Origin of the sequence: Bacteroides sp. 4_1_36, from assembly GCF_003466325.1 — a bacterium.
Lineage (GTDB): Bacteria > Bacteroidota > Bacteroidia > Bacteroidales > Bacteroidaceae > Bacteroides > Bacteroides uniformis.
In genome coordinates, this window is record NZ_QSOX01000014.1 from 1 (window position 1) to 57,671 (window position 57,671).

Sequence of the window (57,671 nt, forward strand, 5' to 3'; positions counted from 1 at the left end):
GGTGGTGTGTTTGCAAGCTCAGGCAATGTGCAGCCTTACAAGTATAACGGCAAGGAGTATGACTCGAAGAAAGGTTTGAACTGGTATGATTATGGTGCAAGGCATTATGATGCGGTATTGGGTAGGTTTACGACGAATGACAGATTTGCCGAGAAATATTATTCGATGTCTCCGTATCAGTATGGGGCGAATAGTCCGGTTGGGAATATTGATGTGAATGGAGATAGTATTAGAGTTTACACTGAAACTCAGTCCTTTGGTCACACGTGGATTAGTGTTGGTGAAGGATCTAATATGACTGTTTATAGCTACGGACGATACAATGGGACTAACAAAGGACCAGATAGAAGCTCTAATTCTTTAGGAAACGGTTCCGGTGTTCTTTTAAAGTTAATGGGGGATGAAGCAAAAGCTTACAATGACAAAAAAGCAGCTGGCGGAATGTCTGTATTTGTAGTAACAGATGTGGCAGATGAAAAAGTTGCTAATATTTTAGACGAAAAGTTTAATATGTCAACTACAATGCCAGATAATCCTAAAAGTGATTATTATAACAGTTCTTCTGCTCGTATTATTGATGAATATAAGCTGACAAGTAATAATTGTACAACAATGGTATCTGATGTATTGAATAAAAGCGGGTCAAATGCTCTGAAAGAGACAAGGCTACAACAAACAAGCAATTTTGGAACATGGACTACTATTCCTATTGTCAACAGATTTATTCTTCCAATATCAATGCAGAATCATTTAGTGAGAATATCCAAACCTGGAGGTGTAGTTTATAAAACAAGATAGATTATGAAATGGCTTAGAATTGTGTTTGTTGCCACATCAATAATTCTTTCATTAGTAATTGTATGCGCAATTATTAATTGTGAAATTAGTTATAAATATGAGATTGAAAATCGATGTGGGGATAAAATTGATATCTTATGGGTTGAGGAGTGGCTAAAAGAAACGATTAAAGTGTGGAAGTTTTTTCTATGCTATGTAATCATTAATATCTTTTATTTAATAGCTTCTCTTGTCAATAGCCGTAAATCTTCAAAAGAAAAATGCAGTTTATCATAAACAAACGCAGTCTCTTTTGTATTGATAATTAGGGCGTCTTGACCTGATATGAATTGACTATTTTATCGCTATCTTAACATCAGATATCTTATATCTTGCATGTTAGGATAGCTTTTTTCTTTCTAATACTGATACGGCGGCCTTAACCGTCTGACTGCTTTCACCCACGGCGCAGGCCGCTATACAGAAAAGGTGACCGGTTACGACAAGAACGACAATGTCCTGTCTTCGCAGTGCTACGGGCAGACCTCCGCATCAGTCTACGCCCTAATCATTCTTACGGGCAATCTGCTGAATCATGTGGACGATACCGCTACGACTTCTGCTTACAACAATGGCTTCGAGTTCAAGGACGGTGTTAAGCAGGCGAACGAGTACGTTTATGATGCGAACGGCAATTTGACCAAAGATTTAAACAAGGGAATTAGCAATATTACGTATAATGTATTAAATTTGCCAACGGGCGTCACTTTTGCTTCCGGCGGTTTCATACAGTATGGCTATACTGCCGACGGCATCAAGCGGCGCATGATGTATAAGGAGGCAGATGGTTCGGGCAATCCGGTTCCTACTGTGTATTGCGGCAATGTGGTCTATGAAAACGGTGTTGCCAGGCTTCTTCTTACGGAAGAGGGGTATGTTACGCTTTCGGACAAGAAGTACCACTATTACCTGCAGGACCATCAGGGAAACAACCGCGTAGTCCTCAGTTCCAGCGGTGCTGTTGAGGAAGCGAACCATTACTATCCCTTCGGTGGTGTGTTTGCAAGCTCAGGCAATGTGCAGCCTTACAAGTATAACGGCAAGGAGTACGATGGCAAGAAGGGGTTGAATCTGTATGATTATGGGGCACGCATGTATGATGCTGCGCTGGGAAGGTTTACGACGGTGGACCCTTCTGCTGAAAATTACTTCAATACAAGTCTCTATGCTTATTGCGGGAATAATCCTATTAATCGGATTGACCTTGACGGATTACTTTTGGCTCGAATATTGATATATAAGGTCCTCTGATTCAATAAAGTGAACGATTCCCTGCTTTCATCACTATATGTCAACAGGGAATTTTACCTTTTATATAAGGCTACACCCTTTCCCTGACATGGTGTAGCCATTTACCCCAAAGGGTGTAGCTATCCGGGGCAAAGGGTGTAGCCCTGTTTAATGTGCCTTATCAGTGCCTGCGGCACACATAATCCGTTATTGATTTATGAAAAATCCCCACGTCGTAAGTGGGAAGAAAGAAATTTGTTTCAAATCTCCCCGAAATCATGTACCTTTGTGGCGGTACCTAAAAAAGGAGGTAACAAGATGATGAACAAGATAAATTCCGTATGCGTATATTGTGCTTCGAGCACAAAGATAGATTCCGTTTATTTCGATGCAGCCCGTGAGCTGGGCACTCTGCTGGGGCAGCGGCAAATTCGCCTGATTAATGGTGCGGGAAATATGGGACTGATGTCCGCTGTGTCCGATGCGGCACTCCGGGCAGGGGGAGAGGTGACGGGCGTCATTCCCCGCTTCATGGTGGAGCAGGGATGGCATCACACCGGACTTACCCAACTCGTGGAAGTGGAAAGCATGCACCAGCGGAAAAAGACAATGGCCGACCTGAGCGATGCCGTCATCGCCCTGCCCGGTGGTTGCGGCACCCTGGAAGAACTGCTGGAAATCATCACTTGGAAGCAACTCGGACTGTATCTGAACCCGATTGTGATACTGAATGTCAAGAACTATTTCGACCCTCTGCTCGATATGCTCCGGCAGGCGGTGGACGAAAACTTCATGCGCGTGCAGCACGGTGCCATCTGGCATGTGGCGCAGACACCGCAGGAAGCCGTGGAACTGATATATACCACTCCCTTGTGGGACGCCTCCATCCGTAAATTCGCTGCAATATGATAGGGCTGTTGATGGCTTGGGCAGTAGTGGGGACGGAGGGGATTCCTATTCCATATTCTCCGAGAATGGACGATGGCATCACCGTGGTTCTTTTGTGCTGTTTCTTTCTGTCGGCCTATGTTTTGTCACGCAGCCGCAAGTTCCTGCTGCAGCTGGTGAAGGATTTCCTGCTTCATCGCGAACGTACCAGCATATTTGCCACTTCCACAGCCGCCGATATGCGCTATTTGCTGCTGCTCATCCTGCAGACTTGCATCCTTGCGGGTGTCTGTATCTTCAGCTACTTCAATGATATACAGCCGGAACTGGTACGTCATGTGTCGCCGGGGCTTCTGCTGGGGATTTACATCGGTGTGTGTCTCTTCTATTTGTGCTTGAAGTGGATGCTCTACTCTTTTCTGGGTTGGATTTTTTTTGACGAAAGTGTTACAACGCTATGGCTTGAGTCCTATTCTACGCTACTTTATTACTTGGGATTCGCCCTTTTCCCGTTTGCTCTGTTCATAGTCTATTTTGATTTGAGTTTGCAGCTGACGATAATAATAGGATTGATTTTAGCCTTTTTTGCTAAAATATTGATGTTATACAAGTGGTTAAAGCTTTTTTGTAACAATTTATATGGCGGTTTGCTTTTAATTGTGTACTTTTGTGCCCTTGAAATCATGCCTTGTTTTGTGTTATATCAAGGCGTGACGCAGCTAAACGATTATTTGATAATAAAATTTTAGGACGTTGAAAATTAAGAAAGTACTTGTGTCGCAGCCGAAACCGGCATCAGAGAAATCTCCTTACTACGACATCGCCGAGAAGTATGGTGTGAAAATAGATTTTCGCCCATTTATCAAAGTGGAGAGCCTTTCAGCGAAAGAGTTCAGACAACAGAAAATTTCGGTCTTGGATCATACTGCCGTTATTTTTACTTCGCGTCATGCTATTGATCATTTCTTCCACTTGTGTACAGAATTGCGTGTGACAATTCCCGAAACAATGAAGTATTTCTGCGTGACGGAGGCCGTTGCTCTGTATATCCAAAAGTATGTGCAGTATCGTAAGCGTAAGATTTTCTTCGGAAACACCGGGAAGATTGACGATTTGATACCTTCCATTGTTAAGCATAAGACTGAAAAGTACTTGGTACCGATGTCGGATGTACACAATGATGACGTGAAGAATCTGCTGGATAAGAATAAGATTCAGCACACGGAAGCTGTCATGTACCGCACTGTCAGCAATGATTTTGCTGCAGATGAGGCTTTTGATTATGACATGCTGGTGTTCTTCAGTCCGGCAGGCATCAGTGCCTTGAAGAAGAATTTCCCTGATTTTGACCAGAAGGAAATCAAGATCGGAACATTCGGCTCTACCACTGCCCAGGCAGTCCGTGATGCCGGGCTTCGTCTTGACCTGGAAGCTCCCAGCGTGCAGGCACCCTCAATGACGGCGGCGCTTGACATGTTTATCAAGGAAAATAATAAAGGAAAGTAAAAAGAGTTATGAGTTATAAGTTATGAGTGATTTGCTTATAGCTTGTAGGCATAACAATGGATTTATAAAATTGAGCTACAAGTGGTTGTGCTTTTATGTTGCCAGGTACTTGTAGCTCGTTTTTGTATCGCCCCCATAACTTATCACTCATAACTCATCACTCATAACTTATAACTCATCACCCCATGCCAAATACCTTGCGTAAGTCCGAACGGTTGGACAGGAAGAAAGTGATAGAGAAGATGTTTGCGGGCGGCTCACGCTCGTTTTCGGTTTTCCCTTTGCGTGTGGTGTATCTGCCGGTGGAGGAGCTGGAGGCACCCGTTTCCATTCTTGTAAGTGTCTCGAAACGCCGTTTCAAGCGGGCGGTGAAGCGCAACCGCGTGAAACGTCAGATACGTGAAGCCTACCGCATGAACAAACACGGACTGCTGGCAGTGTTGACGGAAAAAAAGTGCCGTTTGGCCGTGGCCTTCATCTATCTTTCGGACCAGTTGGTAGACTCTTCTGTCATCGAGGACCGTATGAAGACAGCTTTGGCACGCATTGCCGAGAAGGTAGCGGCAAATGCTGAAACCGAGCAAACTCCGCAGGTGTCATGAAGCGTCTGCTTTCATATCTGCTGCTGCTTCCCATCTATTTCTATCAGAAGTGCATATCGCCCATGATAGGGCCTTCATGCCGTTTTACCCCCACTTGTTCGCAATATGCGGTGGAGGCCATCAAGAAACACGGACCTTTCAAGGGGTTTTGTCTGGCAGTCAGGCGCATTCTGCGCTGCCATCCCTGGGGAGGTTCCGGATATGATCCCGTTCCATGAATATTCCAGTTGACATACATACACACCGGCTTCCGCAAGTACCCGGAACTGCCATTGCAAATTGCTATCCCGAAACGTTCTCTCCACAGAGCGGCGGATGGTATTCGGTGGGGATACATCCCTGGCGTATAGGTCGGAGTGGAGGTGAACACTCAGGAGTTGAAGGTGCTGTGGCTAGCAGGGTGTGCGGCCTGGAGGAGTTAGTGCGCCATCCCCAAGTACTTGCCGTGGGCGAAGCCGGGCTGGACAAGCTGGCAGATGCTCCGATGGATTTGCAGGTGGAAGTGTTCAGGTGCCAGGCATGTTTGGCAGAGGAAGTGGGAAAGCCGCTGGTGATTCATCTGGTGAAGGCGGTTGATGAACTGCTGAAGGTGAAGCGGGACTTGCGCCCGTCGAATCCGTGGATAATACATGGTTTCCGTGGCAAGGCGGCGCTGGTGGAGGAATATCTGAAACATGGCTTTTACCTTTCATTCGGGGAGAAATACCAGGAAGTAGCCTTGTGCCGGGTACCTGCCGACCGGCTGTTCATCGAAACGGATGAAAGCGAAGTTTCCATCGGGGAATTGTATGCACGCGCTGCCGAAGTGCGCGGCATCTCTCCCGAGGAGCTTGGAGAAACACTCCGGAGAAATGTCTGCAAAGTCTTTTTTAAACCCTAAGAGTTGTTTCTTCGAATAAAGAGTCGTATTTTTGCGCAGATTAAAATAGGAATCAAACAATTCATAGATAATCACTTAAATAATTAATCAGATAACTTAATCATTCGATGAATTTTGTAGAAGAATTAAGATGGCGTGGCATGCTCCACGATATGATGCCGGGTACGGAAGAACTTCTGGCTAAGGAACAAGTGACTGCATACATTGGTTTCGACCCTACTGCGGACTCTTTGCACATCGGGCACCTTTGCAGTGTGATGATTTTGCGTCACTTCCAGCGTTGCGGACACAAGCCGTTGGCACTGATTGGCGGTGCTACGGGTATGATTGGTGACCCTTCCGGAAAGTCTGCCGAACGCAATCTGCTTACGGAAGAGACGTTGCAGCGCAACCTGGCCGGTATGAAGGCCCAGCTCTCCAAGTTCCTGGATTTTGATTCGGATGCCCCCAACCGTGCCGAGTTGGTGAACAACTACGATTGGATGAAGAACTTCACTTTCCTCGATTTTGCCCGTGAAGTGGGTAAGCACATCACCGTAAACTATATGATGGCGAAAGATTCTGTAAAGAAGCGTCTGAACGGTGAGGCACGTGACGGTCTTTCCTTCACGGAATTCACCTACCAGCTGTTGCAGGGGTACGACTTCCTTCATCTGTATGAAACCAAAGGCTGCAAGCTCCAGATGGGTGGCAGCGACCAGTGGGGTAACATCACCACCGGTGCCGAACTGATTCGCCGTACGAACGGTGGGGAGGTATTTGCACTGACCAGCCCGCTGATTACGAAGGCCGACGGTGGCAAGTTCGGCAAGACAGAGTCCGGAAACATCTGGCTCGACCCGCGCTACACTTCTCCATATAAGTTCTACCAGTTCTGGCTGAACGTGAGCGACGAGGATGCCAAACGCTACATAAAGATATTCACTGCACTGTCCAAGGAAGAGATTGACGCTCTGACGGCCGAGCACGACGCTGCTCCCCACTTGCGCGTCCTTCAGAAGTGTCTGGCGAAGGAAGTGACTATCATGGTTCACTCCGAAGAGGACTATAATGCCGCCGTGGATGCATCCAACATCTTGTTTGGCAATGCAACTTCGGATGCACTGAAGAAGTTGGACGAAGATACGCTGCTGGCTGTGTTCGAGGGTGTTCCCCAGTTTGAAATATCCCGTGATGCACTGGCTGCCGGTGTGAAGGCGGTGGATTTGTTCGTGGATAATGCTGCTGTATTCGCTTCCAAGGGCGAGATGCGTAAGCTGGTGCAAGGCGGTGGCGTTTCTCTGAATAAGGAGAAACTGGCTGCTTTCGACCAGGTGATTACGACAGCCGACCTGCTGGACGAAAAATACCTGCTGGTACAGCGCGGCAAGAAGAATTACTATCTGATTATCGCCAAATAACGGTAGCCTAAAGAGAAGTAATTAAGGAAATGATGCTTCGGCAGTAAAAATAGCCCCGAAATATTTGGATATTTCGGGGCTTCCTTTTATCTTTGCACCGCTTTTTAACAGAAAGCCCTATGTTTGGACTATGGTGTAATGGTAGCACAACAGGTTTTGGTTCTGTTTGTCCAGGTTCGAATCCTGGTAGTCCAACTACGATACAGCTAATTGCAGCTAAAAACCCACTAAAATCGCAAGTTTTAGTGGGTTTTTTTGTTATTCTTTCCCCCTCTTGTTGGCACTATAGGTATAGATTTTTTCTTTTTACGAATCTTTGAACGATATTGCTATATAATTGACACAAATTTATACGGTTTCTCCATTTTCTTTTGTTACATTTGCATCGTGTACGCAAACGATGTGTATTTGATGGCTGAAGTTATAACCTATTAAATGTAGTGCAATCATGAAAACGAACTATGAAATTCGCTATGCTGAGCATCCCGATGATGTGAAAAGCTACGATACGAAAAGCATTCGCTGCGATTTCCTTATAGGGAAGGCATTCTCCCAAAATAAAGTTTCCATTGAGTATAAACTACTTGCAAATCGTACATAAATAGAATATCACTTATTTAAACTTAATAATTTAACGTTATGAATCCGTATTTGAATTTTTCTTTGGAAGGTAAAGTAGCCCTTGTTACAGGTGCTTCTTATGGTATCGGTTTTGCTATCGCTTCAGCTTTTGCAGAGCAAGGAGCAACTATCTGTTTCAACGATATCAACCAGGAGTTGGTAGACAAAGGCTTGGCTGCCTATACTGAAAAGGGTATCAAGGCACGCGGTTATGTATGTGATGTGACAGACGAACCTGCTGTTCAGGCCATGGTAGCCCAGATTGAAAAGGAAGTAGGCTCTGTTGATATCCTCGTAAACAATGCCGGCATCATCCGCCGTGTTCCTATGCACGAGATGGAGGCTGCTGACTTCCGTCGTGTAATCGATATCGACCTCAATGCTCCGTTCATCGTATCAAAGGCTGTTCTGCCTGCCATGATGAAGAAGGGCCACGGTAAAATTATCAATATCTGCTCTATGATGTCCGAACTGGGTCGTGAGACTGTGTCGGCCTATGCCGCTGCCAAGGGTGGCTTGAAGATGCTGACTCGCAACATCTGCTCTGAATATGGTGAATATAACATCCAATGTAACGGTATCGGTCCGGGTTACATCGCTACCCCGCAGACTGCTCCGCTGCGTGAAAAGCAGGCCGACGGTAGCCGTCACCCGTTCGACTCGTTCATCTGCGCCAAGACTCCGGCAGGCCGCTGGCTGGCTCCGGAAGAACTTACCGGTCCGGCAGTGTTCCTGGCATCGGAAGCCTCTAATGCGGTAAACGGTCACATCCTCTATGTAGACGGAGGTATCTTGGCTTATATCGGAAAGCAACCGAAATAAATTTAAGGATAATTGAGAAGGTGATAAAGTGGCAGGATAATGTCACTTGTCACCTTTTTCTTTTGGGCGCGGATTACGCGGATTTCGCGGAAAGGATAAGGAAAATCCGTATAATCCGCGAAATCCGCGCCTAAAAGAAAGTTATACAACTGATTAGGAAAAAGCAATGATTATATGAGAAACTTTCTTTTATTATGTATGGCGGCCCTCTGCTGTCTTGCTTGCAACGATAGCAAGATAGTGACTGTTACGGTAACCAATCCGTTAGCGATGGACCGTTCCGATGAGATGGTAGAGGTGTCCATGACCGAAATCTCAAACCTTCTGAATCTGGCAGACACCGCACAGATTGTGGTTCTGAATGTCGAAGGGGAGCAGGTGCCTTACCAAGTGACCTACGATGACAAATTAATCTTCCCTGCTACGGTAGCCGCCAATGCATCGGCTGCATATACCGTCCAGGCCGGTGCTCCCGTCGATGTGGAGGTAAGGGCTTGTGGGCGGCAGTATCCCGAACGTCTGGACGACATGGCCTGGGAGAACGACTTGGTAGGCTTCCGTGCCTACGGTCCTGCATTGCAGGCAAGGGGTGAACGCGGTTTCGGCTACGACTTGTTCACGAAGCGAGGCACTGCTGCACCGGTACTGGAAGACATGTATGCCAAGGAACTGGATGCAGACTCCTGGAAGCAGGTTAATGAATTGCGCAAGACAGACCCGAAGGCAGCCGATGAGCTGGTACGCACATTCTCCTATCATATAGACCACGGTTATGGCATGGACTGCTATGCAGTAGGCCCAACATTGGGAGCCGGAGTGTCTGCATTGATGGTGAATGATACCATTATCTATCCGTGGTGCTACAAGACGCAGGAGGTGCTGGACAACGGTCCGTTGCGCTTCACCGTGAAGCTGGAGTTCAATCCGTTGGCTGTGAAAGGGGATACTGCGGTGGTGGAAACGCGTCTGATTACGCTGGATGCCGGTTCTCATCTGAACCGTACTGCCGTTTCGTATAGCAATCTAAAGGAATCTTTGCCCATTGTTACCGGTATTGTGCTGCACGAACCGGACGGTGCTGTGGTGGCTGATGCCGCCGGTGGTTATATGACGTATGTAGACCCCACTACCGGACCGGATAATGGCAAGATATTTATGGGGGCCGCTTTCCCTGCCGTTGTGAAGGAAGCCAAAACCGTGCTTTTCCCCATAGAGGAGAAGAAGATGCGTAACAATGCGGACGGTCATGTACTGGTTGTCAGCGACTATGAGCCGGGCGCTGACTACGTGTATTACTGGGGCTTTGCCTGGGACCGCGCAGACATCAAGACTGCTGAAGCCTGGAACCGATACATGGCTGATTTTGCACAGAAGGTGCGCAATCCGATGACGGTGAGTATCCGCTAAGTTGATTTTCTTCCTTTTCAGACGGAGAAGCTTGAGAAGCTGGAGGCTTGTAACTGTCCGGGCGAATGACAAGTGTTCTCAGAATAAGCTCTTCCCCTTGTAGACAAGTTCTGCAACGTTTTTGGCCTCCAGTTTTTCCATCAGGCGCTTCCGGTAAGTCTGTATTGTATTGATGCTGAGAAATAGTAATTGGGATATTTCAGAAGTGCTCAGTCCTTGCGAGAGATAGGCGAGCACTTCTTTTTCACGTCTCGACAATTCGGGAAGTGCATATGGTAGGGTGTTTTGTTTTTCCTTGTCCAGTTCGCTGAAAACATTGCTGAAGTATCTGGTTCCGTTTTTCAGTGTACTGATGGCGTCTCTCAATTCGCTGGTGCTGGCATTTTTTGAAACAGCTCCGTTGATGTTTAGGGTGGATAATTTGGCTATGATCCAAGGTTCTTCATGCATGGTATAGATTAAAATGCCGCATTCGGGTATCTGGCTGTGAAGGTGGGATATGAGTTGGAATCCATTCATATCCGGTAGTTCAAGGTCAATGATGCAAAGGTCGAATCTCTCTTTGAGGGTCAGTTGTTCCACGTCTTTTGCACAAGTGGCTCCTTTGCACGTCACTCCTTCGAGTTGCGAGGCCAATGCGATGATGCCTTCAGCAACAATCGGGTGGTCATCTATTACCAGTATTCTGTATGTTTCTTTGTTTGGTTTCATTCGTTTATGTTAAGCAGTAGGGTGAAAACGTTGTTTTCTGTTGACGAGCATACATTGGCGGTAGCGTTGATGGCTCTGATACGGTCGTTTACGGTGCGCAATCCTATGCCGTCATTGTTGTTTGTTGCTGTTTGTTGCTTGTTTGCATTCTTACCGTTGTCTGTAATTTGCAGGGTATATTTATTTTCATTGTCGGCACGGAGACTGATGACTATATGACTGGCTGAGGCATGTTTCACGATGTTCATGGTGAGCTCTTGTACGATGCGGTACAGCTCATAAGCGGTTTCATTGGGAAGATGGCGTGATGCGTTGTTCTCCGTTGGATGATAGCTGACCTCTATGCCGGTGTTCTCGGTCAGTTTGGCAGCATAACGGTCGAGTATCTGGTCTAGACTGAGATGCTCGAATTCGGGAGGCATCAGTTCGTGTGAGATATTCCGCACGTTGTTTCTCAGTTTGCTGACGAGTGAGGCCAGTTCCTGCTCATTCCCTTTGCCGGCAGAAGTTTCTATCTTCATTTGCAGCCCCAGCAGGTCGTTGGCTATGCCGTCATGCAGTTCCTTGGCAAAATATTTGCATTCCTCTTCCAACCCTTCAATGTAACGGCGTGCCGAGTTCAGTTCGTTTTCTTGCTTTAGCAGTTCAATCTTCTTTTCGGCTATTCGTTTCTTGTGGCGGAGCGTCAACAAAGTAATGAGAGCAAGGCCGGACAGAAGGGCTACAGCAAGAGGCTTTTAGCAGGAAGGCTTGGTGTTCCAGTTGTTCTTGTTGCAGGTGGGCTATCTCCAATTCCTTTTCTTGTGTGTGATATTTCACGTTGAATTCTGCCATTTGTTGCGTCAGATTGTGCTGTGCCAGCGTATCAGTCCACATGCGGGCACTATCCATATAGGTATAGGCCAGTTTGGGGTTTCCCAAGGCATCGTAGCATCGTGCCATTTGTGTAAGTAGTGTTTTGGGCTCGGTACCGGTTTTCCGGTTACGCAGCCAGTGGAAGTCCTTCAAGGCGCGGGCATAGTTTTTGCGGTTTGTTTCGGTGGCTGCCCTCGATTGTATGAATCCTATGGCAGCGATGGAGTTGGATGGTACCCGTTGTAGTAGTTTGTTCCCCAATTTCAAGTAGTGGTCTATGGAATCGGGTTGTTCTTTTCGTTCAAAGAGTCTCAGCATGCCGGGCAGGCAGCGTATCTTCCATAGGTCTTCGTTTCCCTCTCCGTGGCAGGCAATGTTCCAGGCTTTACGGTTGGATTTTTCAGCATCATCCAGCTTGTTCAGCTCAGCCTTTATGGTTGCCCTGATTTGCCAGGTGGTGAAAGCTACGAATGGGTCTTCGGTTCTGGCGGCATGTTCGGTGGCCATGTCGGTATACTTTTCAGCTTCGTCCAGCTGCCTGATATTGAAGTATAGGATGGACACATTGTTGCAGATGTGGGCTATCCAGCTTTCGTCTCCGTATTGCAAGGCAGTGTCCAGTGCTTTATTGTAATAGTAGAGTGTAGAGTCATTCATTTGGTGCTGACGGTAGAGGAGGCCCAAATCGTTGTATACGCTGATGTGCTTTTCCAAATCATCTATCTGCGGCAGGTAGGGGAGCACATTTTTTTTCATGGCAAAGGCTTCTTCTGTCTTTCCCACATAGATCAGTAGTGTGGCTTGTTCGTTCAGCAAGATGGGATACATGAAGGAGTGCTTTACGTTCCGGGTGGCAAAGGCGCTGTCGAAGCTACGTTGCGCTTCATCGTAGTGTCCTTCTTCCATGAGATTGGCTGCCCGGTTGTAGAAGTGTGCCAACAGAGTGTCTGTTGGTATTTCTCCGGCGTGAAGCAGGATAGTGGTTAAAGAAAAGAGGAGTGATAATAGCTTAGTATGGCGTACCCTCATATCGGTATATTTTAGTGGAATTCAATCTGTGCTTAGTTGTTGCAAATATACGTCTTATTCATTTTGCTTTTTATCGGAGATGCTGAATTTTTTCTGTATGTAGCTGAAAAATCACCTTTTTCAGTGACAAGGAGTGAAAGGAAAAGTTTATTACTTTGCAAAAAATATTAAGCTTTGTCTGGGAATGATAAATGGCCAAAAGTATCTGTCCGGGTTTGAATGGCAGAGTCTTGTTGTCGTGAGATACGGACGGCATTCCTTATACTTTTGTTATTATGGATTTTCCTTAGAGGGATGGGGATAAAACAAGATTTGTAACTTATGAAAATGTTTAAAATGATGGCTGCCTCCATGTTGGGTGTGGCGTTGTGCTTGGGATTCACTGCTTGCAGTGACGATGACGAAAATGAGAATGGTGAGGGTGGCGAAAACACCGCCACTGTGGTCAATCCTTCGCAAGTGTTTACGGGAGGGCTTCCGAAGTCGGTTTCGGGCATGGCGATTTCTCACAATGAAGAAGGGCTGGTGACGAACATTACAACTGAGGATGGGGATAAAGCCGTCTTTGAGTACTTTCCCGCTACTACAAAGGCAGATGTTGCAAAGGACCGAGCAAGAATCACCGTGACGGATGAAGAGGGCGATGTTACAGAACTGAACTTGCAGCTCAACAGCGATGGTTATGTGGAATTTTGCAACTCAATAGACCACGCTGGTACTCCCGATGCCGATGAGTTTACTTGGGAGATGGAATACGACACTGAAGGCCATCTGGTTGTAATGAAACGCTCTGAAAGCGATGGTGAAATAACGAACATCACCTATAAGGATGGAGATGTGGTGAAGACTTCCACACGTTATGTAGCTAGTGGGGATCTCAATGGTGACGGAATTATCGACAGCAATGACGAGTGGGAGTATAGTGCTGCCATAGACTATACGACGGATAATATAACAGCTCCTATCGAGAATAAGGGCTGCCTGATGTTGTTTGATGAAATACTGGATGTGGATATGGACGAGATGATATATGCCTATTATGGAGGCATGCTTGGTAAGGCTACGAAACATCTGCCGCTTGTAGGGCATTATACATACAATGGCGAGGACTCTGTGTCCGATATGTATTTTACATGGACATTGAATTCCGACAGTTATCCTACGGAACTGGTTGTAAAAGACCAGTGGGATGAATACAGATGTACATTTACTTGGTAATTATAAAACATCTGTTTATTCTTGTGGAACAGGACATGAGCCTATAAAATGTAAGGGGTTGCCTTTTGCCGAGACAACCCCTTCTTATTTTATGTGGAATTTATTGTGACAGCAGATGTTGGTAACTTTCTGCTGTTTCAAGTTTATAATACTTTGAATTCATATCCCTCTTCCTTCAGGAAGTCAATGGCGCGCGGCAATGCGTACTGCAGGTTTCCGTTGCACCAGGATTTCAAGGAATCGTGGAAGGTGATGATGGAGCCGTTGCGGGCGTAGCGCATCACGTTGGCAAGCACTTGCGGACCGCGCAGCTTCTTGCTGTAGTCGCGGGTCACGAGGTCCCACATCACAATCTTGTAGGTTCGTTTCAGCGTGAGATACTGGTTGGCGAACATATGGCCGTGGGGAGGGCGGAACAAGAGAGGGTAGAGAACCTTCTCCACATTGCAATTGATGTCCCCACCCATTTCCATGAAAATCTTCGCCTGTTCGGTATTTCCCAGATAATTCTTGGCCGTGTATTCAAATCCACGGATATGGTTGAAGGTGTGGTTACCGATGCGGTGCCCACGCTCAACGACCATCCGGAATTCGTCCGGATGCTTCCGTATGTTGTCACCTACCATGAAGAAGGTGGCTTTGATGTTGTGCTTATCCAGCAGGTCGAGCACCCAGGGAGTTACTTCGGGGATAGGGCCATCGTCGAAAGTCAGATAAACGGCTTTTTCATTGGGGTCCATCCTCCAGACTGCACCGGGATATAGTTTGCGAAAAAACTCAGGAGGTTGTTCTATAAACACGTGATTAATGATTAATTAGGGATTAAGGATTAAGGATTAGGGGTTAATGATTAAGGATTAGGGGTTAATGATTAAGGATTAGGGGTTAATGATTAGTTATTAATGATTAGTGATGAACTGCACAGGCTAATCCCTAATCCTTTAATCCTTAATCCCTAATCCTTATTCTCACTCCTTCATTCTGTCCACATACATATTATACAGTTCTTCCACCTTCGGCTCGTAGATTTCGGCGAGCTTGGAGTTGTACTTCTTCATGGCCTTCACCTCGGCATCGAGTACAGCCCAGTGGTATTCAAATTCACGGGTAGAAATCATGAAGCGGTTGTCGTCCAGGCTCAGATACCAGGTCAGGTACTCTACAGCCTTGTCAGCAAGGGCTTTCATCATCTCGTCCGCCTTGGCGGTTTCGCCCAGTTGGTAGTAGGCTTCCGCCATCTGTACGGCACCGTTCTGCCAGTCGTAAGGCACGTTGTAGGCGGGAATCATCTTTTCGGCATAGTCCAGGGCGGCTTTTGCCTTGTCTTTCTTGCCCTCACGCATCAGCTGCTGCACGAGTTGGGAGAAGATGCGACGGTGAGAGTGACACATGCGCATGGCGTTCTCGTCGATATAGATGCCCGGCTTGTCGATGCCACCGAACTTGAACTTGTTCATCAGGTTGTCGTACATCTTTTCGGAGTCTATTGTCACGCCCGTCTTACTGGTGTCGAACGGAGTGAAACGATAGGCAAGACCTTCCTGAACGAAGTGGTTTTCCATATTCAGCTGGTTCTCCCTGCCTACGCTGACAGCGATATAGATGGGGCGTTCCCAGTTGGCCTCGCTCAGCATTTCGAGCATCATCAACTCGCTCTTGTAGAGGGCGCGTTTGCCTTTCAGCGAAATGTGCATGTAGTCGGGGATTGAATCGCCCGGTATCATCATGCCGCTGCGGCGCACGGCTTCCTTGTCTACCTTGATGACGATGCTGTCGGTAGGAATCACCTTCAAGTCCTGATTCTTGTTGCGCACCCAGTTCTTGAGGATATTCTTTAGCTCATACGGGTTGTCACCGAATTCTTTCTTTACATTGACCAGTGCTTCGGGATTACCGTCCAGTGCCTGCTTCTCGGCTTCGGCATAGAGCTGGTCGATGCTTTTCTTGTACTCAGGCTGGATGGGGACGTATTCGTTGGTGCCTTCTACGTACTCCATTCGGTCCCACGTGATGGGGAGAGAAGGACTGTCGTAGGCGGGGCGCTTCATCTGGTCGATGTACCAATCGGTCTGCAGGTACGAGAGGTTGCAGGTACGGGCGTCGGTACGGAAACCTTCGGTCTCCTGGTTGTACCAGAGGGGGAAGGTATCGTTGTCACCGTTGGTATAGATAATCGGGTTGCCGCTTTCTTGCAGGGACATCAGGTAGTTCTGGCCGAAGTCGCGTGCCATGTAGCGGTCGCTGCGGTCGTGGTCGTCCCAAGTCTGGCTTGCCATCTGCACGGGGACAAAGAGGCAGGCTACGGAAACGATGGCGGCAGCAGGCAGTTCCTTCATCTTGGCGTAGTCTTGAAGCAGACGGACGAGTCCTGCCACACCCATACCAATCCAGATGGCGAAGGCGTAGAACGAACCGGCGTAGGCATAGTCACGTTCGCGCGGTTGGCTCGGAGTCTGGTTCAGGTAGAGCACGATGGCAATACCGGTCATGAAGAAGAGGAAGAAGACCACCCAGAATTGCTGGATGCCTTTCTGTCCACGGTAGGCTTGCCATAGCAGGCCGATGATACCCAGCAGCAGGGGCAGGCAGTAGAATACGTTGTGTCCCTTGTTGTCTTTCAGTTCCTGAGGCAAGAGGCTCTGGTCGCCCACCAGCCAGTTGTCGATGAACGGGATACCGGTAATCCAGTTGCCGTGTTCAATTTCTCCGCTGCCTTGTATGTCGTTCTGGCGTCCGGCGAAGTTCCACATGAAGTAGCGCCAGTACATCCAGTTGAGCTGGTAGGAGAAGAAGAACTTGATGTTTTCCCACTGTGTGGGCATGTTTACCATAATCATGTTGCCGCATTTGTCATAGGGCACATCGTAACCCTTGATGTCCTGCCAGGCATGGTATTGTTGTGTATGGGCACTGCTGTACATACGCGGGAACAGCATGTTCTGGGCGTATTCGTACTCAATGCGTCCGGGGATTTCGATGTACGAATCCTTTTCGTCGGGCGTAGCTTTCTCCTTGCGGATGAACTTCGTGCCGTTGTACTTGATGCGCGGTTCGCAGTAACCGTCTTTCACGTCCAGTGCCACTTGCGAGGAGAAGGCAGGGCCATAGAACAGCGGGCGTGTGCCATACTGCTCGCGTCCCAGGTATTCGCCCAGTGTGAAGATGTCTTCCGGAGAGTTCTGGTCCATCGGCGTGTTGGCGGTGGAGCGGATGACGATAAGTGCATACGAGGAATATCCGATGACAATCATCATGGTGCAGAGCAGCGAGGTGTTCAGCGTGCGTGCCGATACGCGGAATTTCTCTTTGACGGCTGCCTGCGTCTTCGGACGGAGGTAGAGCCACAATGCGGCAATGACAATGACACCGATAACTACCGAGCTGGTACCGTGTCCGTAGAACGGGATACCCAGCATGGCGATGGTGAGTATGAACGAGAGTGCCATACGTGCCTTGTTGCGTTCGGTATAGCTTTCGTAGATACCCCAGATGAGGCAGGCTGCCAACAGGATGATATATACGATGACACCCGTGTTGAAGGACATGCCCAGCGTGTTGACGAAGAGCAGTTCGAACCAGCCGCCCACTTTCACGATACCCGGCACGATGCCGTAGAGTACGGCTGCTACCAGTATGCCCGAAGCGAGCAATGCCAGCAGGGAACCTTTTGCGTTGGCATTGGGCACCTTCTTGTAGTAATACACCAGTACGATGGCGGGCAGGCAGAGCAGGTTCAGCAAGTGCACGCCGATACTCAGACCGGTCAGGTAGGCAATGAGAATCAGCCAGCGGTCACTGTGAGGCTCGTTGGCAACGTCCTCCCATTTCAGTATGAGCCAGAATACGACGGCAGTGAACAGTGAGGAGAAGGCATACACCTCGCCTTCCACAGCGCTGAACCAAAAGGTATCGCTGAACGTGTAGGCAAGTGCGCCCACCAGACCGCTACCCATGATGGTAACCATCTGGCCGCGTGTGATATTGTTTTCGTCTGTCACCACAAGTTTGCGTACCAGGTGCGTGATGCTCCAGAAAAGGAACAGGATACATGCGCCGCTCATCAGTGCGCTCATGTAGTTCACCATCTTGGCCACGGTGGAGGCATCGGAAGCAAATTGTGAGAACAGGTTGGCTACCAGCATGAAGAACGGTGCGCCGGGCGGGTGTCCTACTTCCAGCTTATAGCCGGTGGTGATGAACTCCGGGCAGTCCCAAAAGCTTGCAGTAGGTTCGATGGTCATGCAGTAGACCGTCGCTGCAATGAGGAAGGTAATCCAGCCTACAAGGTTGTTTACGGTTTTGTACTGTTTCATTCAGATGAAATTCGTTATAATTCAGTTTTGTTTTTTACAAGTTGTTTTGCCATCCGCTTAGTTAACATAACGGCATATATGGGTGCAAATATAATGATTTCGCTTCTAAATAGGTGACAATAAGCTGCATTATTAGGATAGGTTAAGGGATTTGCTGCATCTATAGATGCAGCACGGTGGAAGTATAGATGCAACGCGGTGGATATATAGATGCAACAATGATGATTCTATAGAAGGAATATCCGGCCGATAAAAGGGGATGCGGAAAGGAAGTATCTTCCTTGCTTGTTTAAATGAATCTTTCGTTTATAACCGAAAATCTTGCCTTTTTCACCAACTTTTTGGGTTATGGACGAAAGAATGGATATACTTAGGAAGTACAATCTCTGGACAAGAGGAGATTTATATTTTCATCGACGAAGTGCAGCTCATCGAAGAATGGGAAAAGTCGGTCAATTCTTATTCGCAGGACTATACCGAGGAGTACGAGCTCTTTATCAGTGGCTCCAACTCACGGATGCTGTCCGGTGAGCTTGCCACGCTGCTTTCCGGGCGATACGTCCAATTTCCGATATATCCCTTCAGCTATCAGGAGTATACAGAGATAAGGCATCTGGAACAGAACCGTGAGAGCTATATGGGCTATATGAATACGGGCGGAATCCCGGAACTTTTTGTCTTGCCCGAAAAGCAGGAGGTGCAGCGCAATTACTTGTCTGCCTTGAAGGACACCATCTTGCTGAAGGACATCATCCAACGCTACAGCATACGTGACCCCCGACTGCTTGAGGACCTTTTTGCGTTTCTTGTAGGCAATGCCTCTAATTTAGTGTCCATCGGCAACATCGTGAACTATTTCAAGAGCCAGGGCCGGAAGACGAGCTATGATGCTGTGGCTGCCTACATAGGCTATATCGAAGACTCGTTCTTGGCGTATCGTTGTGAACGCTTTGACTTGCGCGGAAAGGAAATACTGTCCGGTACGGCGAAATATTACATCAACGACCTTGCCTTTAAGAATTTCCTCTATCCCGGAACAGCCTATGGTGTGGGTTATAAACTGGAGAATCTTGTCTATCTGGAGTTACTCAGGGCAGGCTATGATGTCTATACCGGATGTGCCAAAGAGAAGGAAGTGGATTTCGTGGCACGGAAAGGCGACCGCACGGTTTATCTGCAATCCACTTATATGTTGGTTGACGAGCAGACGATGCGTCGTGAGTATGCTTCGTTGGAGTCGATACAAGATAATTATGAGAAACTGGTTGTTTCGCTTGATGATTTCTGTCTGCCATCCAATGAAGGAATACGGCATGTGTGGGCGTGGGAACTGCATGGGTTGTTATAAAAGGTGCTGAAAGGCAGTAATATCCTTATATTTTTGACAAAAAGTAATGTTTCTGTAGATTTCTCTGCCGCACATGGTTGGGCAGAAGGACGAATTTAGGATATATTGTGGATATTGGGGTCATAAAGATGCGTTCTTCTTGCATATTCTTCCGCTTTTGTAGGGCTTTTATGCAGAAATTGGCTACACCTTTAAGCTAAAAGGGTGATTGCTTTTTACTAAAAGGGGTATTGCGTTTTAGTAAAACGGTTACTCTGTTTTAGTAAAACGTTCTTTTGCTTTTGCATTTTCGGTGTATCAGGGCTTTCGGAGGTGTGATTTCGATTTATTGGAAGGACGTTCGTTTTGGTATAATGCTTATAACTTGACACTTATGGATTTTCGCTCTCGTATTTCTTTCTGTGTGGATAATCGGTCGGAAATACGGGATTCTCGTGCGATAGAAAATACAAAGTGTCAGAATGACAAAATCATATTTATCTTCTGTAGGTATCAGCCTTAAAAATACTTTCCAATCTTTTTCTTGTTTTCATTCTTTATCGTTAAATTTGCCATCGAAGCAAGGAAGTGTCCTTAGCTTCAATGTTTTGTGAAATGATATTGTAAGAAGCGTTGTGCTTCATTCTTGTCTTTGAGAACCTGAGAAATTTTCGAAACTATACAAGAATGGCATGGACTGCTCCTGCGCTGGTTTCGGCGTGGGTCTGCTGTCTGTTCATTTGTATAGTGGGGTTTTCTCAGGACCTTCAAAGACGATGGATAGCACGCAGTTCCACGTTCTTTTTTTATATTCAGCAATACTCCCTCCTGAACCAAAGCTCGAATATCGGATCGGAGAAAGCATACTTGTTCCCCTCTTTCTCAATGAAATCACGTTCTGTCAGCATACGCTTGTTGCGTGTGATGGTCTGTGCACTGCCCAATTCATATTTCCGCACTACGGGGATGGAGTTGAAGCGGTATTCACCATCGGCTACAGCACGAAGCATGGCAGTTTGGGCAGCAGTCAGGTTCTCGGTGTCGTTCATGAACATAGGCATGTTGGTGTCTATCAGTTGGCGGGTACGGATTTCGATAATCTCATCTGTCACTTTTTCAGACGTACCGCTCCAGATGAAATAGCACAACTGTTGCAAATACCACGAATGGCATTTCACGATGTCGCACAGTTGTTCTGCTTGCTGTTCGCTGATTTCTTTGTTCGTCCGGTGGAAGGCATTGACGATGAAGGGCACCCATTCCTCTTTCTTTATCTTTTGCAGGAACAGTACTTGTCCGAAGCGGTAGAAGGGGTTAGAAGAATTGTTGAAGATGTCCATCATCATATGCCGCTTGCTTCCGTAAAAGCAATAGGAAACTTGTTGCTGCTTCTGCCAGGCAGAGCGCATTTTTCCCTCCATACTTTTGTAGCCGGGTAGTAGTGCCAGTTGTTGGAACTCGTCGATGCAGACAATCAGGTGTATGCCTTTGGCAGCTGCTATCTTTTCGGGTAGTTCCAGTATCTCCATGACACTTTTTTCTTCCAGTTCCAATTTCAGGTCAAAGGAGAGGGTATCGGTTGGGTCGCTTTTCAATGTGATACTGGGAGAAACGGCTTTAAGAAACTGTTTCACATCTTCAAGCCTCTTTTCAAGGGTGGAGGCGGCGCAAGAAATGACTTCTCGCGCAAAGATGCGGTAGAATTCAGCTTCCGTCTTGATGCTGAATGCATCAATGAAGCAGACACGGATATGCTTGTCTTCTTGTGTCAGTTCGTCCATAGCTACTTTTACAAGCGACGATTTTCCCCATCGGCGCGGTGAAATAAGCATTACGTTGATGCCCGATCCAAGCAATTCTTTCAGTTGCTTTCGTTCTTCTACCCGATTGACGAAACTTTCTTTATCAACCAGTGTGCCGTATTGAAAAGGTGATTTCATAAGCTTTCTGTTCTTGATTTAATGACAAATATACAAATTATACATCAATGTATAATACATCAATGTATAATTTTGTTTGAGCACATGTGCAAAAACACCCACTTTTTGCACATGAAACGGAGAACGTGAGCAAAAAAGCCTTATTTTTGCTCGCGTTATTGATTCCGAATATAATGTTAAATACAAATATACTATGAAAAGTAAGGTTCTTGCATTGATTCTATTATGCGGTGCCGCCTCGTTGGGCGCCAAAGTAAAACTGCCTGCACTGGTGGGCGACAACATGATACTCCAGCAGCAGACTGAAGTGAAACTGTGGGGAACGGCTGCTCCGGAAGCCGAAGTACGCGTTACGCCTTCGTGGAACGGACAGACAATGACTTGCCGTGCCGATAAGGATGGCGGTTGGACGCTTGCCGTGGAGACTCCGGCAGCAGGATACACGCCTTATGAGATAACTTTTGATGACGGAGAAAAAACTACGTTGAAGAATATCCTAATCGGTGAAGTATGGCTTGCTTCCGGCCAGAGCAATATGGAAATGCCCCTGAAAGGTTTTGCTGGCTGTTGCATCATGAACGGAGCGGATGACATCATAGCTTCTGCCGAGAATAAGGGGGTGCGTATGTTCACCGTTCCCAAGCACCAGACTTATGAACCGCAAACCGACTGCAAAGGTAGCTGGAACATATCTTCCATAGAAACCGCACCCGATTTCAGTGCGACGGCCTACTATTTTGCCACTTCGTTGAGCCGTGCCCTCCGGATTCCGGTCGGCATCATCTGTAGCGCTTACGGTGGATCCACTGTAGAAGGTTGGATAAGCCGTGAACTGCTGGAAAACTATCCAGACATATCTCTCAACCCCGATTCCATCGAACGCCTGCATCCCATGCTCCGCCCCATGCTGATGTACAATGCCATGCTGAAGCCGCTTCAGAACTATACCATCAAAGGGTTCATCTGGTATCAGGGAGAGTCGAACGTAGGTCGCCATGAAACATATGCCGAACGCTTGGCCGACATGGTGCAGCTGTGGCGCAAGGAATGGGGGCTGGGCGAATTGCCTTTCTACTTTGCCGAAATAGCGCCGTACGCCTATGGAGGTACCCAGCAAGAGAAAGCTGCTTACCTACGTGAAGCACAATTCCGTGCCCAAAGCCTGATTCCGAACAGTGGTATGATTTCGACAAACGACCTTGTAGAGCCTTATGAGATATACAATATCCATCCCCGCAACAAGACAAAGGTAGGTCAACGCTTGAGCTATCTGGCATTGAACCTTACCTATGGATTGAAGCAGATACACTGTTTCGGCCCACAATATAAGTCATGGACTGCTAAAGGCAGTGAAGCATGGGTTTCCTTCGACCATTTGGAAATGGGTATCTGTCGCAACTATGACCTTCGCGGTTTCGAAGTGGCGGGTGAGGACCGTGTGTTCCATCCTGCCGACAAAGTATGGCTGCACTGGCAGACGAATGAGGTCGTGATTTCTTCGGAAAAGGTGCCCAATCCCGTTGCCGTGCGCTATTGTTTCCGTGATTTCCAGGTCGGTACAATGATTGGCGGGAACGAACTACCCACTATTCCGTTCCGTACGGATAATTGGTGAAAGAACGAAAAGTGTATAAACACTTTCATTATACTATAATATTAGGCGCGGGTTACGCGGAATCACACGGATGCAGTAAACTAAATCCGTGAAATCCGTGTAATCCGCGCCTAAAAGAAAACATCCAGAGGGTTTTGTTCCCCCCTCTGTCTTTCTTATTGTTTCAGCAACTGTTCTGCTGCAAGTACCAGGAACATATAGTGGGATGAACCTCCTCCCAGCACATACTCAGTTTGCTGCCAGAGGAACGGGAACGTGAGGAGTTCCGGGAAGTCGGGACGGATAAGCGCCGTGCCGGAAATGACCCCACCGGGAATGTACGACCAGTCTGCGCGGTTCAGTCCGTAGCCCACAGTGGCCGATTGTGCGCCGACACCCGAGGCGAAGGAAGCCTGGTTGGAGCCCGGGTGGCATCCGAGGATGAAGTTGAGGGCATTGAATACCGGTGCTTTCGGGAATATTTCCGGATAGGCGGTTGTCAGGAAGTAGTGCTGGAAGCCGAAACGCTGTATATCCCAGCCTGCACCCCAGATGTTCGGACGGTAGGGAACGCCATAGGGAGTCTCCTGCACTTGTTTGTTCAGTTCTTGTTCATATCCGGTCAAAGCTTTGCGGAAAGCTGCTGAAAAGGCTTTGGCTTTCTTGTTCTTCATCTGTGCGAACAGTTTTTCCACACGTGCCGTGTACCAGCCGATGCGGCCTATCTGCTTGATGATGAGCTCCTGGTTGTCCAGAATGAAGTCCATATAGGGTTGTTCGCCGGTGGTGAGGTACAGCTCTACGGCTGCCTGCACTTTGGGGAACAAGGCTCTGTTGTTGCCGCTTCCGGTAGAAGCATATACTTTGCGGGCAATGTCGAGGCAATGCACACTCAATGTATCATTGAAACCTTTCAATACACGTGATACGGCAGCCAGCTGGGCAGCTGTCGACAGTTCCCGTCCGGGGTTATCCTCCGTAAATATCCAGCGGTCGTCTTCATTACCGATTTTCCCGTCGGTCATGGCGGCGGCATCACCCAGAAGTACGTACTGGCGCAGGTCGTTGCAGATGATTCCTCGGTAGAGACGTCCCAGTGCCAAGTAGCCATTGACTACCGTAAGGGCGCCGTTCTCTACTTGTTGCAGCAGGTCATTCTTGCCGTCGGGCTGGTGAATTTCCGTCACGCGGTTGATTTGGTCGATGGAAGTCACGTCGAGATTCGGACGGAAAGCTTCGTAGGCCAGTGCCAGGATATAGGATTCTCCGGCTTGGGATTCGATGCGGAGGTCAAAGTCTCCGGCATCGTGCCAGCCGCCTATGTTCACTCCGGGAACCACTTCACCCGGTTTGAACTTGGAAAGGCCCTCTTTCTGGTCGTAGCCGTCGATATGATTGTGTGCCGGTGCCATCTGGGCATCGTCCATGTGGCAGCAGTCGTGCCATACGCGATATTTCTCGTTGACGCGCATGTGGCACATCTGTACGGGAAGGAAGTATTCCAGTACGGGTTGCCATACGCCACGGGCATATACGTCATTGTCGATGCGGAAGATGGGAGACACGGAGGTATTGTATTTAATCTTATAAAGCCCCGGTTCCTTTACATCTGTGAAGTTTACTTTCAGATAGTTATACCTCAAGAATTTACCCCAGTTGGCAGGAGTGACGTTCTTGACAACCTTTTCGCCGTCGGCATCAATGCGGATGATTTGTGCCGTTTCCTTTCTGTTGTCACGTATATCCATTTCGATGACGGCTTCCTTGTCCTGAGTGGGATGATAACCTATCTGTGAAGTCTGGATAACCGGCTGATACATCCAGTCGACCACTACGTTCGGAGTGATAATCCATTTGACGGCACCTTTGGTGACACCCGGTTTTATGTTGCTGCGCAGTACGAACCAGCCGTTGTTGTGGTTCATACGCCCGTCAAACAGTTGCAGGTCACCGCTCAATGATTCGATGGTAACTTTGTTGTAAGGGTCATCGGGCCGGGAGGTGAACTTGGTTCCTTTGGCATAAGGTTCGCTGATGATGTCGTCTGCCACAATCGGGCTGTAACCTTTTCCTATCAGTTTGTCCATGTCTGCCAGCGATTTTTTGCCGTCATGGTAGTTTCCTGTATGCAGATAGTTGGGCTGGGTTGTCATCAGGGGGGAGTTGGGCTGTTGCGGGAAGATGCCGCTCTGACCGTCCATAATCCAGGGCTTGCCGAAGAGGGAACCCGGGAAGAATTCAAGGTTGAAGCCCACTTTTCCGATGAATTCCTGGGGAATGGGGCGGTCAAGATCTACGGTCACCTCTATGTTTTTACCTTTGCTTTCCACGTTTACCGTATATATAAGGTGGAGGTCCGGGTAAATCATCGGGTTGAATCCGGTGAGATGGCGTGAGGAGTCGGGATAGCACAGCGTGGCGGTGATGCTGTTGTCACCGAGCTTCCGGTCGAGCTGTTTCGGTACGGGTTGCCATTGTCCGGGTGTGGCTTCCAGACGGATATCTCCATTCGTCGCCACACGGTGTCCGTTCATGATGATACATACCCCTCCTTGGTGTCCTTCGGGATAGATATCATCAAAAGCCATGACGTCGACTCCCTGGTTCTTGAAATAACCGGAGGATGTCAGCTTGAAGTCTTGCGCATGCAGCGTACTGCTGCCGCAAAGCAGTGCCAAGACTGATGCAAATAGGAAATGTTTCTTTCTCATAGTATCTATTTTTGAGTTACGAAATTTTCTACTAATATACGGACTAAAAAGGAAACGGATGGCTTTTGTTTGTAGCCAATAACGTTATGAAATGTGTCTTTTTCCTCTATTTTTATGATATTCATTGTTATATTTGTCATACAATGGTGTTTGAACTGCCAGATACCAACGTTTGAGCTAATAAAAGCTGATGTCTGGTAAAACAAGGACTCAGTACCCAAAAACAGCCTTTATCGGAACCAATTGTATCCATTGAAAAAGGATGGTAGTGAGTAGTGGCAACTTGTTTTTTTGTACATTTGCAATGTAACTATGATTAATTCCTTAAATCGCTATATTATGAAACGTATGTTTTCCGTTTTTTTGCTGATTACAGTATGGTTGCTGGTTACACCTTTCCTGCAAGCACAGTCACACGTAGACAAGGTTTTAAAAGATGAAATAACCTCGGACTTGAAAGAGAATATCCTCTCTTTTTGGGAAAGATACAGCGTAGATTCTTCCGGAGGCTTTTATGGTTCATTGGGACGTGACGGTGCCCCGATAGCGGATGCTCCCAAAGGTGGTGTACTGAATGCCCGCATCCTTTGGACTTTTTCAACCGCCTACCGGATGTATGGCGATACTGCCTACCGTAAATTGGCTGACAGGGCGCAACGGTATTTCATAGACCACTTCATTGATTCGCAGTATGGAGGCGTATATTGGCTGATAAAAGCGGACGGTACCCCATTGGATACGAACAAGCAGACTTACGGCTGCTCTTATGCTATCTACGGTTTGTCCGAACATTTTAGAGCAACGGGCAACAATGAAAGCCTGCAAAAAGCCATAGAACTTTACCGGACCATGGAGAGCAGAATCAAAGACCCCGTAAACGATGGTTATATAGAATCTTTCACCCGCGAATGGGGAGTTCCCCAAAAGCTGGGATATGATGGAGATGGCGTTGCCACCAAAACAATGAATACCCATATCCACGTATTGGAGGCATACACAGCTTTATATAAAGTATGGAAGGATAATGGCCTACGCGAACGTCTTACAAAAGTAATAGATTTGATAATAACCAAGCTCTACAATCCACAAACACATCACCTGATATTGTACTGTGATTCGAATTGGAACAATCTGGATGACATCGACTCTTACGGGCATGACATCGAAACTTCCTGGTTGCTGACGGAAGCTGCAGAGGCTCTGGGTGACCCGGAGGTTATCGGGAGGTGCAGGAAGGTAGCATTGGAACTTGCAGACGCCTCCTTGAAAGAGGGCATCAACCCGATGGGCGCCATGATGTACGAACGGCATAAGGACAAAATCAGGAAGGATGCTTCCTGGTGGTGCCAGGCGGAAACTGTGGTCGGTTGTATCAATGCCTGGCAACTGACTGGTGAACAATCTTATTTGGACAGTGCCGTCCGCACTTGGAACTTCATCAAATCACGGATGATAGACAAGGAGTATGGTGAATGGTTCAGAACGGTGCTGGAAGATGGAACTCCCCGCTACAAGGAGCCTAAAGCAAGTATGTGGAATTGTCCCTATCATAACAGCCGTATGGGGTTTGAGATTGATACCAGACTGAAATGACAACCTTTTATAGATTTGATATTATGAAGAATTTACGAATTTTCCAGTTTGGAATAGTTGTATTGCTGTGTGGTATATTATCTCTGCCGCTTTCTGCCCAGACGGAAGTGATGGCATGGAGCAATATCACGGGTGTCCGTGTAGACGGTGAATTGATAGACTTTGAGTCATCCCTGCGTGTCGGAACCTTGAAAGGAGATATGGAGATTACTGGAAAGGAGAAGCAGGTCCGTCCCGTTTTCCATCGTGAGGAGGATATGCAGGAAGTGACGACTACTCTGCGAGGTGTAAAGTTCCATCAGAAAGTGACTGATAAGGGAAAAGGCTTGGTGGAGATTTCTATTGATGCGCTGTCGGACACGACTTTGAACCAGACAGCCTATTACTGTATTGCTTTAAGTCCGGAAAACTACGTTGATGCCAAAGTAAGGACAAGTGGCAGGAAGCTGACCGTTACTTCGGCCAATAGGAAATTGGAATTCAAGTTCAATAACTCTGTAAAGGCCACGGTTGAAAAAGAGTCTACCGGTACTGTTGTGTATATCTCGCTGATGCCGATTCTGAAAAAGGCTGGGAGAACAGCATTGTCTATGGAACTGCATGCTTCCGGAGTGATAGATCACAGTGACGCGGAAATTATATTGGATATGCAGAACCCGGGAAGTCTGTTTGCAGGCTTTGGAGGGAATTTCCGCCTGCAGAATCCTGTTGCCGACCCTAAAGTGATAGATTACTGTCTGGAAAACTTGCGTGTAGCTTATGGTCGTGTAGAATTTCCGTGGAGATTGTGGCAACCCGAAGAAGAATCCGATCCTATTGCCGTGGCACAGAATGGGGGACTGAACAAGCGGGTGGAGGAAAGTCTCCTCATGGCAAAGCGCTTGAAGGCGATGGGAATGCCGGTAATACTAAGCTGTTGGTTTCCGCCTGCATGGGCCATTGACGGAGGTCCTGCAAGTTATGCCCGTCAAGGTGGTGTCATTGCTTATCGTCTGGATAGCCGGAAAAAGGAGAAGATTTATAAATCCATGGCAGATTATCTGTTGTATGCTAAACAGCATTATGGTATTGAGTTCTCCATGTTCTCGTTCAACGAATCGGATTTGGGTATTGATGTCCTTCACACGCCGCAGGAGCATGCAGATTTCATTCAGGAATTCGGTGCTTATCTGGCAGGGTTGAATCTTCCTACCCGTATGCTGCTTGGCGACAATTCGGATGCTACGACTTTTGATTTCATCCTTCCTGCTTTGAACAATCCTGAGACTCATAAGTATATTGGTGCAGTTTCTTTCCATTCATGGCGTGGTTGTGATGATGTTACGTTAAGGAAGTGGGCGGATGCTGCCAAAGCGATTAATGTACCACTCTTGGTTGGTGAGGGTAGTACGGATGCCGCTGCTCATGGTTATGCCGAGATATTCAATGAGTCGACGTTTGCACTTTATGAAATCAATCTGTATACGCGTATTTGTGCTATTTGCCAACCACTGTCCATCTTGCAGTGGCAGCTCACTTCAGACTATTCGTTGTTGTGGGGAGACGGCATTTATGGCTCCAAAGGTCCTTTGCGTCCTACACAACGTTTCTGGAACATTAAGCAGCTGGCCTCCACTCCGGCCGATGCCTTGGCCATTCCGGTCAGTAGCAGCAAGAAAAAACTAAACTGTGCGGCTTTCGGAAATATGGTGCGTGGGGAATATGCCGTCCATATGGTCAATAATGGGGCGGATTGCGAGGCTGTCATCTCCGGTATCCCTGCAGAAGTGAAGGAACTGAAAGTCTATGTGACCAATACAAAAGACTGCATGAAGGAAACTGCAGTGAAGGTGGAGAATGGACTGGTACGGGTACACTTGCCGGCTATCAGTTTCATTACCTTATTGTCGGATAAATAATTTTGAAATGGAATAATATTAATATATAAAGAATAGTGATATGAATATAACTACATGTCTGTTTACAGTTCTGGGAGGAATGGCCACTTTAGGGCATCCTTCAGAAACTGTACGTTTGAATCAGTTAGGGTATTATCCCCAGCAGGAAAAAGTAGCTGTGGTGAATGCCGGTGAGGTACGTGAATTTACCATAGTAGATGCAGCCACGGGCAATCGGCTACTTTCCGGCAAACCTGGATATACCGCTTCATCCGCTTGGTCGGATAGGAGCAGGACAATATTGGATTTCAGTGACATCACGGTACCGGGAAGATATCTTCTGTTGGTTAACGGCGATTCAGTGGCATTCGAAGTAAAGGAAAAGGTGCTGTCCCCTTTGGCCGATGCCGCTTTGAAATCTTTCTATTACCAACGTACGGGTATGCCCATCGAAGCGACTTATGCGGGTCGGTGGAGCCGTCCGGCAGGCCATCCAGATGACAAGGTGCTGGTACATCCCAATGCTGCCGGGCCGGAACGTAAGGCGGGAGCGGTGATTTCTTCTCCGGGAGGATGGTATGATGCCGGAGATTATAACAAGTACATTGTGAACTCCGCTTATTCCATCGGATTGATGCAGGCGATTTATGCCCGCTTTCCTGACTATTTTATCCGTCAACGGGTGAACATCCCGGAAAGCGGAAACCACACGCCCGATTTGCTGGACGAGATGTACTATAACCTGAAATGGATGCTGACCATGCAAGACCCTGCCGACGGAGGAGTCTACCACAAGCTGACTACCCCTTCGTTCGAGGGATTTATCAAGCCTACGGAGTGTAAGCAGCCCCGTTATGTAGTTCAGAAATCAGTAACGGCGGCATTGGACTATGCTGCGGCTTTAGCGCAAGCTTCCGTGTTGTTTGCTCCTTACGAAGAGGATTATCCTGGCTTTTCGGAAGTGGCTTTGCAGGCTGCCGAACGTGCTTACGCCTGGGCAGAAGCGCATCCGCAAGCGCTCTATCATCAGGACCTCCTCAACAAGCAATATCAACCTGCCGTGGTTACGGGAGCTTACGGTGATCGTAGTGCCGATGACGAATTCTTCTGGGCGGCTTCCGAGCTCTATCTTGCTACGGGAAAGCCCGTTTACCGGGAACAAGTGAAGAAGCATCTGCCCACTGCATATAAGACTCCTTCTTGGGGCAATACCACTGCGTTGGGCGTGTTTGCCTGGCTGCAACCGGGCAGGGAATATCAGGGTGAAGACGTGGAGTTGGCAAATGCCATGAAAGACCTGCTACTGGACTATGCTGCCGAGGCTGTGCGGGGTGCTGACCGCTCTCCTTTCCACGCTCCTTACGGCAACGATGCCAAAGATTTCTTTTGGGGATGCCTTGCCGAAGGGTGTGCTAACCAAGCCACTTCACTGGTTTGCGCCTATTTGCTTACGGGTGAGAAGTCGTACCTGACGAACGCCTACCGCAATATGGACTACATTTTAGGAAAGAATGCCACGGGATATTGTTATGTCACCGGTTTCGGGATGAAAAGTCCTCTGTATCCGCACCATCGTCTTTCTGCATCGGATGATATAGAGGCACCTCTTCCCGGTTTCCTTGTTGGCGGTCCCAATCCTGGCCAACAAGACGGTGTACCCTATCCTTCCAATCTGCCGGATGAGTCTTATGCAGATGTGGAAGGTTCGTATGCTTCCAATGAAATAGCCATTAATTGGAGTGCTGCTTTGGTGGCGTTGGTGTCTTCGTTGGATGCTTTGATGTCAAAATAATGTTTCTATTCAGCCTGCTGCCTTATAAATTCGGATGGGCTGATGTTGAACTCTTCTTTAAAATGTTTGGAGAATATCTTGGGGGAGTTATACCCCAAGGTATATGCAATTTCCGAAACTTGCATCTGGCTTTCTGTCAAGAGTTGTTGTGCACGTTTCATACGGATGGTCCTGATGAATTCGATGGGTTTCTTTCCCGTTATCTTAATCATTTTCTTGTAGAAATAGCTGCGTGATATATTCAGGCTGCTGGCAAGCTCCTCGACGGAAAACTCGGTTTCGCTGATATTGTCCTCTACAATCTGGATGGCTTTTTCCACCAGCTGCTGGTCAAGGGGAGTGATGGTGATACGGCTTGGCTCGATTTTAATGTCCTGATTGAATATTTCCTGACGTTTGACGTTCATCTCGATAATCTTGTTGATGCGCAGCTTGAGGACTTCCATATTGAAAGGCTTGGTGATATAGTCGTCTGCGCCAACGCTAAGCCCTTCCAATTGGTGTTCTTCACTTGCCTTAGCTGTCAGGAGGATAATGGGGATATGGGAGTAGCGTATGTCATTCTTGATGGTTGAACATAGTTCCAGACCATCCATCTCGGGCATCATGATGTCACTGACCACTAAATCAATATCTTCCTTTTCCAGTACATTCAGTGCATGTTTTCCGTTTGTGGCTTTTAATACATGATACTGCCTGGCAAGACTTTCAGAGAGAAATTTCAAGAAGTCGTAGTTGTCATCTACGAGTAGTATGGTGAATGGATGGGATTCTTCTTTTATTTCCGGTCCTTCGACCGGTTCTCCGTTTTTGGTTTCATTACTGTTCTGGTGTAGGGGTAGGGCAATCAGGAATACAGAACCACAAGGCTGGTTATCCCTGACACAGACAGTACCCTGATGCATCTTTACGTATTCGGAAACAATGTGCAGTCCAATGCCGCTGCCTCCGTTGTTCGACTGGTTTTTGCCCGACTGATAGAATCTTTGGAATATTTTCTCCTTGGCTTCATCCTCTATGCCGCAACCGGTGTCGGTAAAGGTCAGTTCCAGATTTGTGCCTCTTACGGCAATATCCAGTGAGATGCTTCCTTTATTGGGAGTGAACTTGAATGCATTTGACAGGATATTTGTGCATATCTTGCGTATCTTGTCATAGTCAAAATCCATGAATACAGAATGTTGTGGAGCGGTAAGGCTATAGCTGATGTTCCGTTTCTGTGCTATCGGATCGAAAGAGTGGAATATTTCACTCAGAATGATAAGGATGTTGTCATGTTTGCATTTCAGGGTTTCAGCCTTGGCATCCAGCTTTCTGAAATCCAGCAGTTGGTTAATCAGTTCCAGCAGATAGTCGGCATTTTGTTTGACCATATCCAGAATGCCTTTACGATATTCGGGATGGTCTACGAAAAACTCTTCAAGCGGATTGATGATAAGTGACAAGGGGGTCCGCAGTTCGTGACTTATGTTGGCAAAGAACTGCAGTTTCATATTGTTGATTTTCTGCTGCCTTTCATTTTCCACCTCGATGGCCTGCATGATTTGTTTCTGCTTTTGGCGTAAGCGCAGATTGCGGATAATGGACAGAAGGATGCACAAAACGATACCGCTATATATGGTATAAGCCCACCAAGTGCGCCACCAAGGAGGGAGTATCTTTATTTTCAGTTCCTTGACGTTGGGGCTCCATATGCCTTGTGAGTTGCATGCCTTGACGGATAAAGTATAGTTTCCGGCAGTCAGCATGGATAGGTTTACTTTGTTGTTTTCAGCATAAATCCAGTTGGAATGAATCTTATAGGCATATTTTATCTTATCCGTTTCCACCAGGTCGAGGGCAGAGAAGGACAGAGTGAATGAATTTTCCTTTTCAGTGAAGGAAAGATGTTGTGCACATTCAAGTGAGCTGCCGTTCAGGATGTCCGGATGGGTCATTCCGGATTTGAGCTCAATACCGGTAAGGTAAATATTGGCATCATAACTTGTGGTCAGGATGTCTTGTGGAATGATAGTCTGGTAACCTTGTGGCGTGCCTATCAGTATATTGCCGTTCTGTAGCTTGAGGATGGCGTGGACATTGGTATCGTTGCATATCAGTCCGTCGCTTACGGAGTAGTTCACGATGGCGTATGTACCGTTTGTTATTTTGATTCGTGAGATGCCGTTGCCGGTACCAATCCACATCTGGTTGTTGTTGTCTTCCGTGACGGCTCTGACGAGGTTGGCGGCAAGTCCGTTTTTCTGGTCAAGGAAGTAGATGGAGTCGTTCTTCTGGTTCCATATACTCAGTCCGTGTGGATGTCCTATCCAAAGAAGGTCCCGGCTGTCCTTATAGACAGTGAGCATATTGTTCTCCTTGAAGCGGCCGGCTTCGGCGTAGATATTATAGGCTTGGGTTTCCGTATCGATGATAATGAGTCCTCCTTTGGTCGCTACGTAAAGGGTACTGTCTTTATCATAGTACATATCTCGGACAAAGAATTCTCCCGGACGGTACAAGATGGTGTCAAACTGCCCGGTTTCCGGATTTAACCTCTGTATGTATCCTTTCATGGTACCTATCCAGATGTATCCGTGTTTGTCTACCTTTACTGTATACACATTGTTCTCGAGAAGCTGGCTGTTACTTACTGTGTATTGTTTGATTTGCCCTTTCGAGTAGCATAGCAGTCCTTTCTGGAAGGTGCCTATCCATAGGCGGTTTTTGGAGTCGATGGATAAGTCGACTACAATATTGGCGGGAGTTGCTATCTTTTCGTATGAATCGGTCACTAGTGAACGTCGGATTAGTCCCGTACCGTCTGTTCCGTAGTAAATGTATTCCTGGCTGGTGTCTTCGCAGAAGGTCAGGATATCATCATATTCCAGGGATTTGTTGCATAGTATGATTTGGGACATGGGGCTATAATAGGAAATACCGTGTTTGAAATTCCCTATGTATATGGTTCCGTCTTTGTCCCGGTAAATGGTATTCAGATTGTTGCTGGCAATGGTGTGCGGTTTCAATGGATTGTGCACCAAGTTGGTAAGCGATTTGGTCAGGGTGTTGTAAACGAACAGCCCCATATGGCTGGTAAGTATCCATACGTTGCCGTCTCCCAGGTCGAGGATGCGTTGCACGCGATTGTACTGTATGTGAGTGTTATTGTTCAGGCTGATGTCCTCCCATTGCTGTGTAAAACTGTTCTTGTGCAAAAGTAGGCTGTTTTGGAAGGTGTATACCCATAGGCTTTCGTTTTGGTCTATGTAAATGTGTGGCTCATGATTCTCCAGCAAAGGTCTATAGATGGTGGGAATGGCTATTTCCTTGACTTCGGAAGTCTGCTTGCTGATACTGTATAGGGTACCGTTGGAGTACATTATATAAATGAACTGGACACCTATATAGAGGTTTGAAATCTTTTCAACTGCCAATGGATAGGCTTTGATGGAGTTGTTGTCCATGCTTCGTATGTAAAGTTTGGAATAGTCGTAGGCCCAAAACTCATTCTTGGATGTTTTTCCCATCCTCAGAATGTTTTTACTGGGGATTTGCAGCCCATCGAGTATGGGTTTATAGTCATTGTCGAATTCACCGGTCTTATAATTATAGATACTGTAGCCGCTGGAAGTCCTTATCCATACATTGTCGTCCGGTCCTTCGAAAATTTCGCTGATGGCATCGTCCGGCAGGTCGGAGTTGTTCTGGTAATACTGCTGGAAGGAGTAGCCGTCGTATTTGTTGAGTCCTGATTCTGTCCCCACCCAGAGGAATCCCCTATTGTCTCTGTAGATGCTTCGGACACTGTTGTTGGAGAGTCCTTCTGTTGTAGAGAGCTGCTTGAACATGACAGCCGGCGGGATTTCCGCTGAGTTACCTTGAACAGTAAGGAGGAAGGCCAGGTTGCATATAAGGAATAGGAGCAGTTGTTTCATGTATTTTCTTTATTAGAAGGATTAACAATATTGTAACTGCAAACTTAAATATAATCCTTCGAACGAGCAAGGAAAGATTTGCGTATTCGTGTGGGATGATATCCTCCGTTTGGTGAAAAATAGTATGCATTTTGTTTCCAATGGCCCTGTATGGGTTCTATGAAACAAAACCGGATATTAAAAGACATTTTTAAGGCATCTGTATTTCCTTTAAGAAAAATACATTTGCAGGCGAGATCATTTAAATCCTAATAGTATGAAGAAAGAACTTTTAGCAGTGGCGATGCTGTTGTTTGCCGGTGGCAATCTGTTGGCACAGCCACATGTCAATGACGGTACTTCGTATTTGATGAACCAACCTCTGGACATGAGTACCGATTTCCGTGACTTGAGTAATACCTTGTTTTTTGCAGATCACCTGGAGTCATTCGATGCCAAGTCGGGTGAAGGGCTGGTGAATTGGAAACGCGGGCATCTGATGCCCCGCCAAGCCTTCAATACCAACGGTGCACAGCCCCGTAAAATGAGAATGCTCGATTTCCCCTTCACTGCCTATGAAAATGACCCTAACCTCAAATTCAAGATTGACTTTGTAACTCCGCGTACGGTACGTATCCGTATGCTAACGACCCCGGTGGAACCCAAACCTGCCGCTTCCATCATGTTGGCAAAGGAACCGGGCAGGGATGGAAGCTGGAAAGTTATCGAGACGAATGACAAGATTATCTATTCCAGCGACTATGGAACCATTCAGATTAACAAGAATCCTTGGAGAATCGTCTTGAAGGATAAAGCCGGACGTATCTTGAGCCAGACTGCCGCTTTGAGCGACGCGGACTCTACGCAGGTAAAATATACGCCGTTCTGTTTTGTGAAGCGGGGAAGCGACAATGCTCGCCGCATCAATCCGGTATTTACCTTGACTGCAGATGAAATGATTTTTGGTTGCGGAGAGTCTGCCACTGGGCTGAACAAGGCCGGACAGAAGGTGAACTTGTTCGTTACAGACCCACAAGGGCCTGAGACGGACCAAATGTACAAACCGATTCCTTTCTTTATGAGTAACCGGGGATATGGTATGTTTATGCATACATCCGCTCCCGTGACTTGTGATTTTGGTGCTACCTATATTGGGCTGAACAAAATGTTCATGGGTGACGAGAACCTGGATTTGTTCGTTTTCTTCGGCGAGCCGAAAGATATTCTGGACGAGTACACCGATTTGGTAGGAAAGCCGGGCATGCCCCCCTTGTGGTCTTTCGGTACGTGGATGAGCCGTATTACCTATTTCAGTGAAAAGGAAGGTTATGATGTAGCGGCCAATATCCGTAAGAACAAGTATCCGTGCGATGTTATCCATTTCGATACCGGCTGGTTTGATGTGGACTGGCAGTGTGACTATAAATTCTCCGAGAACCGTTTCCAGAATCCACAGCAGATGTTGAAGGATTTGAGGTCACAAGGTTTCCATGTATGTTTGTGGCAGTTGCCTTATTTCACTCCTAAAAACCGTTATTTCTCTGAACTGATAGAGAAAGACATGTATGTGAAAAATGGAAATGGTGAACTTCCCTACGAAGATGTGGTGCTTGATTTTTCCAATCCGGAAACAGTAAAGTGGTATCAGGACAAACTGGCGGGATTGCTGAATATCGGTGTCAGTGCCATTAAAGTAGACTTTGGCGAGGCTGCTCCACTGAATGGTATTTACGCTTCCGGCAAGAGCGGATGGTATGAGCATAACCTCTATCCGGTGCGTTATGATATGGCAGTGTCCGAGATAACCAAGAAGTTGCACAACGAGAATATAATGTGGGCACGTGCCGCATGGGCTGGTTCCCAGCGTTATCCATTGCATTGGGGCGGTGATGCTGCAACTACGAACACGGGTCTGCTGGGTACGCTTCGTGCAGGCTTGTCCTTCGGCTTGTCCGGTTTCTCCTTCTGGAGCCATGATATGGGCGGCTTTGTAAAATCCACTCCGGAGGACTTGTATTGCCGCTGGATACCGTTCGGTTTTCTTACTTCCCATACCCGCGCGCATGGGGCACCTCCGACAGAGCCGTGGTTGTACGACAGCAAGCGTGTGCAGGATGTCTTCCGCAAGAGTGCGGAGATGAAGTACCGTCTGATGCCTTATGTGTATGCTCAGGCTAAGGAATGTACAGAAAAGGGCTTACCGATGCTAAGAGCCTTGTTTGTAGAATTCCCCGATGATCCGGGAGCATGGAAAGTGGATGACGAGTATCTCTTCGGTTCGCAGATTCTGGTTGCCCCCTTGCTTGAATCCGGTATGACGGGCCGCACAGTTTACCTTCCCGAAGGAAAATGGATAGACTACCAGACAGAGAAAGTCTACGAAGGCGGATGGCACCGGATTGAAGCAGGCAGTCTGCCGATAATCATGCTGGTACGTGACGGTTCGGTACTTCCTCATCTGAAGTTGGCGCAGTCCACTGCTGAGATGGATTGGAGTAAAATGAGCCTGAAGGTATACAGTGCTGACAAGAAGCAGGCAGAAGGATTGGTTTGTCTACCTGCCGACAACCGTATTCAGGTTGTGAAAGTGGATTGTGGAAAGGCCAAACCGCAACTGTTGAACCAGGTTGAAGGCACTTCCCTGAGTTTCTGAACTTAATCTTTGAAAATCTATATTGAATTCACCCCTGTCGGTATGGAAGAGAAAGGGATATAGTTACCGAAATCTGTGCCACTATGGTGGCACAGATGTGCCTTCCCAATGGCACGGCAGTGCCTCTATAGTGGCACAAAATTGTGTCGCATATCTTTTTCCCGATGTGCTTATGACCGGGGTATTTGTTAAACCTAAGTATTTAGTATTTATGAGAAATGTGATGAAGTATTTGGGTATCATGTCAGTATCGCTGGCATGTGCCGGACCTCTCTTTGCAACAAGCGTACAGCCGTTTGCAGGTGTCACTGTCGTACAGCAGAGTGTAGTTACTGTGAAGGGCCAAGTGGTGGATGAGAAAGGCGAGCCCATCATCGGTGCCAATGTCATTGTGGAAGGTACGACAAACGGTATGATTACCGATTTGGACGGTAACTTCTCCTTGCAGTGTCCCGTAGGTTCTACGCTGAAGACCAGTTACATCGGTTATCTGGCGCGAACGGTCAAAGTAACCGGGAATATGAATGCTCTGAAAATTACTTTAAAGGAGGATACCGAAACCTTGGATGAGGTAGTTGTTGTGGGCTACGGTACGATGAAGAAATCCGACCTCACCGGTTCTGTGGCTTCCGTGAATGCGGAGGAAATGATGAAGCGGAATCCGGTGAACTTGGGACAAGGTTTGCAGGGAGCTGCGGCAGGTGTATCTGTCATCCGTTCTTCCGGTGACCCGGAAGGAGGTTTCTCCATCCGTATCCGCGGTGTGGCAACCGTGAATGGTTCTGCCGACCCACTCTATGTAGTGGACGGTGTGCAGGTAGGAACTTCCATCGATTTCTTGAATCCTAATGATGTAGAGTCCATCGAAATTCTGAAGGATGCTTCGGCTACGGCAATCTATGGTACTCGCGGTGCCAATGGCGTCATTATGATTACTACCAAGAACGGTGGTAAGGGGAAGGCAAAGGTGAACTTTTCGGCCAACTATGCCCTCCAGTTCAATTCGAATAAGATTGATGTGGCTGATGCGGGCTTGTTTGCAAGTGCTGTACGTTCCGCCGTCAAGAATGACGGTATTGCCATGACCAATCTGGCATATGGCGAGGATTACATAGGCAGACTGAACAGCATTGACTGGCAGGATGAAATGTCACGCACGGCATTACAGCAGAACTATAACCTTTCTGCTTCGGGAGGCAGCGAAAATACCCAAGCCAACTTATCTCTGGGTTATTTGAACAACCAGGGTATCGTGATTGAGTCGAATTTTAAACGCTTGACGGCACGCGCTAATATCACTCACAAAGTGAAAGACTTTCTGCATGTAGGCTTGAACTTGAACTATGCACATTCGGAAAAGATGGGAGGAGGCAACCTGAGAAACTATGCACAAGCCATTCCAACCATGGATTATGTAGAGGACGGTGTTTTCTATTCCATGCCTATTGTGTTGCCCGACGGTACTTGGGGACATTACAAGAAAGAAGGCAATGGAGACGTGAACAAGGGAGCTGACAATCTGGTTGCTGCTGCCAAGACTGCCGACAGTATTAATAAATGGGACCGTATGCTTGCTAGTGCTTTCCTACAACTCGATTTGTACAAAGGGTTGACTTTCAAGACTATTGCCAGTTATAATTATTATACAAAAGGTTATAATGGCTATACAGCCTATAATGATAGAACCTTTGGAACTCAAGACCGTAAGGACTCGTTCTCGCTGAACCAGAGCCAGTCCACTTCACTCGGTCTGGAAGCGTTCTTGAACTATGACTGGTCCAATGAGCATCACCGCGTAAGTGCAATGGCCGGTTTCTCTACCAGCGATACGAACGGTGCCTGGCTGAATTCCAGTGCCAACGATTTCCCGGCAGACAACATCCGCAAAATTTCATTGACCAATGACCCATCGTCTAAGCAAACGGATGGTGGGCTGGATTTGAAGACAAGATTCCTTTCTTACTTCGGCCGTCTGACTTATACTTTGAACGACCGCTATATTGTGACTGCAACGGTACGCCGCGACGGTTCTTCGAACTTTGGTGCCGGCAATCGTTATGGTACATTCCCTTCCGCTTCTGTAGCTTGGCGTCTTTCCGAGGAAAAGTTCATTAAGGATTTAGAACTGTTCAGTAACTTGAAGTTGCGTGCCGGATGGGGACAGACCGGTAATGCGGGCAATGGTACCAACTTGTCCATAGCACAGTTGTCTTCGGCAAATGCAATGTACTGGTTCTTTAATGGTTCGAGTGTGATTAACGGTGCCGGTATTGCCCAGCAGAAAGAAATTGATACCAACCTGAAATGGGAAACCAATGAGCAGACAAATATCGGTATTGACTTTGCCTTTATGAACAATGAGCTTTCTTTCTCTGCCGATTACTTTATCCGTGACGCAAAGGATCTGCTTCTGTATCGCCAGATTCGTCCTTCCACCGGTTTCTCCAATGTCTATACTAATGCGGGACATATCCGTAACTCAGGTTTCGAGTTTACTGCTGCGTGGAACAAGAGCTTCAGCGATTGGAATATCGGCATAAGACTGAATGGGTCTACCCTGAAGAACGAGGCTATTGAAGTCGGCGATCCGATATTCAGCAAGTCAGGTTCAGCACAAGATGGCGACAACTGGGACAACCACTCCATTACACAGAACGGCTATCCTGTAGGTTCCTACTATGGCTGGAAGGTAGAAGGCATTTTCAGAACCCAGGCCGAAATTGATGAAATGAATAGGCTGGCGGTTGAAAAGGGAGTTGAAAGTGGTGTATATCAGGACAAGACTACCCAGCCCGGCGACTATAAGTTTGTTGATTTGAATGGTGACGGGCAGATTACCGATGCCGACCGTACTGTTATAGGCAATGGATATCCCAAGTTCACTTACGGAATGAACCTTACCGCTTCCTGGAAAAACTTTGATTTCTCGATGAACTTGTACGGTGTAGCCGGTATGGATATCCTTTCTTATTCTTCGGCCCGCTTGACCTCAGTCTATGCACCCGACGGCGGTTATCAGAATGTACTGAAGGAATATATCAATAATGCATGGTCATCTTCGAATACCGGCGCCAAATATCCGCGTATCACCAAGACAGACTATAATAAGAACATGCGTGTGTCCGACGCCTACATCCAGAAGGGGGATTATCTGAAGATTTCAAATATTCAGATAGGATATACATTCCCGAAGAATGTGCTGAAACCGGTGAAAATGGAAAATGCACGCGTATTTGCCAGTGTCGACAATGTATGTACCATCTCTTCGTACAATAAGTTCGGCGATCCGGAAGTTGGTGACTCCAATGTATTGTATTCGGGATTTGACGGAGGACGTTATCCGTTCCCGATGTCGGTTACTTTCGGTCTGAGTGTACAGTTCTAATACTAACGGATAAAAAATATGATTATGAAAAACTTATATAAACTGTTGATCGGTGTGCTGGCCTTAAGCACCGTAACGTCTTGTGACGATTATTTGGAAGTGGATCATTACGATATTCTTCCGGCGGATTTCATGTTTAAAACGGAGGAGAATGTCCTTTCCGGATTGAACGGACTTTATGATACCTTTTATACGGACCAGCACGGTTCCGGTGATGACGAAACATGGGGATTCAAGCCTCAGGTATTTGCTGCCAACCATTCTACGATGGACTGTCAGGCTTCCGGTTGGGATGCGGAATGGCAGCGTCATGCCTGGAAACCCGATAAGGGTTCCCTGGAGACTGCATGGCGGATGAGTTATCGTGCAGTGGACCGTGCAAACCGTTTCCTGGCTGGCCTGGAGACGGCGGATGCCTCTATATTTGCGGACAGCAATTCCAAGACCGTTTATGAAGCGCAAGCACGTGCCATCCGCGGTTATAACTACCTTTACCTGACGAAACTTTTCGGAAGGGTACCGATGTTGCTTACCGGTGAAACCTATACTACTTCGGTAGGAAAGGCACGTCCGGAATCCGTGGATGAGACTTATGCGGCTATCGAGGAAGATTTGTCTTTTGGACGCGACCATCTGGACTGGTTACCCATGAATGGTGAATACGGACGTATAACCAAGGGGTTCTGCAAAGCTTATTTGGCCGAGCTGTATATGTTGAAGAAAGACTTTACGAAAGCCAAGACGGAACTAAAGGATATAGTGGACAGTGGAACCTATTCATTGGAGCCCTGCTTCGGTAACCTGCATGCCTGGGATACACATTGGACCAAAGAATCTGTATTTGAGGTGATGTATCATGAACAAGGATATATGGGCTGGGGAGCCGATTCGTCTTCAGATGCCATGATGTGGTACGGATATATGTGTGCGGCACCCGAATGGGGAGGCTGGGGGTCTCTCTGTCTTTCTTGGGAGTTTGTACGTTCCTTTGAACCGGGTGACAAACGCCGCCAATACTCTGCTGTTGCCAAAGGGGATACGCATCCCATTACCGGGCAGACTGTAGGGGTGACAAGTGGTTTTGACGGTCTTTTCCAAGGTTCCGAAAATATGCCTACTGTTTATTCCTTGAAATACTGGAGATGCAAGCCAGGTGAGAACAACAAAGTATTCAATCCTATTTCGTTGACTTTGAAGCGTTATGCAGGCATCATGCTCGACTATGCAGAATGTTGTTTCGAGACAGGTGACAACGCTACCGGATGGAACATGATACGTCAGATACGTAACCGTGCTTGGGGTAATTTGGAGATGGGAGCGACGATGATTGACCTACCCGCCGACATGTTGAATACCCAGACGGTGGAAGTGCCGGATGCAGAGACCTATTATACAAGCTATAAAGCAGCCAAAGGCTATACTTCTCCGGTATGGAAGGTGGCGCTGATTATAGAGCGTCGCCATGAATTCAATGCCGAGTTCTCGCTTTACCATGATTTGTGCCGTATGGGTATGTGCAAAGAATGGTTTGCCGCCGAATATCCGAAAACAGTAGCCAACTCTTCACAAGAGGCTTGTCTGCAGACTGGTGACTCATTCCGTTTCTTTGAGCACGAGGCTTATCAGGAAATCTTCCCGATTCCGACGAATGAGATTCTGACCAACCCGCTCATCAATCAGGCTGACCAGAATCCGGGATATTGATAAATTATAAATAAACACTTAATAATAAAATATTTGTGAGTGAAATGTCAGGCACCAGTAGTTGTTGTGATAGACGTCAGGGTCTGTCGTGATGAAAGCCGGTGTCTGACATGACAAACACCAGTACTTGAGACGACGAACACCAGTTTCTGATAAACGGGGAATTATACAAGGAAAAGTTTGATGGTTTTAGAGAATAATTATGGAAAGGAAGATGTTTTATTGGATAGCACTGCTGGTTGCGTCTTGTCTGGCAGGCTGCCGGTCGCATTCAGGGGAGACAGATATGCAGACACGCATGCGTACAGAGATTGTCACGAATGTCAGAGACAGCGTGTTGCCGTTTTGGATGGATTATGCAGTGGCTCCCGACGGCGGTTTTTATGGAACTGTATTGCGGAATGGTACTCCGGTAGTGGATGCTCCGAGAGGAGGGGTTCTGAATGCCCGGATTCTGTGGAGTTTTTCTGCCGCATACCGTACGTTTAAGGATGAGGCTTATCTGAAGCTTGCGGATAAATCGCAACGCTACTTCATTGATACATTTATAGACAAGGAACATGGTGGGGTATATTGGCTGGTCAATCCTGACGGTGAGGTGCTGAATGCTTCCAAATATACGTATGCCATGACCTACGCCATCTATGGGCTGGCTGAACACTATCTGGCAACAGGTAACAGCGAGAGTCTGGATATGGCTGTCGGTTTATATCATACCTTGGAGGAGAAAGGCCGCGAACCGCAATATGACGGTTATGTGGAATCTTTTACTGAAGATTGGAAACAACTGGATAATTATGATAACAATGCACCCAAGACTATGAATGCGCATTTGCACGTGCTGGAGGCTTATACCCTTTTATATCAGTGCTGGAAAGACGACGGACTGAGGAAAAGACTCGAATTCTGCACCGAGTTGTTTATGGACCGCATTTATGACTCTTCAAAGAGACATTTTAATTTGTTCTTTGATAATGCATGGAACAGTCTGGTTGAGATGGACTCTTATGGACATGATGTAGAGGCGGGATGGCTGCTTTGTGAGGCTGCCCGTGTGTTAGAAGACCGGCAACTGATGGATAGGGCGAATCGGCTTGCGCTGGATGTGACGGATGCTTGCTTGGCGGAAGGACTGAGTGACAAAGGGTATATGATGTATGAAAAGAAGGGCGGAAGAACAACCGGGCATGCCTCATGGTGGGGCCAGATTGAAACGATGATAGCTTGTGTCAATGCCTGGCAAATCAGCGGGAATGACGTTTATCTGCAATCGGCCGATACGGTTTGGACTTTCGTAAAGGACTGTATGATAGACCGGGAATACGGTGAATGGTACAGTGATTGTTTTGATGGAGAACCCAAGAAGGATACTCCCAAAGTGAGTATGTGGCGTTGCCCATATCATACGGTACGCTTGGGAGTAGAAATACATAATCGTTTAAAATAGTATTTATGAAGAAATTTATAGCAGGTGCAGCATCACTGATGCTTTGTATGGGGCTGCACGCCCAGGATTTCAGAATCAATCCATCGGGATATTTTGAGAATGGCGGGGCCAATGTGATGGTGTTCAGTGACGTCTACCCTGAAGGACACCAGGGAGGACTGACCCTTGTTTTGAATGGAGACCGCAGGGCTGCCAATGGAGATGTGCGCTTTGAAATCTCGCAAGGGCAGTGGCAGGGATTGCCCAAGATGAGAAGCCGGGTGGTGGATGAGGCTGACAATGAAATCCGTGTCACATTGAGTTATCCGGATTCGGCCAAACACATGGCAGGCTTTAATCCGATGCTTTATCCGGATTTTGTTTTTGGCTATACCATTAAGGTCAAAGGCGAGAAGGATTATCTGGTATTGACCGTTGATTTGGACCAACCAGTGCCCGAGCGGTTTGCCGGCAAGTTGGGCTTTAATCTGGAATTGGTACCTTCCACTTTGCTGGGCAAGCCGTGGATTATGGACAACCGGACGGGAGTCTTTCCCCACCAGGCGATGGGGCCCACCATGAAACAGTCTTCCAATATGGAGCATATCGGAGATTTCAACCCTGACGGGAAAGCTGATTTGGACCAGTTGCTGTTGGATAGAAAGACTTATAACCCGATGATTGCCGATGATATCGTCTCTGCTCCTTTGGCCGCAGGGAAAAAGTTTGTACTCAATCCTCAGGATGATTTGGCAAAGATTACGATTGAAAGTGAGAAAGGAGACTTGCTGCTGTATGATGGAAGGATAAATCATAACAACGGTTGGTTTGTGCTCCGTTCGGAGTTCCCGGCAGGGACAAAGGAAGGTGCGGTGAAATGGATAATCCGTCCGACAGTCACTAAAGACTGGCGTTATGCACCGGTGGTGCAAGCCTCTCAAGTAGGTTACCATCCTGGACAGAAGAAAGTGGCTGTCATAGAGTTGGATAAACGGGATACAGACTTCAAGCAACCTGCCCTTTATCGCATTGCTGCCGATGGCAGGAAACTGGTAAAGCAGCAGGCTGCCAAGGATTGGGGAGATTTCCAACGCTACCACTATCTGCAGTTCGATTTCACGGAAGTGACGGAAGAAGGGCTCTATCAGGTAATGTACGGCGATGCTGCTTCTCCGGTGTTCCGCATTGCCAAAGATGTGTGGGACAAGGGTATCTGGCAGGCAGAGGTGGAATACTTTTTGCCGGTACAGATGTGCCACATGCGTGTGAACGAAAAATACCGTGTATGGCATGACTTCTGTCATCATGACGATGCACGTATGGCCAAAACCGATATCAACCATATAGACGGATATACTCAGGGAACCTCTACTCTTTGTAAGTACCAGCCGGGTGATTTGGTTCCAGGGCTGAATGTGGGTGGATGGCACGATGCGGGGGACTATGACCTGCGTGTGGAATCCCAGGCAGGCGAGGCCTATATACTTGCCATGGCTTGTGAGAACTTTGGTACCTATTGGGACGAGACTTCCATAGATTTTGAAAAGAAGATAGTCGAGATTCACCAGCCGGATGGAAAGAATGACTTGTTGCAGCAGGTGGAAAACGGTGCTTTGACGATAGTGGCGGGTTGGAAGGCTCTGGGGCGTCTCTACAGAGGGATTCTGTGTCCTACCGTACGCCAGTATGCACACTTGGGTGATGCGTCGGCCCATACAGACCATGTCAGTGGGACTGCCGACGACCGCTGGGTGTTTACGGAAGACAACCCTGGTAGGGAACTTCAGGTAGCCGCTTGGCTGGCAGGTATTTCACGTGTCTTGAAGGGACATAACGATGCATTGGGAGCGGATTGTCTGGAGATAGCCCGTGAATTGTTCAGGATTACCCGCTGCGACAACAACCGGGTGCTGACAGCCAAGGTACATGCTGCCGTAGAACTTTATCTGGCGACAAAGGAAGTGGAGTACCGTGATTTCGTTTTGCAGCAGCAGGATTTCATCTGCAAGAATATCCGTCAGACGGGTTGGTTCATCGGACGTTTCGACAAAGCTGTGGGAAATGCACGTTTCAGCAAGGCTGTTCGCAAAGCACTGCCGGAGTTGCAGGCTATGTATCAGGAGTATAGCAGTAAAACTCCGTATGGAGTGCCGCATGACAGAGGTAACCGTTCTTCCGGTTCATGGGAACCCCAGCATCTGGGCTACAATTACTGTTACCTGCATGCTGCCTATCCTGATTTGTTTGCACCGGACTATATTTTCAATGCTGTCCAATACCTGCTCGGTATGCATCCGGGACGTAATCAGGCAGCGTTTGTAACGGGAGTCGGTGCCGAAACGATGAAAGCCGCCTATGGTGTCAACCGTGCCGACTGGTCTTATATTCCGGGTGGAGTGTCTCCGGGTACAAATCTGATTCGTCCCGACTTGCCCGAATTACTTCATTTCCCGTTCTTATGGCAGGAAGGTGAGTACTGTTTGGGCGGACATGCTACGTGGTTTATGTATATGGTATTGGCATCTCAGAAAATATTGAATGGTAATGAACAGTAAAATAAAGGTAGATAAGTTTGTAATTGTAGCTTTTCTGCTCTGCATGGTCTGCACTATGGCCATGCAGGCAAAAGCTTATGACAATTTTAAGGTATCGGTCTATGTACGTGCCTACGAGGTAGACAAGATGAAGGACATCCATTGGCTGGATTCGACTTGGAATGTGATTTCACAACAGTTGGAAGTGGACAAGATTTATTTGGAAACACATCGTGATTTACTGATTGTGGATGACGCCACCCTGGAGCAAGCTAAGAAATTTTTCCATGACCGGGGAATAGAGACTGCCGGAGGAATTACCTACACCATCAACGAGGCGAACAGTTTCGAGACGTTCTGCTATTCCAATCCCGAGCATCGTGAGATGGTGCGAAAGATTGCAGAACATACGGCAAAGCACTTTGACGAGTTTATTCTGGATGACTTTTTCTTCACCAGTTGCAAGTCGGACATAGAGATAAAAGCCAAAGGTACGCAGAGCTGGACGGAATACCGTTTGAAGCTGATGACTGAAGCCGGGCGCGACCTTGTGCTGAAACCTGCCAAGAAGGTGAATCCTCGTGTAAAGGTAATCATCAAGTATCCCAACTGGTACGACCATTTCCAAGGTTTGGGCTTTAATCTGGAGGAAGGTCCCCAACTCTTTGACGGTGTCTGGACGGGTACCGAAACAAGGGACCCTGCCGGCAACCAGCATCTGCAGAATTATCTAAGCTATAATATTATCCGTTATTTTGATAATCTGCGTCCGGGCTACAATGGTGGAGGATGGGTGGACTCCGGTGGACTGAATCTGGGTATGGACCGCTATGCTGAGCAGCTGCATCTGACCATGCTTGCCAAGGCTCCCGAAATCATTCTCTTTGCCTATAACCAGCTTCTGGGCGTGAAGTTGTCTCCCAGGTTCCGTACCCCTTGGCAGGGCATGGGCACCAGCTTTAATTATGATGAGATGACTGCCCCTATCCGGCAGAAGAACGGAACTTCCATAGAGCCTACCACCATGGCACGCATTGCGGATGTTGTATTGAAACAGACTGATAAACTGGTAGGTAAGTTGGGTAACCCCATTGGCATCAAGTCCTACAAGCCTTTTCATGTGGCGGGTGATGATTTCTTGCAGAATTATCTGGGCATGATAGGTTTGCCGATGGATATACGTCCCGTTTTTCCGAAAGACCAACAAGTGGTGCTGCTGACTGCCCAGGCGGCTCAAGCTCCGGAGCTCATGACCGACATTAGGAAGCAATTGCAAAGCGGACGGGATGTGGTGATTACAAGCGGCTTGCTGAAAGCCATTCCTGAAAAAATTGCCGAAATAGTAGAGTTGCGTTGTACCGATTTGAAAGCTCTTGTCAATGATTTTGGCCGATATGGACAAGCCGGACGCGATTTATTGATACCGCAGGTTCAGTATTATACGAATGATGCTTGGGAAGTAGTCAGTGCGGGCCGTCCGTTGACGGGAGGAGTATCGGGGTATCCTATTTTGTTGAGAGCTCCCTATGCCGCCGGCAATCTATATGTATTGACCATTCCCGATGATATGGGAAATTTATATGATTTTCCGGCAAAAGCCTTGAATGAGATTCGCCGCATTATGAGTAGGGATATGGATATCTATCTGGAGGCTCCCTCCAAAGTCGGATTGTTTGTGTATGACAATAAAACACTGGTGGTGGAGAACTTCAATGATGAACCGGTGGAAGTGCGTATTGTTACCGATGATGAGGTGACGAGGTTGGAAAATCTGGAGAATGGAGATATTCTGGCTCCCCTTCCTGCCGAACCCGTACAGAGCAGGCGTCCGGTGACACCAAAGAACTCTTTCCGTTTGTCATTACTACCCCATTCGTATAAGGCTTTCCAATATAAATGACGGGTAAGAAGATTGTCGGATAGTTATTCGGAAGGGTAACGGGAGGTCGGTTCTACAATGGGTCGGCCTCCTTTGCTTCCAGTCATCCGTGAGAATGCTTGTGTTCTTTCAATATCCTGTGCGGCAGTGTCCCGTGCCCCAGCAACTCTATCGGGCAGTTGAAGTTGCGTTCCAGCCATTCTTCCGTAACGCCGGTATCGGGATGGTAGTCCAGGGTTTCGTTGACGCAGGCAATGGACTTGACTTGCTGCAACACCGTGCCGATGTCGTGGCTGACGAGAATAATGGCGCAATCCTTGTTTATCTCTGCCAGCAGTTCGTAGAGGCGGGCTTCGAAACGCTTGTCGATGTATGTGCTGGGTTCGTCGAGAATCACCACCTGCGGGTCGGAGATGATGGCACGGCCCAGGAGGGCACGTTGCAACTGTCCGCCGCTCAAAGCGCCGATGGCACGCTGCTCCATGCCTTCCAGCCCCATGCGGGCTATCACGGCAGAGGCTTTCTCGCGGTGTCGGGCGGTGAAGCGTGAAGCCAGCGGCTTCTTGCTGCTGAGTCCTGAAAGGATGACCTCCTCTACGGTGATGGGAAATTTCCGGTCGATGCTGCTGTACTGGGGCAAGTAACCCATGGATAATTGACAATTGACAGTTGATAATTGACAATTGGCAATTTCGGAGGGGGATGGAGGGCAGGAGTGATATAGAATCTCCCCGGTAGTGGGTTTCAGCAGTCCCAGTATACATTTGATAAGGGTAGTCTTTCCACCACCGTTGGGACCGATGATACCCAGAAAATCACGTTCGTAGATAGTCAGGTTTATATCATGCAGTACGGTCCGGTTATCGTATCCGGCGCTGAGGTTCTTTATCTCTATAATGGGGGATGCAGGCATAGCTTCTTCTTCGTTAAATGGACAGAATCATCGTTTACTCTTTTACAAGCGCTCTGGCCGTATTCATCATCTCCTCCTCCCAGTCGTATGAGAGGGGATTGATAGCCACTACCCGGGTTCCGGTCTGCTGGGCGATAAGGTCGGCATTGCGGCGGTCGAATTCCGGCTGTACAAAGATGATGCGTACCTTCTCCTTCTTGCAGGAGTTTATCAGGTTCTTCAGATGGGCGGGGGAGGGCTCCTTTCCACCTGCCTCGATAGGAATCTGGTGTAGGTTGTAGTCGCGGGCAAAGTAGGAAAGTGCCGGATGATAAATCATGAAGGCACGGTCGGCATTCGGGCTGGAAAGCATCTGGCAGATGAGGCTGTCCGTATGCTCTATCCGCCGGATGAGTAAGTTGTAACGTTCCATGTAGGCGTTTTCATTGGCTTTGTCTATGGCGCAGAGTGCATTCAGAATGTTTCCGGCAATGATTTGGGCGTTGATGGTGGAATTCCAGATGTGGGGTTCCACACCACCGGCGTGCGTATGGCCTTCGTGTACATGCCCGTCTTTATGATGATGTGCATGGGTATCGTCCAGAATAAGTTCCACATTCTCGGACATATCGAAGAATTGCAGGTGGGGAGCATTGTCCGTCAGTTTTTCCGTCCATGTCTGCTCGAAACCGATGTAGCCGATGCGGAAATAGGCCTTGCTTTGGGCAAGGTCGACAAGCTGCTGGGGCGTGGGGTCGTAGGTTTCCGGACTTGAACCTTTGGGCACCATGCTGACGACGGTGAATTCATCGCCGGCAATGGCTTCGGTGAAATACCGCAGCGGCTCGATGGTGACGGTAATCACGGGTTTATCGTCATTCTTCTTGTTCTGTTGGCCTCCTTGCTTGCACGAGAAGAGCAAGGTGGCTATGAGGAGTAAAAAACAAAACTTTTTCATTTACAATTTACTATTTACAATTTACAATTTGGCTGCGCTGTGGCAGGGGGCATCAACTATTCATTATCAACTATTCCTTATCCATTTATCACTTCCTCTTTCCTTCCCCTCAGTATCTCCCGTTTCCCTCCGGGGGGACCTGGGAGACGCTCTACCTTGAATCCTACGGCTTGCAGCATGCGGCGTACTACTCCTTTGGCGCAGTAGGTGGTCAGCACGCCATCAGTGCTCATGGCGGCATGGATATTCCGGAAGACTTTTTCCTCCCACATTCCCGGTTGCTTTTCGGGTGCAAAAGCATCGAAGTAGACAACGTCGAACGGAGATTTATTAATCATTAACAAACTGTCGATGCTTATTGTTTCGATATCTGCCCGCACTTTTCTCAGTGTGAAATAAGGAGTTATGGCAACTTCTTCTTCCCACGCAGCCCGATGCAGTTCCTCGAACAGAGGATTGTCGCTATATTTTAGCGCATCCACCTCCGGCCATGCAAGCGGATAGAGTTCGATACCGGTATAGTGCACAGGTCTCTTTTCCTTTTCGGCAGTTTCCAGTGTAAGCAGGGCATTCAGCCCGGTGCCGAAACCGATTTCAAGGATATGCGGGCGGGCAGTAGCGGATGCTTTCAGTCCCATGTCGATGAAGATGTGCTGTGATTCTGTACGTGCCCCCTTTACCGAATGATAATGTTCATTCAGTTCCGGTACAAACAGTGTCGCACTTCCGTCTTCCGTCTTCTCTATGATTCGTTGCATCACTTCTGCTTTTGTTGAATGTTTTTATTTAGTTTAATTCTCTGTGATTCAGCGTGTTGTTGCGCCTATATATCCAGCGTGCTGCATCTATACATCCAGCACGTTGCATCTATACATCCAACGCGTTGTATCTATACATCTATTGCTCAAACTCACTACATGTCAATAATTCATCATCGAAATGGCTCCTTGCAGTGCCCACAGCATAGCTATGTAGCGCACCAGTTTCCCTGCAAACATGGACGTGGTGGTCAGCATCAGATTACTGCGCATGAAGCCCAGTGCAATGGCTATGGCCTCTCCCACAAAAGGCAGAAAGGCGAAGAAAGCCATCAGTGCCCCTTTCCCTTGGAGGAAATGCTGCATCCGTTCTATCTTTTCCCTTTTTACCTTGAAATATTTCTCAATCCAGTCTATACGTCCCAGACGTCCCATGTAGTAGCACGTCATGCCTCCCAGCGTATTTCCCAAGGTGGCGGAGAGTACGCACAGTGCCGGGCTCAGACCGACCTTGACCAGTGCTACCATCACTATTTCGGAACTGAACGGAATGATGCTTCCTGCCAATAGGGCAGAGATGAACAGACCGACATATCCCCAGTCAATTAGCAGCTGTACGAGTGTATCTACAAAAGCGTCCATATGTTGAATCCTAATAGAATGAATAATCCGATAAATGCACAAATGAAGAATATATTGGAACTGCGGCTATTTGTCAGTACAAACAAGTGTCCCGCCAGGATGCTGACACCGATGAGCAGGAAGGACATCAGGTGGACACTCAATACCGGTTGCAGTCCGATATAGACAAAGATGCAGAAATTCAGCAGGATGAGGAAGTGTAGATAGCTTCGGGTGCGTATCTTGTCTTCATAGCCGGCAATGAGACAGTGTGCCGCGCTGACGATGAACAGAACAAGGAGATACCCGAGGGTGGCGAGTTCCCACGGCTGATAGTCGAACCGGGTGGGAGCGAAGGTCACCAGCTCGCGGAAGGGCTGGCAGAAGAGTTCCATTTGCCCGTAGTAGAGGGCGTGTCCCAGCAACAGCCAGTAGGGTACGCTCCATCCTACCAAGGAAGCGAAGAAACTTTTGGGTTGGAGAGACTGGAAGTTGTAGGCACCTATCCAGAAGATGGGGACAAACAGCATGAGCTGCGGAAAAAGCAGGCTGCCCAGTCCGATGAAGACAAAGGCGTGGAAGAGACTGCCTGTGGGCCGTGCCTGCTGGTAGCTCTTGAAGAGGAAAAACAGTGCCACCAGGAAGGAGGCAGCTGCCAAGTCTCCCGCATACAGCATGTGTAGGCTGGGGCAGACGGATATCAGCAGGAAGTAGACAGAAGTCTGTACCGATGCCCGCATCCGGATGATGGCGAACGTATTGTTGAGCTGTATTAGGAAGTACCCGATGACGGCATACAGAATAAAGCTGAAGAGACGGTTTGCCCAGGTGGGGATGCAGAAGTCGCAGAATGTTTCCCAAAGGGAATATCCGCTTTGCTGTGTCTCCGTCTCGGGCAACAGAACAGCGGTCAGTATCCAGCAGGATACTGAAATCAGGATAGCGGTGGGTAGTGTGAACCGCCCTGCCGTTATCCGGTTCTGGAATCTCTTCGTTCTCATTTATAAGTCAAATCCGATGTCGCGACGGAAATATTTCTTCTCGAAGTTTATCATGTCGGCCACGCGGTAGCTCTTCTGCAAGGCTTCTTCCTTTGTTTCACCATAGGAGCAGACGGCGATGACACGGCCACCGGCAGTTACGGTCTGTCCGTCTTTGGTGGCTGTTCCGGCATGGAAGAGGATGCTGTCTGTTTCGGCAGCCTTCTCGAATCCGGTCATCACCTTGCCCTTTTCGTAGGCTTCCGGATATCCTCCGCTCACCAGCATGACGCAAGCGGCTGTGCGTGGGTCGAATTCCAGTGTACGCTGGTCGAGGTCGCCCTGGGCAACGCCTTCGAGCAGGTCTACCAGGTCGCTCTTGATGCGCAGCATCACGCTTTCGGTTTCGGGGTCGCCCATGCGGACGTTGTATTCAATCACCATCGGTTCGCCCTTCACGTTGATAAGTCCCAGGAAGATGAAGCCCTGATAGCCTATACCTTCTTCCAGCAGACCGTTTACGGTAGGCTCGATGATGCGGGTGCGTACTTTTTCCATAAATGTTTCGTCGGCAAAAGGTACGGGAGTAACGCTGCCCATACCGCCGGTGTTGAGGCCTTTGTCGCCTTCGCCGATACGCTTGTAATCTTTGGCTACGGGCAATACCTTATAGTGGCGGCCGTCTGTCATCACGAATACGGAACATTCGACGCCGCTGAGGAACTCTTCAATGACTACCGTGGCGCTGGCATCGCCGAACATGCCGTCCAGCATTTCCTTCAGCTCTTTCTGAGCTTCTTCCAGTGTGGGGAGAATCAGCACGCCCTTGCCTGCACACAGTCCGTCGGCCTTCAGTACGTAAGGCGCTTCGAGGGAAGCGAGGAAGTCGAGTCCCTCCTGCAAGTTGTCGGCGGTGATGCTCTTGTAGCGGGCAGTGGGGATGTTGTGGCGCATCATGAAGCCTTTGGCAAATTCCTTGCTACCTTCCAGTGTAGCACCTTTGGCGGTGGGGCCGATGATGTCGATATGGCAGGTGGCAGGGTCTTCCTTGAAGCTGTCGAAGATGCCTTGTACCAACGGGTCTTCGGGACCCACAACAATCATGTCGATTTCTTTCTCAAGGGCAAAGGCCTTGAGTGCGGGAAAGTCTGTCGCCTTCAGGTTCACATTCTCGCCTGCTTCGCTTGTACCTGCATTGCCGGGAGCAATATATAGTTTCTCTACTTTCGTGCTTTGGGCAATCTTCCATGCCAGAGCGTGTTCACGGCCACCGGAGCCTAATAATAATACTTTCATGGGTTCATTTACAATTTACAATGTACAATTTACAATTTGTCTGTGCTGTGGGGCATCAGGTAAGTTGTACAGATTGTTATACTTAATGATTTATTCTCTCTTTTATTCTCTTCTTTCTTCTACCATCTACTCCCTATTTGCACGCCCGCACTGCATAGCAAATTGTACATTGTATATGGTACATTGTACATTAAAGATATTCTTCAAAATATCTTGTTATCTTCTCGTGCAGATGCACACGGTCGCGTCCCAGGACGTTGTGCTTGTGCGTGGGATAGATAAACAAATCGGGATAGGTACGGGCATCCACGCACGCCTTCATGAATGAAAGGGTGTGCTGCGGCACGCAGGTGTCGTCGTGGTCGTCGTGTATGATGAGCAGATGTCCTTTCAAGTTACCGGCAAGGTTTTTCAGATTTGTCTGCTTATAGCCTTCCGGGTTCGCTTGCGGAGTGTCCATATAGCGCTCACCGTACATTATCTCGTAGTATCCCCAGTCGATAACCGGTCCGCCGGCAACGCCTACCTTGAAAATTTCGGGATAGCGCAGCATCAGCGCCGTAGTCATGTGTCCTCCGAAGCTCCAGCCGTGCACGCCGATACGCTCTCCGTCCACATAAGGCTGGCTTTTCAGGAATTCTACGCCCTTCACCTGGTCTTTGCCCTCTTCGATGCCCAGCTGGCGGAAGGTGGCGTTTTCAAACTCCAGTCCACGGTTGCTGCTGCCACGGTTGTCGAGGCTGAACATGATGTAGCCTTTGTTTGCCATGTAGATGTCCCAGCCGCGGGCATCGTTCATCCAGCCGTTCGTTATCATCTGGGCGTGCGGGCCGCCGTATACGTAGACGATGGCGGGATACTTCTTTGCCGGGTCGAAGTCGGCAGGCTTTATCAGGCGGTAGTACAAGTCTGTCTTGCCGTCGGCGGCTTTGATGGTGCCTACTTCTATGCTGGGCATTTCAAAGCCTTCGTAGGGGTTCTTGGCTGTCAGCAGTGTGTGTTCCCGTTGTTTTTTCGGGTTGGTGGACATCAGTTTTATGATACGGGGGCAAGTGGGCGAAGAGGCATTGTCGATGAGGTAAGTTCCCATGAAACCGGAGATTTGTGCCGAGTGCATGCCGGTTGGGTCTCCTATCAAGCTGCGTTTGCCATTCTTCAGGTTGACAGCGTAAAGGTTGCTCTGCAAAGGAGAGATTTCCGTACTCTTGATGATGAGCTCTTTCGTGTTCCGGTTAAAACCTACGATGTCTTGTACAAGCCAAGGGCCGGAGGTGAGTTGCTTCAGCAGTTCCCCTTCCGTATTGTATAGGTATAGGTGGTTGAAACCGTCACGCTGGCTTTGATAGATGAACTTGTGGCTGTCCCATGGCAGGAATAGAATGGGAGATTGCGGCTCCACATATTTGGGATGTCTCTCTTCGATGAGCACTTGTTGCAGCTCTCCGCTTTCGGCATCGTACCGGCACAGTTTGGAGTGATTCTGGTCTCGGTTTAGCTCTATCAGATAGAGGCTTTTGCCATCCGGTGCCCAGGTGATGTTGGTGAAGTAGCGGTCTTTGGGGTCGCCCATGTCCAGGTAGATGGTCTTTTGAGTAGCCGGATTGTAGATACCTACCTTTACCTGATGGCTGAGCATGCCGGCCATGGGGTAACGTATTTTATCCACCAGCGCTATTCTTGCCGTGATGTCAACCAATGGATAGGGGGTAACCATGCTTTCGTTCATTCGATAGAAAGCCAGCAGGTCCCCGGCAGGATTCCAGAAAGTGCCTTTTGAAATGCCGAATTCATTGCGGTGCACACTTTGACCGCAGACGATGCCTTCCGGTTCGTTGGTGACTTTCAGGGTTTGCCCGTCACCGGTCATCACATAGAGATTATTGCCGATAGTATAAGCCAAATGGCGGCTTACTTCGTTCCAATCCTCATTTTCGGCTTGGGCGGGGCAAGGCTGGCTCCAGATGACTTTTTTCTTCTTCCAGTCGACGAGGGCACGGTACTTGCCGGTGTTCAGCAGTAGGAGTGGGTCTATTTGGACTTGAATACCCAGATTGACGCCTCGGGGTACGTTGACAGCCTTTGCAGCATGAAAGTGACGCAGTTTTCCAAGTCCTTTTTCTTCCAGCAGCGCGTTGGCTTCTTCCAATGTGATGGCAGTGAATTTCTCTCCGGGCTTGGCACCTAATCCTTTGACAGCCCATGTACCTTCTATATTGTCGATGCCAAGTTCCAGACAAGCGGCATCGCCCCACCACTGGTACCACTTGTTTTCGGCAGTATGGTAGGTTTCACCTCCGGGAATAAGGTCTTCCAGGGTCGGCTTTTTCAGTTCTTGTGCCATGACGTTTGTTGTAAACAGAGCAGGCACTGCCATCAGCAGTGCAAGAATGCTCTTACTTATTTTCTTTGCATTCATTCTCCTTGTCATTGTTCGTGTTATTCTTCTTCCTTCTTTCCCGCCTCTCTTCTTTTTCTTTCCGGGTAAGATTCACCTGACCTTGTTCTGCGTTCTCCACCGAATTCGCGTCTTTCCCTCGGTCTGAACTCCCGTTTTTCCCCGTCTTTGAACTCTCTTCTTTCACGCGGACGGAATTCGCGCTTTTCGCTGTCCTTGAATTCTCTTGGTCTGCGTTCACCGTTGAATTCGCGTCTTTCGCCACCGAATTCACGTCTCTCTCCGCTGAATCGGGGACGGAATTCGCGTCTTTCTCCGGGTTTGAACTCTTTCCTTTCTCCTGAAGCCGGACGAAATTCTTTGCGCTCCTTGCTCAACTCCTCGCCTTCGGCACGAAATTCCTTGTACTTTCCATCGAAGATTTCGTACTGGCGGAATTCGCATTCCAGCGCACCATTGAATAAAGGTATCTTGGAGGTGGCTTTTAGCCCGATTTGGTCGAAGCACTCTTCCCGGTAAGAAAGAATCCATGCGGTGTTGCCCGTAAAGGCATGTTTCAGACGCTCGCCAATCATGGAGTAAAGGCCCAGCAGGTCGTTGGTAGAGATACGCTCACCGTAGGGAGGATTGGTGATGATGATGGATTTCTCCGCAGGTTGCTCGAATTGCTGGAAAGGTTGCAGCTTCAATACCACGTCCTTGCTTACGCCGGCAGCCTTTATATTGTGTGTGGCAATTTCGTTTGCCTTCGGGCTGTTGTCGTAACCGTATATCTTATGCGTAAATTCACGTTCCTGGCTGTCGTCATTGTATATCGTGTCGAACAGCTCCTGGTCAAAATCCACCCACTTCTCGAAAGCGAACTCCTTGCGGAATACGCCCGGAGCGATGTTGCGTGCAATCAGCGCCGCTTCGATGGGAATGGTTCCCGAACCACACATCGGGTCTATCAGGTCACATTCGCCACGCCAGCCGGTCATCAATATCATGCCGGCGGCCAGCACCTCATTCAGCGGGGCCTCTACTGCTTCCTGGCGATAACCGCGGCGGTGCAGCGATTCGCCGCTGGAGTCGAGAGACAGCGTACATTTGGTTTCGGCAATGTGTATGTTCAGCAGCACGTCCGGTTTGTTGACACGCA

Annotated in this window: 40 protein-coding genes, 1 tRNA gene and 1 pseudogene (1 of these 42 running past the window's edge); 26 read left to right on the top strand and 16 right to left on the bottom strand. The window is 48.0% G+C overall.

The genetic code is table 11. The features are described 5' to 3' along the window. The 14 genes and pseudogenes from DXD65_RS13550 to DXD65_RS13615 form a co-directional block, all read left to right on the top strand. The coding region (locus DXD65_RS13550) for an RHS repeat-associated core domain-containing protein (protein ID WP_133304303.1) at positions 1 to 798 on the top strand (798 nt) is incomplete at its 5' end. A 3-nt stretch (positions 799 to 801) separates the two neighbouring features. Continuing rightward, a complete protein-coding gene (locus DXD65_RS13555; protein WP_005834063.1) occupies positions 802 to 1,074 on the top strand; it encodes a hypothetical protein in 273 nt (90 codons plus the stop codon). A 192-nt stretch (positions 1,075 to 1,266) separates the two neighbouring features. Further along, complete coding sequence (locus tag DXD65_RS13560; protein ID WP_008662365.1) at positions 1,267 to 2,088, top strand: RHS repeat-associated core domain-containing protein; 822 nt, start codon at positions 1,267 to 1,269, stop codon at positions 2,086 to 2,088. Between the two features lie 300 nt (positions 2,089 to 2,388). Further along, positions 2,389 to 2,976, top strand: a complete 588-nt coding sequence (locus tag DXD65_RS13565; protein WP_034532729.1) for a TIGR00730 family Rossman fold protein — start codon at positions 2,389 to 2,391, stop codon at positions 2,974 to 2,976. After that, complete coding sequence (locus DXD65_RS13570) at positions 2,973 to 3,704, top strand: DUF4271 domain-containing protein (protein WP_005831062.1); 732 nt, start codon at positions 2,973 to 2,975, stop codon at positions 3,702 to 3,704. Before DXD65_RS13565 ends, DXD65_RS13570 begins: the two co-directional genes overlap by 4 nt. A gap of 4 nt (positions 3,705 to 3,708) precedes the next feature. Then, a complete protein-coding gene (locus DXD65_RS13575) occupies positions 3,709 to 4,461 on the top strand; it encodes a uroporphyrinogen-III synthase (protein ID WP_005834069.1) in 753 nt (250 codons plus the stop codon). A gap of 185 nt (positions 4,462 to 4,646) precedes the next feature. Beyond that, positions 4,647 to 5,063 carry a ribonuclease P protein component gene (rnpA, locus tag DXD65_RS13580; RefSeq protein ID WP_005831059.1) on the top strand — a complete coding sequence of 139 codons (417 nt, stop codon included), beginning with the start codon at positions 4,647 to 4,649 and terminating at the stop codon, positions 5,061 to 5,063. After that, positions 5,060 to 5,281 (top strand): membrane protein insertion efficiency factor YidD, encoded by a 222-nt coding sequence (gene yidD / locus DXD65_RS13585; protein WP_005831056.1) that lies wholly within the window; start codon positions 5,060 to 5,062, stop codon positions 5,279 to 5,281. Before rnpA ends, yidD begins: the two co-directional genes overlap by 4 nt. Continuing rightward, complete coding sequence (locus DXD65_RS13590; RefSeq protein ID WP_005831054.1) at positions 5,278 to 5,943, top strand: TatD family hydrolase; 666 nt, start codon at positions 5,278 to 5,280, stop codon at positions 5,941 to 5,943. Before yidD ends, DXD65_RS13590 begins: the two co-directional genes overlap by 4 nt. Positions 5,944 to 6,050: 107 nt before the next feature. Then, a complete protein-coding gene (gene tyrS, locus DXD65_RS13595) occupies positions 6,051 to 7,343 on the top strand; it encodes a tyrosine--tRNA ligase (RefSeq protein ID WP_005831052.1) in 1,293 nt (430 codons plus the stop codon). Positions 7,344 to 7,467: 124 nt separating this feature from the next. After that, positions 7,468 to 7,538: transfer RNA gene (locus DXD65_RS13600), tRNA-Gln, on the top strand. A gap of 253 nt (positions 7,539 to 7,791) precedes the next feature. Further along, positions 7,792 to 7,926: pseudogene (locus DXD65_RS21255) on the top strand (5-keto-4-deoxyuronate isomerase); the annotation flags it as partial. A gap of 56 nt (positions 7,927 to 7,982) precedes the next feature. Then, positions 7,983 to 8,786: a gluconate 5-dehydrogenase gene (locus DXD65_RS13610; RefSeq protein WP_005831048.1), complete on the top strand. Its 804-nt coding sequence runs from the start codon at positions 7,983 to 7,985 to the stop codon at positions 8,784 to 8,786. A 174-nt stretch (positions 8,787 to 8,960) separates the two neighbouring features. Further along, positions 8,961 to 10,193 carry a DUF4861 domain-containing protein gene (locus DXD65_RS13615; protein WP_008662385.1) on the top strand — a complete coding sequence of 411 codons (1,233 nt, stop codon included), beginning with the start codon at positions 8,961 to 8,963 and terminating at the stop codon, positions 10,191 to 10,193. A 78-nt stretch (positions 10,194 to 10,271) separates the two neighbouring features. Here the strand turns inward: DXD65_RS13615 and DXD65_RS13620 are convergent, their stop codons facing one another. From DXD65_RS13620 to DXD65_RS13625, 3 genes are read right to left on the bottom strand one after another with little or no spacing between them, the layout of a single operon-like run. Beyond that, the gene (locus tag DXD65_RS13620; protein WP_025832309.1) at positions 10,272 to 10,904 is read right to left on the bottom strand and encodes a response regulator; all 633 of its coding nucleotides are present in this window, start codon (positions 10,902 to 10,904) and stop codon (positions 10,272 to 10,274) included. Next, complete coding sequence (locus tag DXD65_RS21260; RefSeq protein WP_233556141.1) at positions 10,901 to 11,596, bottom strand: sensor histidine kinase; 696 nt, start codon at positions 11,594 to 11,596, stop codon at positions 10,901 to 10,903. The genes DXD65_RS13620 and DXD65_RS21260 overlap by 4 nt, the downstream gene beginning before the upstream one ends. Next, on the bottom strand, positions 11,550 to 12,788 hold the full coding sequence (locus DXD65_RS13625) for a tetratricopeptide repeat protein (RefSeq protein ID WP_230321436.1): 1,239 nt from the start codon (positions 12,786 to 12,788) through the stop codon (positions 11,550 to 11,552). Before DXD65_RS13625 ends, DXD65_RS21260 begins: the two co-directional genes overlap by 47 nt. 321 nt (positions 12,789 to 13,109) lie before the next feature. On the opposite strand from DXD65_RS13625, the gene DXD65_RS13635 reads away from it, so the two are divergent. After that, positions 13,110 to 14,006, top strand: a complete 897-nt coding sequence (locus DXD65_RS13635) for a DUF4595 domain-containing protein (RefSeq protein WP_005831035.1) — start codon at positions 13,110 to 13,112, stop codon at positions 14,004 to 14,006. A 143-nt stretch (positions 14,007 to 14,149) separates the two neighbouring features. Here DXD65_RS13635 and DXD65_RS13640 read toward each other — a convergent pair whose 3' ends face one another. Next, positions 14,150 to 14,806 carry a polysaccharide deacetylase family protein gene (locus DXD65_RS13640; protein ID WP_005831030.1) on the bottom strand — a complete coding sequence of 219 codons (657 nt, stop codon included), beginning with the start codon at positions 14,804 to 14,806 and terminating at the stop codon, positions 14,150 to 14,152. A 168-nt stretch (positions 14,807 to 14,974) separates the two neighbouring features. Beyond that, positions 14,975 to 18,319: a DUF2723 domain-containing protein gene (locus DXD65_RS13645; protein ID WP_117878865.1), complete on the bottom strand. Its 3,345-nt coding sequence runs from the start codon at positions 18,317 to 18,319 to the stop codon at positions 14,975 to 14,977. A 259-nt stretch (positions 18,320 to 18,578) separates the two neighbouring features. Here DXD65_RS13645 and DXD65_RS13650 point away from each other — a divergent pair, with 259 nt between their 5' ends. Continuing rightward, entirely contained in the window at positions 18,579 to 19,667 is a 1,089-nt protein-coding gene (locus DXD65_RS13650) for an ATP-binding protein (RefSeq protein WP_233556142.1), read from the top strand. Positions 19,668 to 20,458: 791 nt separating this feature from the next. Here the strand turns inward: DXD65_RS13650 and DXD65_RS13655 are convergent. Beyond that, positions 20,459 to 21,586, bottom strand: coding sequence for an AAA family ATPase (locus DXD65_RS13655; RefSeq protein ID WP_008662419.1), 1,128 nt, complete (start codon positions 21,584 to 21,586; stop codon positions 20,459 to 20,461). Positions 21,587 to 21,779: 193 nt separating this feature from the next. On the opposite strand from DXD65_RS13655, the gene DXD65_RS13660 reads away from it, so the two are divergent. After that, positions 21,780 to 23,201 carry a sialate O-acetylesterase gene (locus DXD65_RS13660; RefSeq protein ID WP_117887728.1) on the top strand — a complete coding sequence of 474 codons (1,422 nt, stop codon included), beginning with the start codon at positions 21,780 to 21,782 and terminating at the stop codon, positions 23,199 to 23,201. A gap of 155 nt (positions 23,202 to 23,356) precedes the next feature. Here the strand turns inward: DXD65_RS13660 and DXD65_RS13665 are convergent, their stop codons facing one another. Beyond that, positions 23,357 to 25,891, bottom strand: coding sequence for a glycoside hydrolase family 9 protein (locus DXD65_RS13665; protein ID WP_117887729.1), 2,535 nt, complete (start codon positions 25,889 to 25,891; stop codon positions 23,357 to 23,359). 339 nt (positions 25,892 to 26,230) lie between these two features. Between DXD65_RS13665 and DXD65_RS13670 the strand changes: the two genes are divergently transcribed. Genes DXD65_RS13670 through DXD65_RS13680 form a run of 3 tightly spaced genes read left to right on the top strand, consistent with a single transcriptional unit; the run spans position 26,231 to position 31,153 of the window. Continuing rightward, complete coding sequence (locus tag DXD65_RS13670) at positions 26,231 to 27,484, top strand: AGE family epimerase/isomerase (protein ID WP_044469000.1); 1,254 nt, start codon at positions 26,231 to 26,233, stop codon at positions 27,482 to 27,484. Positions 27,485 to 27,507: 23 nt separating this feature from the next. After that, positions 27,508 to 29,382: a hypothetical protein gene (locus DXD65_RS13675; RefSeq protein WP_233556143.1), complete on the top strand. Its 1,875-nt coding sequence runs from the start codon at positions 27,508 to 27,510 to the stop codon at positions 29,380 to 29,382. A 40-nt stretch (positions 29,383 to 29,422) separates the two neighbouring features. Continuing rightward, a complete protein-coding gene (locus tag DXD65_RS13680) occupies positions 29,423 to 31,153 on the top strand; it encodes a glycoside hydrolase family 9 protein (RefSeq protein WP_005831000.1) in 1,731 nt (576 codons plus the stop codon). Positions 31,154 to 31,158: 5 nt separating this feature from the next. Here the strand turns inward: DXD65_RS13680 and DXD65_RS13685 are convergent, their stop codons facing one another. Further along, on the bottom strand, positions 31,159 to 35,070 hold the full coding sequence (locus DXD65_RS13685) for a two-component regulator propeller domain-containing protein (protein ID WP_057253913.1): 3,912 nt from the start codon (positions 35,068 to 35,070) through the stop codon (positions 31,159 to 31,161). 256 nt (positions 35,071 to 35,326) lie between these two features. On the opposite strand from DXD65_RS13685, the gene DXD65_RS13690 reads away from it, so the two are divergent. The 6 genes from DXD65_RS13690 to DXD65_RS13715 all read left to right on the top strand — a co-directional run bounded on the left by DXD65_RS13690 (position 35,327) and on the right by DXD65_RS13715 (position 48,651). Continuing rightward, entirely contained in the window at positions 35,327 to 37,702 is a 2,376-nt protein-coding gene (locus DXD65_RS13690; protein ID WP_057253911.1) for a TIM-barrel domain-containing protein, read from the top strand. A 211-nt stretch (positions 37,703 to 37,913) separates the two neighbouring features. Further along, positions 37,914 to 41,087, top strand: coding sequence for a SusC/RagA family TonB-linked outer membrane protein (locus tag DXD65_RS13695; RefSeq protein WP_211475851.1), 3,174 nt, complete (start codon positions 37,914 to 37,916; stop codon positions 41,085 to 41,087). 24 nt (positions 41,088 to 41,111) lie between these two features. Then, complete coding sequence (locus tag DXD65_RS13700; RefSeq protein WP_057253926.1) at positions 41,112 to 42,791, top strand: RagB/SusD family nutrient uptake outer membrane protein; 1,680 nt, start codon at positions 41,112 to 41,114, stop codon at positions 42,789 to 42,791. Positions 42,792 to 42,993: 202 nt separating this feature from the next. Beyond that, entirely contained in the window at positions 42,994 to 44,238 is a 1,245-nt protein-coding gene (locus DXD65_RS13705) for an AGE family epimerase/isomerase (RefSeq protein WP_035447357.1), read from the top strand. A gap of 5 nt (positions 44,239 to 44,243) precedes the next feature. Further along, on the top strand, positions 44,244 to 46,772 hold the full coding sequence (locus DXD65_RS13710) for a glycoside hydrolase family 9 protein (protein ID WP_005830988.1): 2,529 nt from the start codon (positions 44,244 to 44,246) through the stop codon (positions 46,770 to 46,772). After that, positions 46,762 to 48,651, top strand: a complete 1,890-nt coding sequence (locus tag DXD65_RS13715; protein WP_172679951.1) for a hypothetical protein — start codon at positions 46,762 to 46,764, stop codon at positions 48,649 to 48,651. The genes DXD65_RS13710 and DXD65_RS13715 overlap by 11 nt, the downstream gene beginning before the upstream one ends. Positions 48,652 to 48,733: 82 nt before the next feature. On the opposite strand, the gene DXD65_RS13720 is transcribed toward DXD65_RS13715, so the two are convergent. The 8 genes from DXD65_RS13720 to DXD65_RS13755 all read right to left on the bottom strand — a co-directional run. Further along, a complete protein-coding gene (locus DXD65_RS13720; protein WP_005830985.1) occupies positions 48,734 to 49,543 on the bottom strand; it encodes a metal ABC transporter ATP-binding protein in 810 nt (269 codons plus the stop codon). A 34-nt stretch (positions 49,544 to 49,577) separates the two neighbouring features. Further along, positions 49,578 to 50,480, bottom strand: coding sequence for a metal ABC transporter solute-binding protein, Zn/Mn family (locus DXD65_RS13725; RefSeq protein ID WP_117681242.1), 903 nt, complete (start codon positions 50,478 to 50,480; stop codon positions 49,578 to 49,580). Between the two features lie 77 nt (positions 50,481 to 50,557). Continuing rightward, positions 50,558 to 51,238 carry a tRNA (5-methylaminomethyl-2-thiouridine)(34)-methyltransferase MnmD gene (mnmD, locus tag DXD65_RS13730; RefSeq protein ID WP_022400952.1) on the bottom strand — a complete coding sequence of 227 codons (681 nt, stop codon included), beginning with the start codon at positions 51,236 to 51,238 and terminating at the stop codon, positions 50,558 to 50,560. 162 nt (positions 51,239 to 51,400) lie between these two features. Continuing rightward, positions 51,401 to 51,880 carry a YqaA family protein gene (locus DXD65_RS13735; RefSeq protein WP_005830979.1) on the bottom strand — a complete coding sequence of 160 codons (480 nt, stop codon included), beginning with the start codon at positions 51,878 to 51,880 and terminating at the stop codon, positions 51,401 to 51,403. Beyond that, positions 51,865 to 52,860 (bottom strand): hypothetical protein, encoded by a 996-nt coding sequence (locus DXD65_RS13740; RefSeq protein WP_005834261.1) that lies wholly within the window; start codon positions 52,858 to 52,860, stop codon positions 51,865 to 51,867. Before DXD65_RS13740 ends, DXD65_RS13735 begins: the two co-directional genes overlap by 16 nt. Further along, positions 52,861 to 54,135, bottom strand: coding sequence for a phosphoribosylamine--glycine ligase (purD, locus tag DXD65_RS13745; RefSeq protein ID WP_117887731.1), 1,275 nt, complete (start codon positions 54,133 to 54,135; stop codon positions 52,861 to 52,863). A gap of 190 nt (positions 54,136 to 54,325) precedes the next feature. Next, on the bottom strand, positions 54,326 to 56,551 hold the full coding sequence (locus tag DXD65_RS13750; RefSeq protein WP_005838013.1) for a S9 family peptidase: 2,226 nt from the start codon (positions 56,549 to 56,551) through the stop codon (positions 54,326 to 54,328). A 20-nt stretch (positions 56,552 to 56,571) separates the two neighbouring features. Continuing rightward, on the bottom strand, positions 56,572 to 57,671 hold the 3' portion of the coding sequence (locus DXD65_RS13755; RefSeq protein ID WP_005834267.1) for a THUMP domain-containing protein. Its footprint extends 400 nt past the window's final position; the window shows 1,100 of its 1,500 coding nt (coding positions 401-1,500); its start codon lies off the right edge, out of view; it ends in the stop codon at positions 56,572 to 56,574.

Excerpts from the sequence above, each read along its gene's own strand:
- DXD65_RS13705 (WP_035447357.1), top strand. The coding sequence starts at position 42,994 with ATGGAAAGGAAGATGTTTTATTGGATAGCACTGCTGGTTGCGTCTTGT.
- DXD65_RS13645 (WP_117878865.1), bottom strand. The coding sequence starts at position 18,319 with ATGAAACAGTACAAAACCGTAAACAACCTTGTAGGCTGGATTACCTTC.
- DXD65_RS13750 (WP_005838013.1), bottom strand. The coding sequence starts at position 56,551 with ATGAATGCAAAGAAAATAAGTAAGAGCATTCTTGCACTGCTGATGGCA.
- yidD (WP_005831056.1), top strand. The coding sequence starts at position 5,060 with ATGAAGCGTCTGCTTTCATATCTGCTGCTGCTTCCCATCTATTTCTAT.
- DXD65_RS13720 (WP_005830985.1), bottom strand. The coding sequence starts at position 49,543 with ATGCCTGCATCCCCCATTATAGAGATAAAGAACCTCAGCGCCGGATAC.
- DXD65_RS13565 (WP_034532729.1), top strand. The coding sequence starts at position 2,389 with ATGAACAAGATAAATTCCGTATGCGTATATTGTGCTTCGAGCACAAAG.
- DXD65_RS13610 (WP_005831048.1), top strand. The coding sequence starts at position 7,983 with ATGAATCCGTATTTGAATTTTTCTTTGGAAGGTAAAGTAGCCCTTGTT.
- tyrS (WP_005831052.1), top strand. The coding sequence starts at position 6,051 with ATGAATTTTGTAGAAGAATTAAGATGGCGTGGCATGCTCCACGATATG.
- DXD65_RS13625 (WP_230321436.1), bottom strand. The coding sequence starts at position 12,788 with ATGAGGGTACGCCATACTAAGCTATTATCACTCCTCTTTTCTTTAACC.
- DXD65_RS13665 (WP_117887729.1), bottom strand. The coding sequence starts at position 25,891 with ATGAGAAAGAAACATTTCCTATTTGCATCAGTCTTGGCACTGCTTTGC.
- DXD65_RS13675 (WP_233556143.1), top strand. The coding sequence starts at position 27,508 with ATGAAGAATTTACGAATTTTCCAGTTTGGAATAGTTGTATTGCTGTGT.
- DXD65_RS13715 (WP_172679951.1), top strand. The coding sequence starts at position 46,762 with ATGAACAGTAAAATAAAGGTAGATAAGTTTGTAATTGTAGCTTTTCTG.
- DXD65_RS13735 (WP_005830979.1), bottom strand. The coding sequence starts at position 51,880 with ATGGACGCTTTTGTAGATACACTCGTACAGCTGCTAATTGACTGGGGA.
- DXD65_RS13650 (WP_233556142.1), top strand. The coding sequence starts at position 18,579 with ATGCGGAAAGGAAGTATCTTCCTTGCTTGTTTAAATGAATCTTTCGTT.
- DXD65_RS13695 (WP_211475851.1), top strand. The coding sequence starts at position 37,914 with ATGAGAAATGTGATGAAGTATTTGGGTATCATGTCAGTATCGCTGGCA.
- DXD65_RS13680 (WP_005831000.1), top strand. The coding sequence starts at position 29,423 with ATGAATATAACTACATGTCTGTTTACAGTTCTGGGAGGAATGGCCACT.
- rnpA (WP_005831059.1), top strand. The coding sequence starts at position 4,647 with ATGCCAAATACCTTGCGTAAGTCCGAACGGTTGGACAGGAAGAAAGTG.
- DXD65_RS13570 (WP_005831062.1), top strand. The coding sequence starts at position 2,973 with ATGATAGGGCTGTTGATGGCTTGGGCAGTAGTGGGGACGGAGGGGATT.
- DXD65_RS13710 (WP_005830988.1), top strand. The coding sequence starts at position 44,244 with ATGAAGAAATTTATAGCAGGTGCAGCATCACTGATGCTTTGTATGGGG.
- mnmD (WP_022400952.1), bottom strand. The coding sequence starts at position 51,238 with ATGCAACGAATCATAGAGAAGACGGAAGACGGAAGTGCGACACTGTTT.
- DXD65_RS13555 (WP_005834063.1), top strand. The coding sequence starts at position 802 with ATGAAATGGCTTAGAATTGTGTTTGTTGCCACATCAATAATTCTTTCA.
- DXD65_RS13635 (WP_005831035.1), top strand. The coding sequence starts at position 13,110 with ATGAAAATGTTTAAAATGATGGCTGCCTCCATGTTGGGTGTGGCGTTG.
- DXD65_RS13620 (WP_025832309.1), bottom strand. The coding sequence starts at position 10,904 with ATGAAACCAAACAAAGAAACATACAGAATACTGGTAATAGATGACCAC.
- DXD65_RS13670 (WP_044469000.1), top strand. The coding sequence starts at position 26,231 with ATGAAACGTATGTTTTCCGTTTTTTTGCTGATTACAGTATGGTTGCTG.
- DXD65_RS13685 (WP_057253913.1), bottom strand. The coding sequence starts at position 35,070 with ATGAAACAACTGCTCCTATTCCTTATATGCAACCTGGCCTTCCTCCTT.
- purD (WP_117887731.1), bottom strand. The coding sequence starts at position 54,135 with ATGAAAGTATTATTATTAGGCTCCGGTGGCCGTGAACACGCTCTGGCA.
- DXD65_RS13740 (WP_005834261.1), bottom strand. The coding sequence starts at position 52,860 with ATGAGAACGAAGAGATTCCAGAACCGGATAACGGCAGGGCGGTTCACA.
- DXD65_RS13660 (WP_117887728.1), top strand. The coding sequence starts at position 21,780 with ATGAAAAGTAAGGTTCTTGCATTGATTCTATTATGCGGTGCCGCCTCG.
- DXD65_RS13700 (WP_057253926.1), top strand. The coding sequence starts at position 41,112 with ATGAAAAACTTATATAAACTGTTGATCGGTGTGCTGGCCTTAAGCACC.
- DXD65_RS13690 (WP_057253911.1), top strand. The coding sequence starts at position 35,327 with ATGAAGAAAGAACTTTTAGCAGTGGCGATGCTGTTGTTTGCCGGTGGC.
- DXD65_RS13655 (WP_008662419.1), bottom strand. The coding sequence starts at position 21,586 with ATGAAATCACCTTTTCAATACGGCACACTGGTTGATAAAGAAAGTTTC.
- DXD65_RS13615 (WP_008662385.1), top strand. The coding sequence starts at position 8,961 with ATGAGAAACTTTCTTTTATTATGTATGGCGGCCCTCTGCTGTCTTGCT.
- DXD65_RS13590 (WP_005831054.1), top strand. The coding sequence starts at position 5,278 with ATGAATATTCCAGTTGACATACATACACACCGGCTTCCGCAAGTACCC.
- DXD65_RS13725 (WP_117681242.1), bottom strand. The coding sequence starts at position 50,480 with ATGAAAAAGTTTTGTTTTTTACTCCTCATAGCCACCTTGCTCTTCTCG.